This is a genomic window from Pseudomonas saudimassiliensis (assembly GCF_000939975.1).
GTDB classification, from domain to species: domain Bacteria; phylum Pseudomonadota; class Gammaproteobacteria; order Pseudomonadales; family Pseudomonadaceae; genus Halopseudomonas; species Halopseudomonas saudimassiliensis.
This window is the reverse complement of sequence record NZ_LK391969.1, coordinates 1,619,953-1,674,975: the sequence shown is the minus strand read 5'-3', so window position 1 is coordinate 1,674,975 and position 55,023 is coordinate 1,619,953. Positions and strand designations below refer to the sequence as shown.

Genomic DNA, 55,023 nt, shown 5'->3' with positions numbered 1-55,023 from the left:
GTAATGCCCACGTCCGCATAGGTCAGGTAATGGCCGTTGAAGACGATGCCCTGCGGGTCGGCCTCGGCCCAACGCACGCGCAGCGGGCAACTGAACCGGAAGTCGCTCTGTTGCATAGTGCTCATCCTGGCTGGTTGGTGATCAGGGTGCCGACGCCAGTATCGGTGAAGACTTCCAGCAGTACCGCATTGGGCACCCGCCCATCGACGATGATCGCACTGCCCACGCCGCCCTGCACCGCATCCAGCGCGCAACGGATCTTCGGCAGCATGCCGCCATAGATGGTGCCGTCAGCAATCAGCTCGTCGACCTGGGCGGTGGTCAGGCCGGTGAGCACCTTGCCTGCCTTGTCCATCAGCCCGGCGATGTTGGTCAGCAGCATCAGCTTCTCGGCGCCCAGGGCCTCGGCAACCTTGCCGGCCACCAGATCGGCATTGATGTTGTAGGAGGTGCCGTCATCGCCGACGCCGATGGGCGCGATCACCGGGATGAAATCATCCGAGATCAGCCGGTTGATCAGCTTGACGTTGACCTCACTGACTTCCCCCACCTGCCCCACGTCAACGACCTCCGCCTGGTCGGTGCCGGGCGTGCGGCGGGTGACCTTGAGCTTGCGCGCCCGGATCAGGTTGGCGTCCTTGCCGGTCAGGCCCAGGGCCTGGCCGCCATGCTGGTTGATCAGGTGGGCAATGTTCTTGTTCACCTGGCCACCGAGGACCATTTCCACCACATCCATGGTCGCGCTGTCGGTCACGCGCATGCCTTCAATGAACTCGCTGTTGATGTTCAACCGCTTGAGCAAGTCGGCAATCTGCGGCCCGCCGCCGTGGACCACTACCGGATTGATGCCGACGGTTTTCATCAGCACGATGTCCTTGGCGAAGCTGGCCTGCAGCTCTTCGCTTTCCATGGCGTTGCCGCCGTACTTGATGACGATGGTCTTGCCGGTGAAGCGCTGGATATAGGGCAGTGCCTCGGTCAGGATCATGGATACCTGAGTGGCGGCGTCACGGTTCAACATGGTGATTCTCTTCTCCTGATCGGATCGTCAGCCGGGGCAATTCCCCGGCCATGGATATTACAGATGGTCCAGCGCCAGGTCGGGCGCCACCTGGGCCAGCTGCTCGCGGAACAGGTGGCGGATGCGCGCCAGCCCGCCGGCATCATCGGCTTCAAAACGCAGCACCAGCACCGGTGTGGTGTTGGATGCCCGCACCAGCCCCCAGCCATCAGGGTAGTCGATGCGCAGACCGTCAATGGTAGTGATCCGCGCCTGCTCGCCCCAGTGGGCATGGCCCTGCAGCGCCGTCATCAGTTCGAACTTGCGCTGCTCGCCCACCTCGACATGCAACTCAGGGGTGCTCAGGCCGGTGGGGTAGCGGTCGAACAGGGCCGCGATCTCCTGCCGGTCCCGGGTCAGCATGGAGATCAGCTCCAGCAGGCGACAGGCGCTGTACAGGCCATCATCGAAGCCATACCAGCGTTCCTGGATGAACACATGGCCGCTCATCTCGCCACCGAGCAGGGCGCCGGTTTCCTGCATCTTGGCCTTGATCATCGAGTGCCCGGACTTCCACATCACCGGCCGGCCGCCCAGGCGGCTGATCAGTTGCGGCAGCTGACGGGTGCATTTCACGTCAAATACGATGTCGGCGCCGGGGTTGCGAGTCACTATGTCCTCGGCAAACAGCATCAGCAGCCGGTCGGGGCAGATGATCTCACCCTCGGCGGTTACCACGCCCAGGCGATCGGCATCACCATCGAAGGCCAGGCCCAAGTCGGCGTCGTGCTGCCGGACGATCAACTGCAGGTCGCGCAGGTTCTCCGGCTTGCCCGGGTCCGGATGATGGTTGGGGAAGGTGCCGTCGACCTCGCAATACAGGGCCACCACCTCGCAGCCGAGCTGCTCCAGCAGGGTCTGGGCGATCACGCCCCCGACGCCATTACCGCAATCGACTACTACCTTGAGCGGGCGGGCCAGCAGCACGTCATCGACGATGCGATTGGCATAGTCATCGAGAATCTCCAGCGGGGTGCAGGTGCCGCTGCCCTGGTGCAGGGTGTTCTGCTGCAGCCGCTGGTGCAGGGCGCTGATGCGCTCGCCGGACAGGGTCTGGCCGGCAACGACGATCTTCAGGCCGTTGTAGTCCGGCGGATTATGGCTACCGGTGAGCATGACCCCGGAGCTGGCCGCGGTGGTATGGGTGGCGTAGTAGAGCACTGGCGTGGGCACCATGCCCAGGTCGAGCACCTCGCAGCCGCAATCGGTCAGGCCGCGGATCAGCTGTTCCATGAGGTCGGGGCCGGAGAGCCGGCCATCACGGGCCACTGCCACCTGCGGCTGGCCGGCGTCCAGGGAGTCGCTGCCAATGGCGCGGCCCAGCCAGTAGACATAGTCCGCCGTCAGGGTGCGGCCAACCACACCGCGGATATCGTAGGCACGGAAGATCTCCGCAGGTAGCGCGGGTATTCCGGTGGCGGGTGAGTCGGTCAGATCATCGACCATATCGATATCCAGCACGTCTTCCAGCGGCGGCAGCGGCGCAGCAGGCGGCGGCTCGGCCGGCTCGGGCGCGGCGGCTGGGGTCGCCGGTTTGCCGGTCTCGTTGGTAACGCCCTGGCGGGCGCGATTGGCCAATTGCATGATGCGCTGGGCCAGGGGCTCCAGCGGACCCAGGCGCAGTCCGGCCGCCTTGTGCCCCTGGGTGAGCTGTTCCAGGGTCTGGGCATCGGTATTCAATGCCTGCGTCCAGCTGCGCTGCAGGAACAACAGGCTGGCCAGGGCGCCGGCCAAGGCAATCAACACGGCGGCGAGCAGCACCAGCGGGTTGGGCGCGCCGGCACCCATGGCGCTGCCGGGCTGGAACTCCAGGCGCCATGCAGGGTTGTCGGTCGTATGGCTGATACTGGCGCCATGGCCGCTACCGGCCTGGTACAGCGCCTGTGCGGGCGCGCCGGCGAATTGCTGGATCAACGCGATTTTGCCCGCATCTTGGGGCAGTTGGGGCAGGCTGCCGGTCAGTCGCTGCAGGTCAAACACGGCAAGCAGGGTGCCGGCGATCGGGGCCGTGGGCGAGACGCGCAGCGGTTTGACCAGGTACAACCGCCAGTGCTCACCCACCTTGTGCGCTTCTGCCGGAACGGTCAGACCGCGCTCGGCCCGGCGGATCATATCCAGCGCGGCGAAGCTCAGTGGAGCCTGCTCGTCATCAATATGTACCGCGGCCCCCGGACGGTGCAGGTAGCTCGCCACCTGGCCGGCCAGCTGATAACGCAGCGCGCCGGCGTCGGCCGGGCTCTGCTGTCGCAACAGCAGCTGCAGCTGGGGATTGGCCGCGACCCGGGTCAGGTCGGCATCCAGCTGGGCCAGGGTACGGTTGAGGGCGCTCTGTTGCTGGCTGGCATAGGCCTGGCTCAGGTCGCTGCGGTAACTGTCCGCCGCCGGGGCAAACAGGAGCAGCCACAGTAGCAGTACGGCGGCCGCCAGACCGGCAAGCATCAGCAGCAAGGGTGCCAGGGTGCTCGGCAGGGCACTGGGTTGGCGGGTGAAGGTGGGTTTGGTGAATTTCATCTCTGGGTCTTGCCTCCCTGCAAAATCAAAGAATTCAGTGGCTGCCGGTGTGTCCGAAGCCGCCCGCGCCGCGCTGGCTGTCGCCGAACTCGCTGACGATCTCCAGTTGCGCCTGTACCACCGGCACCAGTACCAGCTGGGCGATGCGCTCGCCCGGCTCGATGGTGAAGGGCTGTTGGCCTCGGTTCCAGCAGGACACCATCAGCTCGCCCTGGTAGTCCGAGTCGATCAGCCCGACCAGGTTGCCCAGCACGATGCCATGCTTGTGACCCAACCCCGAGCGCGGCAGAATCATCGCGGCCAGGCCGGGATCGGCAATATGGATGGCCATGCCGCTGGGCAGCAGGCTGGTCTGGCCGGGCTCGAGGGTCAGCGGCGCGTCGAGCATGGCGCGCAGGTCCAGGCCGGCCGAACCGCTGGTGGCATAGGTCGGCAGGGGCCATTGCTGACCGAGGCGGGGGTCGAGAATGCGGGCTTGCAGGGCGTGCATGGTGAGTCCTCAGGCGGAAATAGTCAGGCGACTGGCGATGACGGCGATGATCTGCCGGGCCAGTTTGTGCTTGCTGGCGCGGGGCAGCGGCTGTTGCTCCAGGCTGCGGTCGATCAGGGTCACGGCGTTGTCATCGGCATTGAAGCCGATCCCCGGCTGGCTGACGTCATTGGCAACGATCAGGTCCAGGTTCTTGCGGGTGAGCTTGTCGCTGGCATACGCCAGCACGTCATCGGTCTCGGCGGCGAAGCCCACGCAGAAGCCGGGGCGCTGGGCATGGCTGGCCAGGGTCGCCAGGATGTCCGGGTTGCGCACCAGGGTCAGGGTCATGCCGGCGTCGCTGTCGGTCGTCTTCTTCAGCTTGCCGGGCGCGCAGCTGGCCGGCCGGTAATCCGCCACCGCGGCCGAGGCGATAAACAGGTCTGCGGGCAGTGCGGCTTCGCAGGCGGCCAGCATCTCGGCGGCGCTGACCACATCCACCCGTTCGACCCGGGGCGGGGTGGTCAGGTTGACCGGGCCGGTGACCAGGGTCACCCGGGCGCCCGCTTCGGCGGCCGCCTCGGCCAGGGCAAAGCCCATCTTGCCGGAGCTGTGGTTGGACAGGTAGCGGACCGGGTCGATCGCTTCCCGGGTCGGGCCGGCATTGATCAGCACATGACGGCCGGTCAGCAGGCCGCGCTCGAAGCACTCGGCGCAGCGGGCAGCAATCTCGGTCGGCTCGAGCATGCGTCCGGGGCCGATATCGCCACAGGCCTGCTCGCCGGCGGCCGGGCCGTAGACCTTGATATCGCGCTGCAGCAGCGTCTGCAGATTGGCCTGGGTCGCGGGGTCGCGCCACATGGCCTGGTTCATCGCTGGGGCCAGGGCAATCGGCGCGTCGGTGGCCAGCACCAGGGTGGTGAGCAGGTCATCGCCACGGCCGTTGGCCAGGCGCGCCATCAGGTCGGCGGTGGCCGGCGCGATCAATACCAGGTCGGCCCAGCGAGCCAGCTCGATATGCCCCATGGCCGCTTCGGCCGCCGGGTCCAGCAGGTCACCATGCACCGGGTTGCCGGACAGTGCCTGCAGGGTCAGAGGGGTAATGAATTCATGGGCGGCGCGGGTCATCACCACGCGTACGTCGGCCCCGGCATCCTTTAACCGGCGCACCAGCTCGGCGCTTTTGTAGGCAGCGATCCCGCCGCTGATTCCCAGTACCACCTGCTTGTTTAACAACCGCTGCATCATCGACTCCAGAGTGCCTGGCAAATGGCGCTAACGATACCATATGCCGATCCAGTCACGCGCGCTCCATGCACCGGTCGACCCGCCCGGGCGGCGGGCCTATACTCGGCTTTTTTATCCGCACGAAAAGGGAAGTACGTGCCAGCCTGAATGCAAGGAGCACTGCCATGCCCATCACCGACTGGCCAGCGGCCGAACGCCCGCGGGAAAAACTCTTGCTGCAGGGCGCCCATGCCCTGTCCGATGCCGAATTGCTGGCAATTTTTCTGCGTACCGGCCTGCCGGGGCGCAGCGCCGTGGACCTGGCGCGGGATCTGCTGCACGGCTTTGGTAGCCTGCGTGCGCTGCTGCAGGCCGACCAGACCGACTTCTGCAGCCACCCCGGCCTGGGGCCGGCCAAGTTCGCCCAATTGCAGGCGGTAATCGAGATGGGGCGCCGGCATCTGTTCGAGGACCTCAAGCGCGGCGATGCACTGACGTCCCCGGGGGCCGTGCGCAATTACCTGCGCAGCAAGCTGATGGCCTTGCCCCACGAGGTCTTTGCCTGCCTGTATCTCGACAACCAGCACCGGGTCATCGCCTTCGAGGAATTGTTCCGCGGCACGCTGGACAGCGCCAGCGTTTATCCCCGTGAAGTGATCAAGCGGGCCCTGTCGCACAATGCCGCGGCGCTGATCCTGACCCACAACCACCCGTCGGGTGTGGCTGAACCGAGCCAGGCCGACCTGCAACTCACCCGGCGCTTGAAGGAGTCGCTGGCGCTGGTGGACATCCGCGTGCTTGACCATCTGGTGGTCGGCGACGGCGATCCGGTGTCCTTTGCCGAACGCGGGCTTTTATAGGGGCTGTGCACGAAAAATCATTGCCTGGGGTGGTGTATTTTGATATAAAGCTCCGCTCTTCTCGGGGCTGCACCTGTAGATCAGTACCTTACAGTGAAGCGTGACCGTTGCCCCGGCTGGACAACAGATTCTTTTTATGACTTCCAACCAGTTCGGGTTGGGCAAGTGGTTGGAGAGGGTTAACCATGTCTCGAGTATGTCAAGTGACCGGCAAAGGCCCGGTGACTGGGAACAATGTTTCCCACGCTAACAACAAAACCAAGCGTCGTTTTCTGCCTAACCTGCAGTACCATCGTTTCTGGGTAGAATCCGAAAAGCGTTTTGTCCGTCTGCGCACTTCCGCCAAGGGCATGCGTATCATCGACAAGCGCGGTATTGATACCGTTCTTGCCGACATTCGCGGCCGCGGCATTAAAGTCTAAAGGAGCAGCACCATGCGTGAATTGATTCGTCTGATCTCCTCTGCCGGTACTGGTCACTTCTACACTACCGACAAGAACAAGCGTACTACTCCCGACAAGATCGAAATCAAGAAATTCGATCCGGTTGTACGCAAGCACGTGATGTATAAGGAAGGCAAGATCAAATAAGATCGGCCTGACTGACAAGAAACCCGCTTCGGCGGGTTTTTTGTTGGCTGGGTATTGGAGTTTGAAGGGCGCCGGTTACCGTTCCCCGCCCACCGCAAAGTTCGGCAGGCTGTCCACCGGTTGGGCAAACTCGAAGGGGATGGAGACCGTATTCAGGCCGACGTTCTTCTGCACCACGAAGTGGAGGTGCGGCCCGGTACTGTTGCCCGTATTGCCGGACAGCGCCAGCAGATCCCCGGACCGCACTCGCTGACCTTCCTGTACTTTCACCGACCCCTGTTTCAGATGCAGGTAGACCCCCATGGTGCCGTCATCATGCAGCAACCGCACGAAGTTGCCGGCCGGGTTGGTACCGCGACCGCTCTGGTGGTTCTCGGTCTTGACCACCAGGCCACCGCGGGCGGCGACGATGGGCGTACCCACCGGCATGGCGATGTCTACGGCATAGCGGCCCTTGGGTCCGCTGTGGCTATAGCGCCCACCCGGGCCCTGGGTCATGCGAAAGGGTCCACCGTGCCAGGGCAGGGGATAGGCCTGGGGGCTATGACTGGCGCGGGGATCACCGAGGGCGTAGCGCAGTTTATGCTGGTAACGCGGGGTGCCGGTGCCCGCCGGTGCCAGAGTCAGCAGCCGGATGTTGCCCCGGGGCGGCAGCACCCAGCGCACCGGCGCCGATGGCGCGCCCAGAACGTGTTCCGCGGAGGTGATGCTCAGCTCGACTTCAACCGGCACATAGAGATCATTGTTGACCACCAGGGTATCGCCACCGGCATGCTTGCGGGTGGTGACATACACCTGGCGATCGTTGTTCTCGACCATGCGATCACGGAACAGGAAGACCTGGGCCCCCTGCACGCGCTGATCGGTATAGGTCACGACGCCATTGGCGTCGGTGTATTTGTAGATGGTGGAGCCGAGCAGTGTGGGACTGCCCAGCAGCAGGGCAATCCCCAGCAGATAGGAACGCATCCATTGCTACCTATAGAGCCATAACGGAACGCCAAGGATAAACCCTGCCCGTAGTGAAAGCGACCCACACGAAAGGGGCGTACCGCCCCGTTCGTCAGGGCGTGGGTGTCACGCGCCAGATGACGTTGGCCAGATCGTCGGCGACGATCAGGGCGCCTCGTGGGTCCACGGTCACCCCGACCGGGCGGCCACGCGTCTCGCCGGTACCGGTGCGGAAGTTGTAGACGAAGTCCACCGGCTGGCCTGATGGCCGGCCATCCGTGAAGGGCACGAAGATCACCTTGTAGCCCACCGGGTTCTTGCGGTTCCAGCTGCCATGCTCGCCAATGAAGACCCCGTCGGCAAACTCTGCGCCCATCGCCGGGCTGGAGAAATCCAGGCCCAGCGCCGCCACGTGTGAGCCGAGGGCATAGTCCGGCACGATAGCTGAGGCGACCTTTTCCGGGTCTTCGGGTTTGACGCGGGGGTCAACGTTCTGGCCCCAGTAGCTGTAGGGCCAGCCATAGAAGCCGCCTTCCTGTACCGAGGTGAGATAGTCCGGTACCAGATCGGGACCCAGTTCGTCACGCTCGTTCACCACCGCCCAGAGCACATCCGTGCCCGGTTGCATGGCTAGCGCGGTGGGGTTGCGCAGGCCGGTGGCATAGGGCTTGTGCATGCCGGTCTGGGCATCGATCTGCCAGACTTCCGCCCGGTTGACCTCCATGTCCTTGCCGCGCTCGGTGATGTTGCTGTTCGAGCCGATGCCCACATACAGGAAGCGCCCGTCCTCACTGGCGGCCAGTGCCTTGGTCCAGTGGTGGTTGATCGCCGAGGGCAGGTCGGTAATCTTCTCCGGCGGCCCGCTGGCCTGGGTCTGGCCTTCCTCGTAGTCGAAGCGCACCAGGGCGTCCTGGTTGGCCACGTACAGATTGCCGTCTACCAGGGCCAGGCCGTAGGGGGCGTTGAGGTCCTCGGCAAAGATCATGTGTTCGTAGGTACCGTCGCCCTCGGGGTCTCGCAGCAGGGACAGGCGGTTGCCGCTCTCGACCGAGGTGGTGCCCTTGGACTTGATATAACCGGCGATCACGTCCTTGGGTTTCAGGGCCGGCGCGTTGCCGCCCCGGCCTTCGGCCACCAGGATATCGCCGTTGGGCAATACCAGGGTCTGCCGGGGAATCTTCAGATCGGTGGCGATGGCGGTGACGGTGTACCCCTCGGGTACGCTCGGCACCTCATCGCCCCAGAGTGCGGGTTCGGCAATGGTCATCTTCGGCAGCAATCCGCGCTGCGCCTCGGGGAGCTGGTCAACGGTGCCGTAGGTCTGCTCCTGGTCACCTTCACCGCCGCAGGCGCTCAACAGCACGGCGATAGCACAGGCCGACAGAGCCGGCAGGACTGGGGAGAATTTCATACGCCACCTCCTACGCGCTCACGCATCAGGCCGAACCATGTCGCGACGCAAATCAACACAAATACCACCACCGACAGCACCAGACCGCCGGGCATGCTGGCCCAGGCATCCTTGGCATGGATCAGCGCGTTGATGAAGCCCAGGATCCAGGTGACCACCAGCAACAGCAGGGAAATGACCGCAGCGCGCCGACGACCGAACCGCAGCAGACTGATGAGCCCGCAGAGAATGGCCAGACCGGTGAAAACCAGCGCGCCGGCGATGAGCCAGGAGGCGAAATTGTTCCACTGGATCTGGTAACTCGAACTGTAGGCCCAGTCGCTCAGCAGGGCACCGAGAAACAGGGGGACGGGGCTGGCGAGGAGTATGGCGTGCAGGGGGTGGGGTGCGTATAGATAGGTGCGGTGATCGGCAGTAGCCATCGCAGGGGGTTCCTCTTCGTTGGGCGAGCGGAATCCTGAGCTCGGGTTGATACAGGGTGTCCCGATCCCGGTCGGGATAACGGAACGTGCTCTAGGAGTATAGTGCAAGCCCCTGCGCTGGCTAGCGAGACGGCCCTTTTCATCGGCGCCCGTGGGGACGCCGATGAAAAGGAGGGGAGGTCAGGCGGGTGTGGTTGGCTGCAACGAGTAGGTGCGCAGCTGCGCGGCAAAGTCTCGCAGCGCCTTGATGCCGGTGGCTTCGGCCTGGGTGCACCAGTCGCTCAGCGCCTGCAGCATCTCGTGGCCGTTGCTGCTGGTACGGGTCCAGATCTGCTGCAGCGCCAGCCGTTTCTCATAGGTGATGCGCAGCGCCTGGCTCTGTTCGAGGATGGTCTGGATCCTGGCCTCCTGCTGCGGCTCCAGCAGGCTGGGCTCACGCCCGAGCAGGCGTTTGGCCCGGCGGAACAGATGGCGTACCGAGGCGTCCACCCGGTGCATCTCCTGCTGCACCAGGGGCTTGATGACCTGCTTGCGGTACTGGGCCATGATCTGGAACCGGTTGTTGAGGATCGCCATGGCGGTGTCCATGTCCAGGGTCTGCTTGCCCTCGATGCGATGGGCGATCGGCGCGGTGCGCCGCACCGTGGCCAGGCCCAATGCGCTGAACAGGCGGATCCACAGCCAGCCCATGTCGAACTCCCACTTCTTCACCGACAGCTTGGCGGAGTTGGGATAGGTGTGGTGGTTATTGTGCAGCTCTTCGCCGCCAATCAGGATGCCCCAGGGCAGGATGTTGGTGGCCGCGTCCTTGCACTCGAAGTTGCGGTAGCCCACCGCGTGGCCCAGGCCGTTGACAACCCCGGCGGCCATCAGCGGAATCCACATCATCTGGATTGCCCAGACGGTCAGGCCGAGCACGCCGAACAGCGCCAGGTCGACCAGCAGCATGATGACGATACCGGCGTTGCGATAGCGTCCGTACAGGTTGCGCTCGATCCAGTCATCCGGGCAATTCTTGCCATAGATGCGCAGGGTCTCCTCGTTCTTGGCCTCTTCCATGTAGAGCTCCGCACCCTTGCGCAGCACGGTGGAAAGGCCCTTCTGCACCGGGCTGTGGGGGTCGTCGGGGGTCTCGCACTTGGCGTGGTGCTTGCGATGGATGGCCGTCCATTCCCGGGTATTCATGCTGGTAGTCAGCCACAGCCAGAAGCGGAAGAAGTGTTTCAGTGCCGGATGCAGCTCCAGCGAGCGGTGCGCCGAATAACGGTGCAGGTAGACCGTCACACTGACGATGGTGATATGGGTCAAAACCAGGATGATCGCCAGCAACTGCCAGCCGGAGGGATCGAGTAAACCGTTGTACCACATGCAGCAGAACCTCTCTAAAGCGAAGGGGGAGCTTGATATTCCCGTCGCTTGAGTATGGATGAGATCTGGGAAACTGACATGACCGTGGGTCGATTGGAAGGGGCGTAACCCAGGCAATTTGCTACGGGATGTGTGAACAGGATTGCAGCTCCGGATGCCTGCACGGGCTTCATTGACGAATCAGGCTTCGCATATTGACAGGTAATTAATATGTCCATATGTTTGGACGCATGGAAACGATTGATGCCCTGAGCAGTTTTGCGGCCCTCTCCCAGGAAACCCGTCTCGACGCCTTTCGGTTGCTGGTGCGCCATGAGCCGGAAGGTTTGCCGGCCGGTGAGATCGCACGCCAATTGGCGGTGCCACATAACACCATGTCGGCGCATCTGGCGGTATTGTTGCGGGCAGGGTGGGTCACGTCCCGTCGCCAGGGGCGTTCAATCATCTACCGGGCGGACCTGGCCCATCTGAATGGGGTCGTCCGGTTCCTGGCGCGCGATTGCTGTGCCGGCCGGCCGGATGCCTGTGATCCGTTCGATGCCTTGCTCGGTAATGCCACAACAGAGAAGAGCCCATGACGCCATTGATCTACCATAACCCTGCCTGCGGCACATCACGCAACACCTTGGCCATGATCAAGGCTTCCGGCGAGACGCCGGACGTGATCGATTATCTGGCCTGTCCGCCGAGCCGGGAGCGCTTGGTCGAGTTGCTCGCCTTGATGGCGTTGAGTCCGCGGGCATTGTTGCGCCGCAAGGGCACACCCTATGACGAGCTGAAACTCGATAATCCGGCCCTGAGCGATGAACAACTGATTGACGCCATGCTTGCCCACCCCATCCTGATCAACCGTCCCATTGTGGTAACCGATAAAGGCGCTCGCTTGTGCCGGCCATCGGAGCTGGTGCTGGATCTGCTGCCTGATCCGGTAGCGGTATTCATCAAGGAAGATGGTGAACAGGTGGAATACAAAGGAAGCGGGCAATGACCACCGACCTGGATGATCTGCCCAATATCGATCCCGATAAGCTCCATCCGATTGACACCGCAGCACTGGTCGGCCCGGATGCTCCGCAGCACCCGCCGCGGATCCTGATTCTCTACGGATCGCTACGCGAGCGGTCCTTCTCGCGTCTGGCGTCGGAGGAGGCAGGACGATTGCTGCGCTGGTACGGTTGCGAGGTGCGTACCTTCTGTCCCTCGGGTTTGCCGCTGCCGGACGATGCCGCAGCGGACCACCCCAAGGTGCAGGAATTGCGGGAGCTGGCCGAGTGGTCGGAAGGGATGGTCTGGGTCAGCCCCGAGCGCCATGGCGCCATGACCGGCGTGATGAAGACGCAGATCGACTGGATCCCCTTGGCATTGGGCGGTGTTCGCCCCACCCAGGGCAAGACGCTGGCGGTCATGGAAGTGTCCGGCGGCAGCCAGAGCTTCAACGCGGTCAACCAGATGCGCATCCTCGGGCGCTGGATGCGCATGATCACCATCCCCAACCAGTCTTCCGTACCCAAGGCGTTCGCGGAGTTCGACGAGGCAGGTCGCATGCGGCCGTCGCCACTCTACATGCGCATTGTGGACGTCTGCGAGGAACTGGTGAAATTCACCTGGCTGACCCGCGGGCGCTCCAGTTACCTCACCGACCGTTATTCGGAACGGGTCGAAAGCGCCGAAGCGCTGTCGCGGCGCGTCAACCAAAGTACCCACTGACACCATCCAAGGGCAATTCATGCTGGCATTGGCAATCTTCGTCGTCACCCTGGTACTGGTGATATGGCAACCCAGGGGGCTGGGGATCGGCTGGAGTGCCCTGGGTGGGGCAGCGGTGGCGCTGCTGGCGGGCGTGGTGAACTGGGCGGACCTGGGGGTAGTGTGGGACATCGTCTGGGATGCCACCTTTACCTTTGTGGCGCTCATCATCATTTCGCTGATTCTGGATGAAGCGGGGTTTTTCACCTGGGCGGCGTTGCATGTCGCACGTTGGGGCAACGGCCGCGGTCACCTGCTGTTCCCGTTGGTGGTCGTGCTGGGGGCGGTGATGGCGGCGCTGTTCGCCAACGATGGCGCAGCCCTGCTGCTCACACCCATCGTGGTGGCTATCCTGCTGCGGCTGAATTTCTCCCCGCCCGCGGCCCTGGCTTTCATCATCGCCACTGGCTTCGTCGCGGACACCACCAGTTTGCCGCTGGTCATTTCCAACCTAGTCAATATCGTCAGCGCCAACTACTTCGATATCGGCTTCGACCGCTATGCCGCGGTCATGGTGCCGGTCAACCTGGTGTCGCTAGCGGCCACGTTGCTGGTGCTGTGGCTCGCCTTCGGCCGGCGGATCCCGCGGCGCTATTCCGTGGCCGAACTCGACCCGCCCCGTTCAGCCATCCGGGACCCGCTGGTATTTCGCGCCGCCTTTCCGCTACTGGCGCTGCTGTTGGTGGCCTATTTCGTGACTGCGCCGCTGGGTATACCCATTGCATTCATAACCGGCACCGCGGCGGTGCTGCTGATGGCTATTGCTGGTCGCTGGTGGCGCCTGGGGCAGGGCGCAGTGGTGGCGGTGTCAACGGCGCTGCGTGGCGCTCCCTGGCAGATAGTACTGTTCTCGATCGGCATGTATCTGGTGGTCTACGGACTGGGCAACGCCGGGCTGACGGCCTATGGCGCCCGGGCACTCGAATGGCTGGCGCGGCAGGGCGAGCTTACCGCCACGGTCGGCACCGGCTTTCTGGCTGCCGTGGTGGCCTCGGTCATGAACAACCTGCCGTCCACGCTGGTGGGTGCGCTGGCCATCGACCAGGCCCAGGTACCGGCGGCCACCCGGGAGTTGATGATCTATGCCAACGTCATCGGCAATGACCTGGGGCCGAAGTTCACCCCGATCGGCAGCCTGGCGACCTTGCTCTGGCTGCATGTGCTGGCTGGCAAGGGCTATCGGATCGGCTGGGGTCAATATATGAAGATCGGCCTGCTGATTACCCCGCCGGTGTTGTTGGCCACGCTGGTCGCCCTGGCCTATTGGTTGCCGATGTTGCCGCCCGCGCACTGACAACGGCGTACAGAGCAGGACCTGGATACTCCAGAGCCCGGTGGATGTGGCCCTTCGTCGCGCTAGGCAAATGTTTCAGAATATGGATAATGCGTGACCATCCCGTTACGTCTGTCAACAGCCGGTGATGGGGTCCAACACTAAATACAACAGCATCCATGGCATCCAAATGACTAAATATAAACTTAGCGCCATCGCATTGGCTCTGATGACTTCCGCCCCTGCGCTGGCTGCAAGCCAGGCAGATTCCGCCGGCTTTGTTGAAGACAGCAGTCTCGATCTGTTTTTGCGCAATGCGTATATCAGCCGTGATTACAAGAACAATGCTCCAGACAGGTCCGAATGGGGCCAAGGTGCAGTATTGACCTATAAGTCCGGCTTCACTCAGGGCACTGTCGGTTTTGGCGTGGATGCTTTCGGCATGTACGGATTGCGCCTCGATAGCAGCCCAGAACGGGCGGGTCAGCCCGGCATCGACTTCTTCATGATCGATAACAACGGTGATGTGGAGCGCGACATGGCTCATGCCGGTGCTGCAGTCAAGGCGCGCTTCTCCAAAACGGTAGTAGCCTACGGTGACCAGCGTCCGGTACTGCCGGTGCTCAGCCACGACGATAGCCGCCTGCTGCCGGAAGCTTTCACCGGTACCATGATCACCTCCGAGGAGATCGACGGTCTGGTCGTGCACGCGGGGCGTTTCACTGCCCAGCATCGCAAGAGCGATGAAGGCCGTGACAGTGGTGAGCTGAAATCCATCGATGTCTTGGGTGGTAGCTACCAGTTCAATGACAACATCCGCGGTGCGCTCTATGCGTCCGATGTGGAAGATGTTCTCAAGCGCAAATATGTGAACCTGAACTATGTTCGCCCGCTAAATAGCGGCGACTCGCTGACCCTGGATTTCAACGGTTACCGCACCAAGCAGGAGCGTGAGTTCGATCCGGAAGAAGGCAAGAACACCATCTGGAGCCTGGCGGCCACTTACGCCACCGGCCCCCACGCCTTCACCCTGGCGCACCAGCGCAGCAGCGGCGACGTGGGCTATAACTATGGCTTCTATCAAAGTGAAGACTTCGTAGGTGACGGCGGCACCACCATCTGGCTGGCCAACTCCTACTGGTCCGACTTCAATGCCAAGGATGAGCGTTCCTGGCAGGCTGCCTACGGTCTGGACTTCACTCAATACGGTGTACCTGGCCTGAGCTACCATGTGGCCTACGTCCGCGGTACGGATATCGATGACGGCACTGGCCGTGGCGATGGTACCGAGCGTGAGTTCTTCAACCAGTTCAAGTACGTGGTCCAGAACGGTCCGGCCAAGGACCTGAGCGTGCGCCTGCGTAGTTCCGCGCTGCGTGTGTCCAACAACGCCAGTGCCTATAACGCTGACGGCAATGAGATCCGCGTCTTTGTCGACTTCCCGTTGAACATCCTCTAAGCAGTTCGGCGCGACGGGGAGCCCATCCGGCTCCCCGTCGCGCCACCCCCTCCCTTATCCCAACTCAGATACCGCCGGTGGCAGATTCTTGAAGGCCGCCAAGGCCCGCGCTCGGCTGTCCGCCAGGCCCACCAGCGGTGCCGGGTAGCCGCACATGGCGCGGGATATGGGTGATGGATCATGGATGTCGCGCCGGTCCAGTTCACGCAGCTCCGGCAACCACTGCTTGATAAAGCGCCCCTGCGGATCGAAGCGCTGGGACTGGGTGACCGGATTGAACAGGCGAAACCAGGGTACCGCGTCGGTGCCGGTGGACGCGCTCCATTGCCAGCCGCCATTGTTGGCCGCCAGGTCGCCATCGATCAGATGACGCATGAAATACCGCTCCCCCTCCCGCCAATCGATCAGCAGGTTCTTGGTCAGGAACATGGCCACCACCATGCGCAGGCGGTTGTGCATCCAGCCGGTGGCCAGCATTTGCCGCATGGCCGCATCGATGAGCGGAAAGCCGGTGCGCCCCTGCTGCCAGGCGGCCAGTTCCTCCGGGGCGTTGCGCCAGGGCACGGCCTCGGTATGGGGGCGAAACGCCCGGTGTTTGGATACTCGCGGATAGCCGACCAGGATGTGCTTGTAGAATTCGCGCCACAGCAGCTCGTTGATCCAGGTGGTGACGCCAGTGTTGCCACTATCGAGCTCGCCCTGGTTGACCATCAGCGCGGCCTGCAGGCATTGCCGCGGGGACAGCACGCCGGTGGTGAGGTACGGCGACAGCTGACTGGTGCCCGGCTCGGCGGGCAGGTCGCGCTGCTGGGCATAGTCCGGCAGATGGTCCTCGGCAAATTGTTGCAGGCGCTGCCGCGCCGCCTGTTCGCCGGCCGGCCACAGGCTGCGCAGGCTTTCATCTGGCACGCTGAAACCGGGCACGCTGGCCGGTACGGCGTCCGCCTGGATGCCCAGGGGGGCCTGCGGTGTCGGTGGCGGCAGGCAAGGGGGCGGGGCCAGCCGCAGCCGATCCAGGCAAGCCTTGCGGAATTGGCTGAACACCTTGAAATAGCCGCCCGAGCGCGTCAACAGGGTACCGGGACGAAACAGCAACTGATCACAGTAGTCACGAAACCCGATATTGCCGGCGGCGAGCCGGTTGGCCACCAGCGCATCCCGGGCGGCTTCGTCCACCCCGTACTCTTCGTTGGCGTGCACGCAGGTCACGCGGTATTGCACACAGAGCTCGGCCAGCACCTCAGCGGCGCAGGCCCAGGGGTCGGCGGTGCGAACCAGCAGCGGTACCTTCAGCTGTTCCAGCTCGGCCGCCAGGGCGTGCAGGTTGCGCAGGCGAAAGTCGATCTTTGCCGGGGCGTCGTCGTGGGCCTGCCATTGGCTGGGGCTCAGCAGAAAGACGGCCAGGGTCGGGCCCTGTTCCAGCGCGGCGGTCAATGCGGTGTTGTCGTGCACCCGCAGGTCGTTACGAAACCAGATCAATTGCATGGGGGATATTCCGTGAAATGGCCGGTCAGTCCGAGACCCGCTCGAGGTAAGGCTGAAGATAGACCTGCCGGGACAGATAGGGGTTGGGGTACTCTTCCAGGTACTGGCGCAGCCGCGCCAGCGGCTCTGTGAGGGACACGGCGCCATCGCGATAGGCCAGGATGCAGCGTTCCAGCGCTTGTCGCTCGGTCGCGTCCAGGTGGCGGCGGAAGTAGCCGCCCAGGTGCATCAGCACATTGCAGTGCAAGCCGGGGGTGGGCGGATTGCGCAGGGCCGCCATCAGGTCCACGAAATACCCCTGGGCAAAGGCTGCGTCGGACTGCCCGGTGCGCTGGCCCAGCCGCTGCCCCAGGGCGCGATAGGCCGCGGGCGAGCAGGCCATCAACTGGTACTTGTAGCGGGAGTGGAAGTCCACCAGCGCTCCCTGCGTCAGGCTGGCCATCCGCAGCGCGCGCCAGGCGGCATGGGCCTCGATGCGCATGAGAAAGTGCGCGAGCCTGGCGGTATCGGTCAGCTCGGCAGCGGCTACCTCCGGCAAGCCGGGGTGCGCTGCGGTCAGGGCCCTGGCCGCTGCCCCGTTGTGGTCGTCGGCATCCGGCAGCAGAATGAGTCCATCGATCTCGCCCAGGCAGGCTGCCAGCGGGGATACCGCTACCAGTACAACCAGTTGTTCCAGCCGGTGGGTCAGGGCGGGAGCTGGTGCATCGGTGGTGATACCTACCGTGGGCAGGGCAGGGGCGGCCATGGCGATCTCGCGGCAAGGAGCAGGCCCGCCAGCATGCCAGCAGCAGCGGGGATCGACAATCCATTCTCCGCCGTGCATTGTGTTCGCCCGCGGGCTGGCGCGGTGGTTCGATTAAATGGTTGCCGGGAGGTGGCATGTCTATCGGGGTAATCCTGTCGGTACTGGCGTCGGTGCTGTTCGGCGGGCTGTATTATTTCTCCACCTTGCTGGCACCGCTGGACGGCGAGCAGATCTTCGGCTGGCGCATGCTGCTGACCTTTCCCTTTGTGACCCTGTTCATGCTGTGGGCCGGCTACTGGCCGCTGGCCCGGGAGCTGGCGGGGCGCCTGCGGCGGCGACCGGTGTTGCTGCTGGTGCAGCTGCTCAGCGCGGCGCTGGTCGGCCTGCAACTGTGGCTGTTCATGTGGGCGCCGCTCAACGGGCGCGCCCTGGAGGTATCGCTGGGCTACTTCCTGCTGCCGCTGTCCATGGTGCTGGCGGGGTTCCTGATCTACCGCGAGCAGCCGTCGCGGCTGCAGCAACTGGCCATCCTCTGCGCGGCGGTCGGCGTCGGTAATGCGCTGATCCAGGCCGGCACCATCGCCTGGGAGACCCTGGCGGTGGCGGTGGGCTACCCGCTGTATTTCATCCTGCGACGGGTTCGGGGCACCGATCATCTGGGTGGGTTCTGGTTCGACATGCTGTTTCTGCTGCCGGTGGCCGGCTGGTTCGCCTGGAACGGCGGCGTGGCAATGACCCAATTCGCAGATTCACCGCGGCTCTACCCGCTGGTGGGACTGCTCGGGGTGATCAGCGCGGCGGCGCTGGTGGCCTATATCATGGCCAGCCGGCTGCTGACCTTCACCCTGTTCGGCCTGCTCGGTTATGTCGAGCCGGTGCTGTTGGTGTTGGTGGCCTTGCTGCTGGGGGAAAGCATTGCCCGCCATGAGTGGCTGACCTACATCCCCATCTGGCTGGCCGTGGCGGTGCTGATGTTCGAAGGCGCCCGCCATGTGCGGCGCAACGCTGCGGGCTTGACGGCTCGGCCTCGGAGCGATGAACCGCCGCGCTCCTGAGTCGCCGTGCCGCCCCGTAAAGCTGACCTATACTGCCTGACAAGCGCGCCTGCGCTGCGACCGCTGCCCTACCCGGGCGGCGCCCGGGACGACTGATCACAAGTCGGCGTCCCCCATGTCAGGAGGATAGCCATGCCCTTGTCCGTGCAGATTCCCTACACCCGTTACCTGGATAACCAGGGCCAGCCGCTGGCGGCGCTACCCGGCTGGGTCGATGATCCGCAGTTGCTGACCGATTTCTACCGGCAGATGTCCCTGGTGCGCGCCTTCGACCAGAAGTGTGTCGCCCTGCAGCGTACCGGCCAGCTCGGCACCTATGCCTCGACGCTCGGCCAGGAAGCCATCGGCACCGCTCTGGGCCGGGCCATGACCGTGGACGACGTGCTGATTCCCTATTACCGCGACACCGCCGTGCAGCTGCAGCGTGGGGTCGCCATGCAGGACATCCTGCTGTACTGGGGCGGCGACGAGCGCGGCAGCGCCTGGACCGCGCCCGGGGCGGCGGAAGATTTTCCCATCTGCGTGCCCATCGCTACCCAGGCCTGCCACGCCTGCGGGGTTGCCTCCGCCTTTCGCATCCGCCAGCAGCCGCGGGTGGCCGTCACCACCTGTGGCGATGGCGCCACCAGCAAGGGCGACTTCCTGGAGAGCATCAACCTGGCCGGGGTCTGGCAGCTGCCCGTGGTGTTCGTGGTGAACAACAACCAGTGGGCCATCTCGGTGCCGCGCAGCCTGCAGTCCGCCGCGCCCACCCTGGCCCACAAGGCCCTGGCCGCCGGTATTCCCGGGGAACAGGTGGACGGCAATGATGTGCTGGCGGTGTACGACCGGCTCGGCGCGGCCATCGAGCGGGCCCGGGCCGGCAAGGGGCCTACCCTGGTTGAATGCGTGACCTATCGCCTGGGTGATCACACCACCTCGGATGATGCCAGCCGCTACCGCAAGGCCGAGGAGTTGAGCGAGGCCTGGAAGCACGAACCCATCGGTCGGCTGCAACGCTTCCTGCACCGCCAGGGCCTGTGGGACGAGACCCGCGAACAGCGGCTGCAACAGGAGCTCAGCGAAGAGATCAGTGCCGCGGTGGACGCGTTCCGCACCCTGGCGGCGGCGGACCCCGGGGCAGCCTTCGATTATCTGTTTGCCGAGCTGCCCGCGGCCTACCACCAGCAACGGGAAGAGCTGCTGATCCGGGCCGCCGCCCGGGGAGGGGTCAGCCATGACTGAACGCAAAGCCATCTGCATGGTGGAAGCCATCAACCTGGCGCTGCACCGGGCCATGGCCGACGACCCGGACGTGGTGGTGCTCGGCGAGGATGTCGGCCCCAATGGTGGCGTGTTCCGCGCCACGGTCGGATTGCACGAGCGCTTCGGCTTCCGCCGGGTCATGGATACGCCGCTGGCGGAGACGCTGATCACCGGCATCGCGGTGGGCATGGCGGCCCAGGGCCTGAAACCGGTGGCGGAAATCCAGTTCATGGGGTTCATCTACGCGGGCATGGAACACCTGATCTCCCATGCCAGCCGCTTGCGCAGCCGTACCCGCGGCCGCCTGAGCTGCCCCATGGTGATGCGCACGCCACACGGCGGCGGCATCCACGCCCCCGAGCACCACGGTGAAAGCACCGAAGCGCTGCTGGCCCATGTGCCCGGTCTGCGGGTGGTCATCCCGTCCTCCCCACGGCGGGCCTACGGCCTGCTGCTGGCGGCGATCGCCGATCCGGACCCGGTGATCTTCCTTGAACCGTCGCGCTTGTACCGGTCGGTGCTGCAAGAGGTCGAGGACGACGGGCAACTGCTGCCCCTGGATACCTGCTTCACCCTGCGCGAAGGGCGAGATCTGACCCTGGTCAGCTGGGGCGCCGCCCTGAAGGAAACCCTGGAAGCCGCTGGCCGGCTGGCCGAGGAGGGCATCGATTGCGAGGTCATCGACGTTGCCACGCTCAAGCCGCTGGACAGCGCCACCATCCTCGCCTCGGTCGGCAAGACCGGGCGCTGCGTCATCGTGCACGAGGCGGCGCGCAGCTACGGCCCGGGCGCGGAGATTGCCGCGCTGGTGCAGGAGCAGCTGTTCTACCAGTTGCAGGCGCCGGTGCAGCGGGTGACCGGGTTCGACTGCGTCATTCCCTATGCCCGGCAGGAAATGGCCTATCTGCCGGACGTGGACAGCATCTGCCAGGCCGCCCATCACGTCATGCGGGGGGACGAGCAATGAAACAGTTCAAGTTACCGGATCTGGGGGAGGGGCTGCAGGAAGCGGAGATCGTCGAATGGCACGTCAAGGCCGGGGAGGAGGTGGCGGTGGACCAGCTGCTGGTCTCGGTGGAAACCGCCAAGGCCATCGTCGAGGTGCCCTCGCCGCGGGCGGGGGTGATCAGTCGCTGCTTCGGCGCGCCGGGTGACCAGTTGCATGTGGGCGAGCCGCTAGTGGAATTCGAGGGCGCGGGCGAGGACAGCGGCACCGTGGTCGGGGATCTGGGACAGGCAAGCGGCGTCAGTGATCTGGCGGCGGATGATTTTATCATCGGCGCCGCGCCCTCCAGTCGGTCAGCCCAGGCCCGGGCGGTGATGCCGGCTGCGCGCAAGCTGGCCGGGCGCCTCGGCGTGGATGTCGACCAGCTCCAGGGCAGCGGCCCCGGTGGCCTGATCACCGTGGCGGACGTGCAGGCGGCGGACACCCAGGCCGCCACCGGAGAGCAGCTGCGCAGCGTCCGCCGCACCATGGCAAAGAACATGGCCCGCGCCCACAGCGAAGTGGTGCCGGTCACCATCGTCGAGGATGCCGACCTGCATCGCTGGGCGACCGGTGCCCGTGACCCCCTGGTGCGGCTGGCACGCGCCATTGCCCGGGCCTGCCAGGCCGAACCGGCGCTCAACGTCGCCTTTGATGGCGCCCGCCTCAGCCTGACGCGGCACCAGCAGGTGGACCTGGGCGTGGCGGTGGATACCCCGGATGGGCTTTTCGTCCCGGTGCTGCGGGATGTGGGCAACCGGGACGCCGAAGACCTGCGGGCGGGGCTGGCGCGCCTGCGTGCGGACGTGCTGAACCGGTCGATTCCGCCGCGGGAGCTGATGGGCGCGACCATCACCCTGTCCAACTACGGCACCCTGTTCGGCCGGTACGCCAGTCCGGTGGTGATGCCACCTCAGGTAGCCATCATCGGTGCTGGAGTGATCCGTGAGCAGGTAGTGGCACACCAGGGCCAGCCGACGGTGCATCCGATCCTGCCGCTGTCCCTGACGGTGGACCACCGCGCGGTTACCGGTGGGGAGGCAGCGCGCTTTCTCAAGGTGCTGGTGGAGGACCTGCAGCACGCGGACTAGCCGCTACGCTCACAGCGCGCAGATGCGGTTGCGCCCGGCGGCCTTGGCCCGATACATACGCTGATCGGCCTGCTCCAGCAGCGCCTGGGGCTGGTCGATGCGGTCATAGTAGCGCTCCGCTACGCCGATGCTGGCCGTCAGCGGCGTGCCGTCCGGGCGACTGCCGAAGCCGTTGCGACACAGGCGTTCCAGCGCCTGGCGGGCGCGGGTCATGTCGGTATCGGGCATGATCAGCAGGAACTCCTCGCCACCCCAGCGCACCAGGCTGTCAGAGCTGCGCATGCAACTCTGGATCTGCTGGCTGGCGCTGCGCAGGGCCTGGTCGCCGCGGGAATGACCGAACCGGTCGTTGATCTCCTTGAAGTGATCCAGGTCGATGAATGCCAGTGACAGGGCGCTGTTGTTGCGCTGGCTGGTGTGCCACTGCATGTGGAGGATCTCCTGGCCGCTGCCGCGGCTGAAAATCCCGGTCAGGTCGTCGCGGATGGCCTGGTGCAGCAGGGCGAACATGAAGGCCAGCTGGCTCATGCAGGCCAGACTGGTCACCCCGGCGATCAGGATCAACAGCCAGAAGGCGCCGACATAGGACGGCCAGTTCAGGGTCGACCAGTTCAGGTAGCCGGCAATGCCCTGCGCGAGCAGCAGCACCACGGCCACCAGCAGGTTCTCCAGCAGGGTCAGGGGGAACAGCGCCAGGCCGGCCATCAGCACGAAGGGCAGGAAGGCGTAGCCGGCGGCAACAGCCGCGGGCAGGTCTTCCAGCTGGTAGTGGGCCAGCAGGATGTGCGAGCCGATGTAAAAGGAAGTGGGAATGATGAACAGGATGAACATGGCCCAGTAGGCGTCTGCCATGCGCCCATGTTCCCGGTAGAACAGCAACAGGCTGAGGAAGGCCGCGCATACCAGCAACCGCAATGCCAGCAATTGGCACCACAGCGGGAACGGGAAGGCGAGCATATCGACGATGCCCCACAGCGGGGTGAGCAGGGCGAACAGCAAGGCGAACAGGCGCACCCGGTCAACGATGAGCCCGGCCCGGTGGCGGCTGATCAGCAGGGGATGACGAAAGGGCGTCAGCAGTTTCAGACGCTCAGTGGGGTGCAGGTCGGCGGGGAGCAGCGAGCTGAGGCGCTGGCGGAATAGGTCGATAAGGGATCGCATTGGATGGCAGGTAATGTCGTTATAATGGCCCGTGGCTACTGTATAAGGGGTGGCACGCCGCCGGGTTGACCAGGATCAAGGGAACCACCGATACCCAGGCGCCGGAATTGATCTGTGCCAAGGAGCCGGGCCCGATCTTCGCCTACACTGCGATAGTCCGACTGGGGCGCCGCCTCGGTGCTACCTTCCATCAAGGAATCTGCTGCGGGTGCATAAACGGCTATCGACAATGAGCATCTGGCTTGGCCTGTTCGCCATGCTGATGATCCATGCCGGACCATTGTATTCGGCGTGGCAGATGGAGCGCCTGCCAGCGCAACCCGAGGCGCACCTGCAGCATGGGCAAGGCGCTACTGACGCCTCCGCTCAGCCTCACCATGGGATGCTGTCCACCGACGAACCCGCCTGGCTCGCGGCGTTGGCGCTCTGCGGTTACTGCGACCTGCTGACCCTCAACCCGCCGCTGAACCTGTCCCTTGACCTTGTTCTGCCGCGCCACGGTCCGGCGCGATTCGCTCCCCTGCCTGACGCGCCCTGGCGGGAGGATCCTCGACCCAGCACCAACCAGGCCCGCGCCCCGCCCCGGTATTTCCCCAGCTGATCTACGTTGCTGTACTGCGGTACGGCGCTATCGACTACTGAAGTGGAAATTGCCATGTCCCGACCTATGAGTGACCGGCAGGCCTGCGCGCGCCTGCCCCGGATATTTACCCTGCGAGCTGCCCAGGTGAACTGGCGCATCGCCCATGCGACCCTGCTGGCCCTGTGTGCCGGGGGCGCCCTGGCTGCCGAGCCCCATCATCACCATGCCCACCCGGCGCAATTGACCCTGCCGCCGCGGGTCATCACCGCGGTACAGCAGGACTCCCCCTTGACCATCATTACCAACCCCAAGGAGGCTCGCCAGCCGATCCCGGCCAGTGACGGCGCCGACTACCTGAAGACCATCCCGGGGTTTTCCGCTGTGCGCGGTGGCGGCAGCAACAGTGATCCGGTACTGCGCGGCATGTTCGGCTCGCGGCTCAAGCTATTGACCAACGGCGGCGAAATGCTCGGCGCCTGTCCGTCGCGGATGGATGCGCCGTCGTCCTATATCGCGCCGCAGAACTTCGATCAACTGACAGTCATCAAGGGGCCGCAATCGGTCGCTTGGGGACCCGGGGCCTCGGCTGGCACCGTGCTGTTCGATCGTCTGCCGGAGAGCTTCGACGAGCCGGGCAGCCGGCTGGATGCAAGCGTGGTCGGCGGCAGCAATACCCGTCGCGATCTGCAGCTGGATGGCGCCATCGGCAGCCGCGAGGGCTACCTGCGCCTAAGCGGCAACCGGTCCCGCTCCGGTGATTACCGCGACGGCAATGGCGACCGGGTGCCCTCACGCTGGAACAAGTGGAACACCGACCTGGCGCTGGGCTGGACGCCCGATGACGACACCCTGCTCGAGCTGAGTGTGGGTGTGGGTGACGGCGAGGCGCGCTATGCCGGGCGCGGTATGGACGGCTCGCAGTTCGAGCGCGAAAGCCTGGGGCTGCGTTTCGAGAAGCAGTTCAACGGCGGCGCGCTGCAGGAGCTGGATGCGCGGGTGTACTATAACTACGCCGATCATGTGATGGACAACTACAGCCTGCGCCGGCCACCGACCACCGGCATGATGGCCGGCGGGATGGCATCCAATGTTGACCGCCGTACCCTGGGGGCGCGCCTCGCAGCTACTTGGGCCTGGGCTGATCTGGAGCTGCTGGCCGGCGCGGATGCCCAGCGCAACACCCATCGCACGCGCAACGGGATGGGCATCGACACCTACCAGCACCAGCCCTGGGCCAAGGATGCCAGCTTCAGCCAGATCGGCCTGTTCTCCGAGTTGACCTGGTCGCGGCAGGATGATCAGCGGCTGATTGGCGGCGCGCGGCTGGATCAGCACCATGTGGAGGACGCCCGTACCAGCGTCAGCGGCGGCATGCACGGGGGCGGGCACGCCATGCCCAACCCCACCGCGGATGATACGCGCCGGGAAACCCTGCCCAGTGCCTTCCTGCGCCTGGAACAGGATCTGTCCAGCCTGCCCGCCACGGCCTATGTGGGTGTCGGCCATGTGCAGCGCTTCCCGGATTACTGGGAGCTGTTCTCGCCCAGCCAGTCGCCCGGGGCGGTCAACGCCTTTGCTAACATCGAGCCGGAGCGCACCACCCAGCTGGATATCGGCATGCAGTACCAGCGCCCCGGGCTGGAGGCCTGGGTCTCGGCCTATGCCGGGGAGGTGGAGGACTTCATCCTGTTCGACTACCGCGGTATGGCCAGCAGTGCCGACAATATCGACGCCCACATCATGGGCGCGGAAGTCGGCATGGCCTATGACCTGACCACCAACTGGAAAACCGATGCCAGCCTGGCCTGGGCCTGGGGCCGCAATCGCAGTGACGGTGAAGCCCTGCCGCAGATGCCGCCGCTGGATGCCCGTTTCAATCTCGGCTATGTGCGGGACAACTGGAGCGCGGGCGCCCTGTGGCGGGTGGTCGCGGCGCAGAGCCGCACGGCGGATGGCAAGGGTAACGTCACCAGCCGGGACTTTGGCGATTCGTCCGGGTTCGGCGTGCTGTCGGTCAATGCGGCCTACCGCTTCAGTACCGAGGTGACGGGCAGTGTGGGAATGGATAACCTGCTCGACAAGGCCTATGCCGAGCATCTCAACCTGGCCGGTAACGGCAGTTTCGGCTTCCCCGCCGAGACCCGCATCAACGAGCCGGGTCGCACGCTGTGGGCCAAGCTGGATGTCAGCTTCTGAGGTAGTAGCTGTCCTGGGGGGGACGAGCACCAGCTCGTCCATGGCCTGTCAGCAAACAGGGGCCCCAGCCCCTGCTCCTGTGTCGAGCAGCCGCTCGACACGCCCAGGTCAGTAGAATACCGCCAGCAAGGCAATCCCCAGCAGAATCCGGTAGATGACGAAGGGCTGCATGCCGATGCGCTTGATAAAGACCAGGAAGTAGTGGATGCAGAGGAAGGCGCTGACCGCAGCGACCAGCACGCCTAGCGCCATGGCGCCCCACTCCACCGGTACCTGGGCTTCAACCAGGTCCTTGGTCTTGAGCAGGCAGGCCAACAGGATCACCGGGATCGACAGCAGGAAGGAGAAGCGCGAGGCGGCTTCCCGGCTGAGCCCCAGCATCAGCGCCGCAGTAATGGTGATACCGGCGCGCGAGGTGCCGGGCACCAGTGCCAGGGCCTGGGCGCAGCCGATCACCAGGACATCCTTCCAGGTCATCTGGCTTTCGGTGCGGTTGCCCCGGAAGCGCCAGTCCGCCCAACCCAGCAGCAACCCGAAGACGATCAGACCGATTGCCAAGTAAAAGGGGGAACGAAGATATTCCTCGATGGTGTCCTTGAACAGCAGGCCGGCCAGACCCACGGGAATGGTGGCGAATAGTACGCCCCAGGCGAGTCGGGCATCGTCATCCGGCTGGCGGGTGGCCAGCGACCGGGTCCAGCTGGCAGTCATGGCAATCAGGTCGCGGCGGAAGTACAGCAGCACGGCGAACAGGCTGCCGAAGTGCAGAGCGACGTCGAACGCCAGACCCTGGTCCGGCCAACCGGTGAGGGCCGGTACCAGAATCAGGTGCGCAGAGCTGGAAACTGGGAGAAATTCAGTGAGGCCCTGGAGCAGGGCAAGGACAACAACGTGCAACCAATCCATGATGGATACGCGCTCCTGATGAAGGTTGGGGTCAGTGGAGCGCGCAAGTAAACCATGATCGGAACGCCAGCGCGAGCCTCTTGGGAGCGCCGTTATGCAGTCGGTAGATAGCGCAGCAGCAGCCCCATGCTCACGTCCAGCCCGAGCGGTTTGGGAATGCGCACGATATGCCCGTTGCCCGGTGCCACGTCCGCCGATTCCCCGCGCCGGTCCAGCAGTGAAGTCAAAGCGAAGCTATGATTGCCCGCCGGGGTCATTAGTTCCATCTGGTCACCCACCGCGAAGCGATTCTTCACCTCGATGCTCAACCAGTCGCCCAGGTCTTCCAGCACCTCGCCGACAAACTGATGGCGCAGCATCCGCGAGCTGCCCTGTTCGTAGTTCTGGTAGACCCCCGGCGGGTGGCGGCGGTAGAAACCTTCGGTGTAGCCCCGGTTGGCCAGGCTTTCCAGATCATCCATCAAGCCCAGGTCGAAGGGCCGGCCGGCCACGGCGTCATCGATTGCCCGGCGGTAGGTCTGCACCGTGCGCGCCACGTAGAAATGGGACTTGGTGCGGCCCTCGATCTTCAGGGAATGCATGCCCATATCGACGAACCGCTGCACATGCTGCACCGCGCGCAGGTCCTTGGAGTTCATGATGTAGGTGCCGTGCTCATCTTCCTCGATGGCCATCTGCTCGTCCGGCTTGTCGCTCTGGTTGAGCAGATAGACCGGCTGCGGTTCTACCACCTGGGGCGCGGCGACCGGCTCGACATTGCCCTCGGCGGTTTCCTGGGCCGGCTGCAGGTCGTATTTCCAGCGGCAGGCATTGGTACAGGCGCCCTGGTTGGCGTCCCGGTGGTTGAAGTAGCCGGACAACAGGCAGCGCCCCGAGTAGGCAATGCACAGCGCACCGTGTACGAACACCTCCAGTTCCATGTCCGGGCAGTGACGGCGAATGTCCTCCAGCTCGTCCAGCGACAGCTCCCGGGACAGGATCACCCGCTCCAGGCCCTGTTGCTGCCAGAATTTCACGGTGGCCCAATTGGTGGCGTTGGCCTGCACCGACAGGTGCACCGGCATCTGCGGCCAGTGCTCGCGCACCAGCATGATCAGCCCGGGGTCGGACATGATCAGTGCGTCGGGGCCCATGGCAATGATTTCCTCAAGGTCGCGCACGTAAGTCGCCACCTTGCTGTTATGCGCGGCGATATTGCTCGCCAGGTAGAACTTCTTGCCCAGCGCATGGGCTTCGGCAATCGCCTCGGCCAACACCGCCGGGTTATGAAAATCGTTTTCGCGCACACGCAGGCTATAGCGCGGCTGGCCGGCATAGACCGCATCGGCGCCATAGGCAAAGGCGTAGCGCATGGCCTTGAGGGTGCCGGCCGGGGCCAGCAGTTCGGGTGCTTGGGGCATGGGTGATCCTGTTTACAAGACAAGAGGGGCGGGGAGGATATCCCCATGCGCGGGCGGGGGCATTGACCAGGATCAGGTCAGAGGGGTGGGATGGGGTTTGGGTTGCCAGGTGCGCTGCGGGCTCTTACCTCTAAAAAACAAAACCCCCGACTCTTTCGAGCCAGGGGTTTGTTTTTCGCTTCAAGCTTCCAGCTTTTAGCTAGCAGCTTTCAGCTGCTCTTACACCTTGCTGGCCAATTCCGGCACCAGCTCAAACAGGTCACCCACCAGGCCATAATCCGCTACCTGGAAGATCGGGGCTTCCTCGTCCTTGTTGATGGCAACAATGACCTTGGAATCCTTCATACCTGCCAGGTGCTGGATCGCACCGGAGATACCAACCGCGATGTACAGCTGCTCTTACACCTTGCTGGCCAATTCCGGCACCAGCTCAAACAGGTCACCCACCAGGCCATAATCCGCTACCTGGAAGATCGGGGCTTCCTCGTCCTTGTTGATGGCAACAATGACCTTGGAATCCTTCATACCTGCCAGGTGCTGGATCGCACCGGAGATACCAACCGCGATGTACAGCTGGGGAGCAACGATCTTGCCGGTCTGGCCGACCTGCATGTCGTTGGGCACAAAGCCTGCGTCCACTGCAGCGCGCGAGGCACCTACGGCAGCGCCCAGCTTGTCGGCCAGGCCGTACAGCAGCTGGAAGTTGTCGCCGTTCTGCATGCCGCGACCACCGGAGACCACGATCTTGGCACCAGCCAGCTCGGGACGGTCGGACTTGGCCAGTTCTTCGCCCACAAAGGCGGAGGTGCCGGCGTCCTGGGCGGAGGCAACCGCTTCTACCGCAGCACTGCCACCTTCGGCAGCCACGGCGTCAAAGCCGGTGCTGCGCACGGTGATGACCTTGATCGCGGCGTCGGACTTGACGGTGGCGATAGCGTTACCGGCGTAGATCGGGCGCTTGAAGGTGTCGGCGCTTTCCACGGCGATGATCTCGGAGATCTGGTCGACGTCCAGCAGGGCCGCCACGCGCGGCAGGTAGTTCTTGCCGTTGGTGCTGGCCGGGGCCAGGATGTGGCTGTAGCCCTTGCCCAGCTCGGCGATCAGCAGGGAGATGTTCTCCGGCAGCTGGTTGGCGTAGGCGGCGTTGTCGGCCAGCAGGACCTTGGAGACACCAGCCACTTTGGCAGCGGCTTCAGCCACGGCGCCACAACCGGCACCAGCGACCAGGACCTCAATATCGCCACCGATGGCAGCGGCAGCAGCCACGGTGTTCAGGGTGGCGGCATTCAGTTCGGCGTTGTTGTGTTCAGCAATAACCAGAATCGTCATGTCAGATCACCTTGGCTTCATTCTTCAGTTTGTCGACCAGCTCGTCGACAGTCTTGACCTTGATGCCAGCGCTGCGGGCAGCCGGGGCTTCGACCTTGACGGTGCTCAGGGTGGAGGTAGTGCTCACGCCCAGTTCTTCCGGCTTGAGAGTCTCCAGCGGCTTCTTCTTGGCCTTCATGATGTTCGGCAAGGAGGCGTAGCGCGGCTCGTTCAGGCGCAGGTCGGTGGTGACGATGGCCGGGAGCTTCAGGTCAACGGTCTGCAGACCGCCGTCGATCTCGCGGGTGACCTTGACGCGCTCGCCATCCACATTGACGGCGGAGGCGAAGGTGCCCTGGGCGTAGCCGGAGAGCGCAGCCAGCATCTGGCCGGTCTGGTTGTTGTCCGAGTCGATGGCCTGCTTGCCGAGAATGACCAGCTGGGGCTGTTCCTTGTCCACCACTGCCTTGAGCAGCTTGGCGATGGACAGCGAGTTCAGCTCGTCGGTGGACTCGACCAGGATGGCGCGGTCGGCGCCCAGTGCCAAAGCGGTACGCAGCTGTTCCTGGGCGGCGGTCGGGCCGACAGTGACAGCGACGATTTCAGTGGCCACGCCTTTCTCTTTCAGGCGTACGGCCTCTTCCACGGCGATTTCGCAGAAGGGGTTCATGGACATCTTGACGTTGGCGAGGTCGACACCGCTGTTGTCCGCCTTGACGCGAACCTTGACGTTGTAGTCAACCACGCCTTTCTCTTTCAGGCGTACGGCCTCTTCCACGGCGATTTCGCAGAAGGGGTTCATGGACATCTTGACGTTGGCGAGGTCGACACCGCTGTTGTCCGCCTTGACGCGAACCTTGACGTTGTAGTCAACCACGCGCTTTACGGCGACGAGGATTTTCATGGACGTTAGTCCTCCGCAGATCTGTGAAACGCCCGACGGGGCGCGTGACATTTAAAAGGGGCCTTAGCATACCGGGCAGTTTTCTTGTCCGATAGTACCCAGACCGCCTGTTTGAAATGAATTGGCGGGAAAAACAGGACAAACCGCTGTTTTTCCCGCCGGGAGGTCAGCCTCAGGCAACAACCAGCTGGTTGGAATAGGCTTCCAGGTGATGATCATCATCACCGAACTGGTGGCTGATCATGACCAGGCGCTTGGCGTAGTGGGCGCCGTTGTACTCCCAGGTCATGGCGATGCCGCCATGCAGCTGGATGCACTGCTCGGCGACATAACGGGCCGCGCGGTTGACGATGAACTTGGCGGCGGACAGCTTGGCGCTGCGATCGTCGCTGTCCTTCTCGTCGGCCAGGCTGGCTGCCAGGATGGCCATGGAGGTGGCGCGCTCCAGCTCGCTGATCATGTCGACCATGCGGTGTTGCAGTACCTGGAACTTGCCGATCGGCACGCCGAACTGTTTGCGGGTCTTCAGGTATTCCAGGGTCAGGTCGCAGGCGACCCGCATGGCGCCAACGGCCTCGCCACACAGGGCGGCAATGGCGCGGCCGCTCTGGTAACGGATGGCGTCATAGGCGTCACCCGCGGTGCCCAGCAGCTCGCCCTTGGCGTTTTCCAGGAACAGTTCACAACCCTTGCGGCCATCGACAGTGGCGTATACGCGACGGGTTACACCGGCCGCATTCGGGTCGATGATGAACAGGCTGATGCCTTGCTGGTCACGCACATCGCCAGCGGTACGCGCGGAGACAATGATCTTGCCTGCGGTGTGGCCGCCGATTACCACGGCCTTGCGACCGTTCAGGGTCCAGTCGCTGCCGGTCTGCTTGGCCATGGTCTGCACGTCGAACAGGTTGTAGTGGCTGCTCGGCTCATCCAGCGCGACGGCGGCCTGCAGCTCACCGCTGGCGATAGCGCCCAGCAGTTCTTCCTTTTGCTGCTCGCTGCCCAGCTGGCCGATCAGGCCGCCGGCCAGTACCACGGATTCCATGTAGGGTTCCAGGCAGATGCCGCGGCCCAGTTGTTCCATGATCAGCATGGTTTCCACGCCGCTGCCGCCAAAGCCGCCCAGTTCCTCGGCGAAGGGGATGGCGGTCAGGCCCAGCTCACCCAGCTGCTGCCAGAAGTCGGTGCTGAAACCGGCGTCGCTGGCGCTGAACTCGAGGCGCTTTTCAAAGGTGTAAACGTCGCGTACCAGGCGGGCCGCGGTGTCCTGGAGCATCTGTTGCTCTTCGGTCAATTTGAAGTCCATGATCGGCGCTCCTTAGAGTTCGAGAATCATTTTCGAGACGATGTTCTTCTGGATCTCGTTGGATCCGCCGAAGATCGACAGTTTGCGCATGTTGAAGTAGGTCGACGCCGGTGCCGCGGCATAGTCATCCACCAGCCACTCGCCGTCGTAGTCGCCTTCCAGCTCTTCCGGCAGGAAGGGCAGGGCGTACGGGCCGAGGGCCTTGCGAATAAGGTGGGTGATGGCCTGGCGGATCTCGGTGCCCTGCACCTTGAGGATGGAGCTTTCCGCGCCCGGTACGCCGCCTTCGGAGGCTGCTGCGACAATACGCAGGGTGCTGATTTCAGCGGCCATCAGGGACATTTCCACTTCGGCGATCTGGGCCCGGAACAGCGGGTCTTCCAGCAGCGACTTGCCACCCTTCTGCTGTTTGGCGGCGATCTTCTTCAGGTGGCTCAGGGCCGCCTTGGACGAACCGATACCGGCCAGGCCAGTACGCTCGTGGGTCAGCAGGTACTTGGCGCAGGTCCAGCCCTTGTTCTCTTCGCCGACCAGGTTTTCCACCGGCACGCGCACGTCATCGAAGAACACTTCGTTGACTTCATGGTCGCCGTCCAGGGTGATGATCGGCCGTACGGTGATGCCCGGGGTAGCCATGTCGATCAGCAGGAAGGAAATACCACGCTGCTGCTGGGCTTCCGGATCGGTACGCACCAGGCAGAAGATCATGTTGGCGTGCTGGCCCAGGGTGGTCCAGGTCTTCTGGCCGTTGACGACGTAGTGGTCGCCGTCGCGTACCGCACGGGTCTTCAGCGAGGCCAGATCGGAACCGGCACCCGGCTCGGAGTAACCCTGGCACCACCAGTCTTCACCGGACAGGATGCGCGGCAGGTACTTCTGCTTCTGCTCTTCGGTACCGAACTTGATGATCACCGGGGCGACCATGGCGACACCGAAGGGAATGGTGCGCGGAGCGCCAGCGGCGGAGGTCTCTTCGTCGAAGATGTGTTTTTCCACGGGGCCCCAGTTGGTGCCGCCGTGCTCGACCGGCCAGCCCGGTGCATACCAGCCCTTCTTGGACAGGATCTGCTGCCAGCGCTCGTGGTCGGCCTTGGTCAGGTGCTTGCCGAGCTTGACCTTGCTGGAGATGTCCGCCGGCAGTTCCTGCTTGAGGAATGCGCGCACTTCGTCGCGGAAGGCGATTTGTTCAGCTGTGTAATGGATTTCCATGGTGGGTCCTCATTGTTATTCCGCTGTGGGCACCCGCGGGTGCCCACAGAAAGTCTTAGAGATCGGCGAATTTGCGGCCTTCTTTGGCCAGCTTTTCCAACAGCGGGGCCGGCTTCCACCAGGCACCCAGCTGCTCGTGGAATTCGCAGATCCGCGCGTACACGCGATCCAGGCCGACCGCGTCAGCATAGAACATGGGGCCGCCCTGATGCGCCGGGAAGCCGTAGCCATTGATATAGATGACATCGATGTCGCTGGCGCGCTGGGCAATGCCCTCTTCAAGGATCTTTGCCCCTTCGTTGATCAGCGCATAGATGGTGCGCTCGATGATGTACTCATCGCTCAGCTCACGGCGCTCGATGCCTTGCTCCTTGGACGCGGCTTCGAGGATGGCCGGCAGTTCCGGGTTGGGCAGCGGCGTGCGCGAACCCTTCTCGTAGACGTAGAAACCCTTGCCGGTCTTCTGACCGAGCATGCCGGCGGCGGCCATCTTGTCGAGGATGGTCGGCAGCTTGAATTCGGCGGGCAGGGTCTGGCGCTGGCGGGTACGAATGGCCAGGCCGATATCCAGGCCGGACAGGTCGCGCATGGCGAACGGGCCCATGGCCAGGCCGAACTTGCGCAGCACGCCGTCGACCTGCTCGGGAGTGGCGCCTTCTTCCAGCAGGAATTCGGACTCGCGACCGTACTGGAATACCATGCGGTTGCCGACGAAACCGTCACACACGCCCACCGGCACAGCGACCTTCTTCAGCTTCTTGCCGAGGGCCATGGCGGTAGCCAGCACTTCGTCGCTGGTCTTCTCGCCGCGCACCACTTCCAACAGCCGCATGACGTTGGCCGGGCTGAAGAAGTGCAGGCCGACCACGTCTTCGGGACGCTTGGTGAACTGGGCAATCTGGTTCAGGTCCAGCGAGGAGGTGTTGCTGGCCAGGATGGCGCCGGGCTTGCAGTTGGCGTCCAGCGCTTCGAAGACCTTCTGCTTGACGCTCATATCTTCGAATACCGCTTCCACCACCACGTCCGCCTGGGCCAGGTCGGCGTAATCGGTTACGCCACTGATCAGCGCCATGCGCTTTTCCAGTGCCGCTTCGGTCAGGCTGCCGCGCTTGAGGCTCATGCCATAGGTATCGCGGGCGCGCTGGATGGCCTTGTCACGGGCATCTTCGCTGATCTCCAGGATCTGCACCGGAATACCGGCGTTGGCAAAGCACATGGCGATGCCGACACCCATGGTGCCGCCGCCGATGACAGCCGCCGCGTTGATCTCGCGAACCGGGGTGTCCTTGGGCAGGCCATCGACCTTGGAGGCCTGGCGCTCGGTGAAGAAGGCGTGTACCAGGGCGGCGCGCTGGGGCGACACCAGGCATTCGCCGAACAGCTCGCGCTCGCGCTTGAGACCTTCTGCCAACGGCAGGGTAAAGGAGGCTTCTACTGCGGAAACGCAGCGCTGGGGCGAGAACAGACCCGGGGTCTTCTTCTCGATCTCGGCTCGCTTGGCAGCGACCAGCGCGGCGTTGTCCACGCCTTCGAGCTTGTCGGTGCGCTCGCCGGTACGGCGCGGGCCCTTGCCCTCGGCAATCAGCTGTTCCGCGAAGGCCAGGCCGGCAGCCAGCAGCTCGCCGTCGAATACCTCATCGACCACACCCAATTGCTGGGCTTCAGTGGCGGCAATCGGCGCGCCGCTGACGATCATGTCCAGGGCTTTCTCCACGCCAACCACGCGGGGCAGGCGCTGGGTGCCACCGGCACCGGGCAACAGGCCCAGTTTCACTTCCGGCAGGCCGACCTTGGCATCCTTGCGGGCGATACGGTAGTGGCAGCTCAGGGCCACTTCCAGACCACCGCCCAGGGCGGTGCCGTGGATCACGGCGACGCTCGGCTTGCTGCCGGCTTCGATGCCATTGACCACGTCGGGCAGGCTCGGGGACTGCGGCGGCTTGCCGAATTCCTTGATGTCGGCACCGGCGATGAAGGTATTGCCTTCACAAACCAGGACGATGGCCTTCACCTCGGGGTCAGCCTCAGCGGTCTGGAAGCTGTTCTGCAGCCCCTGGCGAACCGCTACGCCCAGCGCGTTGACCGGTGGGTTGTTGACTCTGACCACGGCAATGGCGCCTTGCCGTTCCAGTGTGACGACGTCCGACATGTTGAATCTCCTGTGAGTCGATCAAATGCGTTTCATTGTGCGAAATAATGAAACCATGTTTCGCATGGCAAAATACAAAACTTGCACAGCCTTGTCGATGCCCGTTGCTAAATGGTGGTGCATAACCACCATTTATAATCACACCCCGAGGCGTTCGATATCCCGGGCGAGGATGGCCAGCTGGTGAGCGAGCTGGTTTTTCACCTTGTCCTCGGAGACCAGATAGGTCGGTGCGCCGCACGTCAATGCCATCAGCGTGCCGTCCTGCAGGTGCAGGGCCACGCCGGCGGCGTTGACGTTGCGGTCCCAGTCGCCGAGGGACAGGCAAAAGCCATATTTTTCGTAGTCGCGGAAGGATTGCTCCAGCTGCTGTTCCAGTTCCGGCCAACCCTCTGGATTGCGTTTGGCCAGGGCGCTCATCACATGCGTGCGCTCTTCCGGCTTCATGGCTGCCAGGTAGGCGCGCCCGGCGGCGGTGGTCGCCAGCGGCAGGCGCACGCCCACATCCATGCGCAGGGAAGTGATCTCGGCGGGGCGGCAGTTCTCCACATAGATCATGGACAGCCGATCGCGGCAGGTCAGGCCGACCGAGGTATTGGTATTGCGGGCAAACTCGTCGAGGTAGGGCTTGGCCAGTTGGCGGACCCGCAGATTCGACACGTACGCGTAGCCGAGCGCCAGTACACCTGAGTCCAGCTGGTATTTCTCCAACTGGGGCGAATAGGCCAGGTAGCCGAGCTTGGTCAGGGTGTAGGTCATGCGGGACACGGTGGGTTTGGGCAGTCCGGTGATCCGGGATATGTCCTGGTTGCCGAGGACTACCGAGCCCTGGCTGAAGGCACGCAATACATCCAGGCCGCGGGACAGCGCCTCGACAAATTTGCGGTCCTTGGTGGGGATGTTTTCTGCCTGATCGTCGTTCATAAAACTTTCATACCTTGAAGAGAGGGCATCCGTGGGTGGCGATCATTGCCGCGCGGACGATGCCGGGCTACTCGGGTGGAGCGGGGCTTGGCACAGGGGCGTTCTGCACAGCAGTTTTGTTGTGTTTTGTACCGATGATTGCACAGTCGCGGGAGATAGAATAGCATCTTTTTGGTATTCTATTTCGCACTGCAAAATAATAGTCCAATAAGAGGTTCAGATGTCCACACCCGAATCCTGCGTTGTCGCCGGCCGGCTGGCCGAACTCGGTCATACCAATCTTTATGACCTTCTGGAGCAGGCCTGTCGTGATTATGGCGACAAGACCGCCTTCTCCTGCGGTGCGGATTCAGTGAGTTTCACCGGCCTGCGCGAGCGGGCCGACAGCTTCGCCCGGTACCTGCGCCATGATCTGGGCCTGCAGCCCGGCGATCGTCTGGCCATCCAGCTACCCAACCTGCTGCAGTATGTCGTCACCATCTTTGGTGCGCTCAAGGCCGGTCTGGTCATCGTCAACACCAACCCCCAGTACACCGCCCCGGAAACCCGTCATCAGTTCGCTGATTCCGGCGCCCGCGCGGTCGTGGTGCTCGATCGCCTGGTGCCGCTGGTGCGTGCGGTGCAGGCTGAAACCGCCATCGAGCGACTGATCGTCACCAGCGTAGACGACTGGAGCAATCCCCAACTGGAGAGTGACGAGGCCGATGTGAGCCGCTTCATGGCTGCGCTGGCCAAGGGCAAGACGCTGCCGGCCGTCGAGCCGAACCGCGGTCTGGAAGACCTGGCGGTACTGCAATACACCGGCGGCACCACCGGCGTTTCCAAGGGCGCGATGCTCACCCACTTCAACCTGCTGTGCAATGTATTGCAGGCCGTCAGCATCCTGAACCCCGGCGAGCTGGAGTACGGTAACGAAGTGCGGGTGTCGCCGCTGCCGCTGTATCACATCTTTGCGTTTACCGCGAACTGCCTGGCCTCGGTGTTCACCGGCTTCAACAGCGTGCTGATCACCAACCCGCGGGACCTGGATGGCATGATTGCCGATATGCAGCGCCATCGGATCACCCTGCTGACCGGGATCAACTCGCTGTTCGTGTCGCTGATGGCCCATCCCAAGTTCGACAGCATCGATTTCAGCCAGGTGAAATGGGTCAACTCCGGCGGCGCGCCGCTGAACCTGGCTGTCGCCAAGCGCTGGCACGAGCGTACCGGCAGCGTCATCCGCGAAGGCTTCGGCATGACCGAAACCTCGCCGGTTGTCATTGCTGCGACCGCGACTACTCCTTATAAGGAAGGCTATATCGGCCAGGCGATCATCGATACGCAACTGAAGATCGTCGACGATGCCGGTAACGAGCTGCCCTCCGGCGAGCCCGGCGAACTGCTGGTACGTGGGCCGCAGGTGATGAAGGGCTACTGGCAGCGTCCCGAAGCGACCGCCGAGACCTTCACCGAAGACGGCTGGCTGAAAACCGGCGACATCGGCGTGATCGATGAAGACGGCTTCCTCAAGCTGGTCGACCGCAAGAAGGACATGATTCTGGTCTCCGGTTTCAACGTGTACCCCAATGATGTGGAAGATGCGGTCATGCGTCATCCCGGCATCCGCGAATGCGTGGCCGTAGGCATTCCGGATGAACGCAAGGGCGAAGCCATCAAGCTGTACATCAGCCTGCATGATCAGAACCTGACCGAGACCGACATTATTGCCCATTGCCGCGAGCAACTGACCGGCTACAAGGTGCCCAGCTTCATCGAAATCCGCGACGACCTGCCCAAGTCCACCGTTGGCAAGCTGCTGCGCCGGGTGCTGCGTGACGAGGCGCGGGCCCAGGCGGCGGCCGAGGCCGGGGCATGAGTACGCTGGTCTGGGCCATCACCGACGGGGTGGCCGAGATCGCCCTGGACGACGGCAAGGTCAATGCGCTGTCCGAGCAGATGCTGGACAGTCTGCTGGCCGCCATTGCCGAGGCGGCCAGGGCGGACGCGGCGCTGCTTATCTATGGCCGTGCCGGCTGCTTCAGTGGTGGTTACGATCGCAAGCTGATCGCCGCCGGTGGCCCGGCCTGCGATGCCATGCGCGCCGCAGGTGATCGATTGACCCTGGCGCTGCTCGACTACCCGGCACCGGTCGTGATCGCCAGCACTGGCCACGCCATGGCCAAGGCAGCGTTCCTGTTGCTGCTGGCCGACTACCGCATCGGCGCGGCGGGTGCATTCAATATCGGCCTGAACGAAGTGGCCATCGGCATGACCATGCCCGATGCGGCCATGCCCCAGGCGCGGGCACGGGTAGCGCCACAGTGGCTCAATCGCTGTGCCTTGCAGGCGCAGATATTGAACCCGGAGCAGGCGCTGGAAGCGGGTTTCTATGATGAGCTGGCCACCGGCGGTGACCTGCTTGACCGGGCCAGGGAAAAGGCCCGGCAACTGGCGGCGCTGGATCGCAAGGCCTACCGGGAAACCCGGTTACTGCTCAACGCGCCGCTGCGTGCAGAAGTGCTGGCAGCGCTGGGCTGAGCGGGCGGGCCAAGCCCCAGCGCTTTGGATCGCAGGCGCGATCTACTGTAGGAGCTGCGCCTCGCAGCGAGGCTGGCCATCAGGCCAGCCGCCACCTCCCATCACTCCTTGAAATACACCGACTGCGTACTGGTCAACAGCAGCACACCATCCTCCGACCATAGATGGGCGACCTGGTCAGCGTAGCTGCTGTGCAGCCGCGAAGCCTGCGCACGACCCAACACGAACCCGGTGCCGACCTTCGCCAGCTCATCGCTGGTGGCATGGAAGTAATGGGTCATGGACACGGTACCGGATGGCGTGAAGTGGTTGCGCAGCAGAAAGATACGCGGCGCAAAGACATCGCCCAGTGCGGTCAGTGAGCAATAATCCAGCGGCCGCTCGGGATAGTCCCGTACCCATAACAGGGACTCGGTAGCCGGATTTTCCTCCGTCTTGCGCGGCATCAGCGGGATGCCATGCACGAAGCGAAAATCGTAGTGCTTGAACCAGTTGCGGATGCTGATATCGGTGCGCTGCAGGGAGGCCGCCGGCGGTGCCGGGGGGGCGCTTTCCTGCTGCTCCGACAGGGTGTCCCGGCGCGTAGCGAAAAACGCGGTGGCGCTGGTGACTACTTCGCCGTTCTGCTTCTGCAGCAGTAGCCAGTGTTGGGTCGAGCGGTTGGTACGCAGCGGAGTGGCTTCGATCTCGAATTCCCCATCGGCCACTGGGCCGGCGAAATTCACTGTGAGGGACACCGGATCACCCAGGCGCTCGGGGTGCAGCAATACCGCATTCAACAGGGTAGCGGCGGTTGCCCCGCCAAAGGGGCCGACCATGTTCTGGAAGGCTTCGCTGGTCTGGCCGCGATACAGGTTGGACGAGACGGCGTTCAGGGCAATGGCCTGATCGAATAGTGGGCTACTCATTGTTGATATTGTTCCGTTGGCAGGCGTCAGTGCGAATCATGCTAGGCACCGCGGCGGGCGGCGGCAAGCTGGTATGGCAACGTGAATCCGCCGTCATGCATGGCGACGATTGCCAGAGAAGAATGGAAACGGTGCGGCCCAGGGCCGCACCGGCGCAGAACGTCAGTCGCGCTGGTAGGTGCCAACCAGGCGGTTCATGGCCAGGGTATGGGGCTCGACCTTGGCCAGCAGCTGCCACATATCCAGCCCGTCCTCCAGATTCGGCTCGCAGTCCAGTGCCAGGATCCAGAAGTAGTACTTGTGCTGGCCATGACCTTCAGGGGGCATCGGGCCACCGTAGCCGGGCTTGCCGAAGTTGGTTGGGCCATCGGTGTGGTGCTTGCAGCCTTCGGGCAGCGAGGTTACGTCGGCGGGAATGTTGTAGTGCACCCAATGGACGAAACCATAGGTACCGTTGGCCGACACCAGCGGCGCATCCGGGTCGTGGCAGATCACCGCAAAGCTCTTGGTGCCGGCCGGGGCGCCGCTCCAGCTCAGGGCGGGGGAGACGTCCTCACCCTCGCCAGTGTGGCGGGTAGGGATGGCGCCGTCGTTGGCGAAGGCACTGCTGGTCAGTTGCAGATCGAGATTCAAGGCAAAACCCATGGTGTTCTCCTGTACAGGTCGATGGATGGCGTGGCTCAGCGAATCAGGCTGCTCAGCAGCCACAGCCCGAGCAGCAGCCAGATCACGCCGCCGATGATGCGTTTCTTGAGAAACGAACTGATCCCCAGGTAGATGAGGAAGAGCCCGAGTACCACGAAGGCAATGCTGAGGATACTGCTGTCGATGCCCAGGGCACGGGAAAACCCGTTGACGAAGGCGGTGCTGGCGCCACCGAGGATATCGAATATCCAGGCCAGACCATCGACAATCAGCCGGACGAGCGTGCCAAAGGCCTGGCCCAGCCATTCAAAAGGATTGGTGTTCAGTTGCATCGGGGCGCTTCCGGTTCGATGGGATCGATACCATAGCAGAGATCGGGGTGGGGTCAGAAGTTCCGGGGGTGGTTCGTGGGGGTGGATTCCCCCTCTCCCCATGGGAGAGGGGGAGCGGCCTATCAAACGCGCTCAATCACCGCTGCAACACCCTGGCCCAGACCAATGCACAGGCTCACCAGCGCATAACGCTTGCCGGTACGCTCCAGCTGGCGCAGGGCGGTCAGGGTCAGGCGGGCACCTGAGGCGCCCAGCGGGTGGCCCACAGCGATGGCCCCACCGTTGGGGTTCAGGCGGGGATCGTCGAAGGCGATGCCCAGTTGCTTGGCGCAACCCAGCACCTGGACGGCGAAGGCTTCGTTGATCTCGATCACGTCCATATCATCCAGCGTCAGACCGGCACGGCTCAGCGCCTTCTTGCAGGCCTCGACCGGACCCAGGCCCATCACGCGCGGCGCAACGCCGGAGACAGCACCGGCGAGGATGCGGGCGCGGGGCTTGATATCGTATTTCTGGCCAATGGCTTCGCTGCCGATGATCAGCGCTGCGGCGCCATCGTTGACGCCGGAGGCGTTACCGGCGGTGACCACGCCGCCGCCAAACAGCGGGCGTAGGCCGGACAGGGCCGCCATGTCGCTGGCCGGACGCGGGTGCTCGTCCTGGTCCACCACCTTGTTCGGCTTCTTGCGGCCCTGGGGCACTTCGATCGGGTGGATTTCCTCGGCGAAGAAGCCCTCGGCGCGGGCCTTCTCGTATAGCGCCTGGCTACGGGCGGCGTAGGTGTCGGCGTCCTCGCGGCTGATGCCCAGGTCGGCCGCTACGTTGTCGGCGGTCTGCGGCATGGTGTCGTCGCCGTATTCGGACTCAACCCGGGGGTTGGGGAAACGGGCACCGATGGTGCTGTCGAAGGCGCGGAAGTCGCGGGAGTAGGGGCTTTCGCTCTTGGCAATGACGAAGGGCGCGCGGCTCATGCTTTCCACGCCGCCAGCCAGGAACAGGTCGCCTTCACCGGATTTCACCGCGCGGGCGGCATCGAGGATGGCAGCCAGACCTGAACCGCACAGGCGGTTGACGGTGACACCGGCCACCTCCTGGGGCAGGCCGGCCAGCAGGCCGGCGTGGCGTGCCACGTTACGGGCGTCTTCACCGGCCTGGTTGGTGTTGCCCATGACGATGTCTTCGTAGTCCTTGCCGTCGAAGGGGTTGCGGGCGACCACGGCGCGGATCACCTCGGCCAGCAGATCGTCCGGGCGTACCGGGGCCAGGGCACCGGCGTGGCGGCCGAAGGGCGAGCGCAAACCATCATAGATATAAGCAGTCATCGGATTACTCCTGGAAATCGGGGGTGGTCAACGGCAGGTCCAGCTGGACGCGGCGGCGCAGCCAGGGGCTGGGACGGTAACGCGGCTCGCCGTAGGTGGCCTGCATGTTGTTGAGAACGGTGAGGATAGCCTGCTTGCCGTAGTGCTCGCCGAAGGCCAGCGGGCCTTTCGGATAGCCCAGCGCAAGCTGGATGGCACGGTCCAGTGTGTCCGGTGTGGCGATACCCTTCTGGGCAATTTCGGTACCCAGGTTCACCACGCTGGCGATCAGCCGCTGGATGACGAAACCGGGGGAATCGTTGATCACTTCCACCGGCACGCCATCGGCGGCCAGGGCCTGGCGCGCCTGGGCAACCACATCGGCCTCGGCGGCGGGCTGGCGCATCAGGGTGCGGCGCTTGTCCCAATTGGCAAAGCTGTCCAGTGCCAGGGTGCGTGCCGCCGGCAGGCCCAGGCGGGTCAGGGCGGCGGTGCAGTCTTCACCCAGCGGGGTGACCAGGCAGATGGCCTCGGCGGAGGGCTGCTCGCCGCTCTCGAGGATCGCGCCGGCAGCCTGCAGCACGGCAGCGACCTGGCTGCGCAGCCCCTGGTCATCGCTCTGCAGCCAGAACGGCCGGTTGATCAGCACGGTCTCCGGCGCAGGCTCGGGCTGCTCGATCTTCTGGCCCTCTTCGTAGCGGTAGAAGCCCTGGCCGGTCTTGCGACCCAGCAGACCGGCGGCAACGCGCTGGCCAGCGATGAAGGAGGGGGTGTAGCGCGGGTCATGGTAGAACTGCTCGTACACCGACTCCATCACCGCGTGGGACACGTCCAACCCGGTCAGATCGAACAGCTCGAAGGGCCCCATGCGAAAACCCGGGCCATCACGCAGGATACGGTCGATCTGCTGGGGCGTGGCGACGCCTTCACTGAGCATGCGCAGGGCTTCGGTGCCGAAGGCACGGCCGGCGTGGTTGACCAGGAAGCCGGGGGTGTCAGGGGTGATGGCCGGGAAGTGCCCGGCCTTTTCCGCGAGTTCGACCAGCCCCTGGATGTAGCGCTCCTCGGTGCGCGAGCCGCGTACCACCTCGACAATCTTCATCAGCGGCACAGGATTGAAGAAATGGAAGCCCGCGACCCGCTCCGGACGGCTGCAACCGGCGGCGATGCGGGTCACCGACAGGGACGAGGTGTTGGTGGCCAGCAGGCAGTCCTCGCGGACGATGGCCTCCAGATCGGTAAAGAGCTTCTGCTTCACCTCGAGGATCTCGACGATGGCCTCGATGATCAGGTCGCAATCCTTGAGCTGTTGCAGTTCTGCAGCGGGCTGCATGCGGGCATTGACTGCTTCGAATTCCGCCTCGCTGAGCTTGCCCTTGGCGACCTGGCGCTGGAGCAGGTTGCGGTTGAAGGCGAGGGCGTCGTCGATGGCCTCGGCACGGGTATCGAACAGCAGCACCTGTTGACCGCTGCTGGCAAACAGTTGGGCAATCCCACGGCCCATGGCGCCGGCACCGATAACGCCAATCCGGTTGAACATGTTCAGGCTCCTCGGTTACTCTGTTCCGCTATGCGGAACCGTATTTCGTTTAAAGTCGCACGAGATTAAATCCTGCGGTCCATCAGTGCAAGCCGAGCCGCAGTTATCGGGCCCTATAAGGCTGACCCAGGCGAGGTTGCACGTGGTCTTTAGCGTGGCATACTGCCGCGCCTATGGGCACGCCCCATACCTGCTGACATCGATATCAGGATCATCTATGAGTGAAGACCAGAATCTGGCCGTACAGCGTACGGTAACCGGCTTCTTTCAGGAGTTGGGTGGTGAACTGCTGGAATACAGTGCCAATCGGGCCGTGGTCGGCCTGACCCTGGAAAAGCGGCACCTGAACAATGCCAGCAACCTGCACGGCGGCATTACTGCCAGCCTGCTGGATATTGCCATGGGCCTGTGTGGCACCTACGCCGAGAACCCGGACGAGCGGCGGGTCGCCATCACCCTGTCGATGAATGTGAATTTCAGCGCGACCGCCGATGAGGGGGCACGGGTGCGCGCGGTGGCTACCTGCCGCAAGAATGGCCACAAGATCTTCATGGCTTCCTGTGACCTGCTCGATGAAAACGACAACCTGCTCGCCTTCGGCGAGGGGGTATTCAAGAAGGGTGCGCTGCGCAGAGATCTGCCATGACCGCCCTGTTGCTGCCGCTGGGCGTCGGCCTGGAACTGGTGGCGCTGGGCGCACAGTGGCCGCAGCTCAGCTGGTTTGCCGCCGCAGCGCTGGCCGGCTATTACCTGCTGCATTTTCGCCGGCTGCTGATCTATCCCCGGGTGCTGGGGCTGATCACGGTGGGCATGCTGTTGGCCGTGGCAATGCTCGGGCAGGCCGATCCGGCATTATGGGGGCGTCTCGCAGCCTCCGGGGCCTATTACGCCAGTTTCCTCGGCGCCCTGGGACTGATGCAGTTGCTGGCGCGCCGCTTGCCGCACTTGCGGGAAATGCACAAGGCGCTGCTGGCCGGCCCTGCCATCTGGCTGTATCCACGCTACGTGTTGACCTCCGGTAGCATCGGCTCGATCCTCAATTTCGGCATGATGAGCCTGTTATGCGGCACGCTCGACCAGCATCTGCGCCAGTATGCGCTGGACGATAGCCAGCGGCGCGAGGGTTTGCGCTCGGTCATGGTCACCACCTTGCGCGGTTTCGCCCTGGTGCCCCTGGTTGCCCCGACCAGCGTGACTATCGCCATGATCACCCGGGAAATGCCGCAACTGTCCTGGTCCACGATGGTGCCGTACGGCTTGGTGGCGGCGTTGCTGTTGCTGGTAGTCGGCTGGCGCCGGGAGACCACGGGCCTGCTGCGCCTGCGCAATAATATCGGCGATAGCACCCCCGCCACCGGAATGGGTGCGCTATTGATAGGCAGCCTGCTGGGGCTGATGGCTATCGGCATGCTGGCCTGGCTGACGCTGCTGACGCCCTCCCAGGCGGCGATGATCCTGATCCCAGTGGGCATCGCTGGTTACCTGCTCTGGTGCGAACGCTCGCCGCGGCGGGTCATCAGCGAGATCAGCGACAACCTGGTCACCATGCATAACGAGATGTTCATTTTTGGCTGCGCCGCGCTCATGGGCGGTGCGCTGGGCGCGCTGGTGCCCCTCGAGGACCTGGCGCTGTGGCTGGCGCAGGAACCCAAGTACAACATGTTGCTGGCGGTGGGCAGCCTGTTCGGCATCATTATCCTGGCAGCTGCGGGAGTGGCGCCCATTGTGTCGCTATCGCTGCTGGTCGGTTTGCTGGCCGAGCTGGCGCGCCTGGGGGTGCCGATAATGACCCCGGCCCTCGGGTTGATGTGCGGGTTCTCCATTGCCATGATCTTTTCGCCGTTCGGCCCGTCCGCCTTGATCCTGGCGCGTTTCAGTGGCGAGAAGCCGTGGCGGGTAGCCTTCGTCTGGAACGGCCGGTTTGTCCTCGCTGCATTGCCGTTGCTGTTGCTGCTATTGTTCGGGGTCCATTGGCTGCATATCTGACAAGATTACCGATCCATGCCTGAGCTACCTGAAGTCGAAACCACCCGCCGGGGTATCGCGCCCCACCTGGAGGGCCACCGCGTCACCCGCCTGATCGTGCGGGATAGCCGCCTGCGCTGGCCGATCCCCGAAGACCTGGCGATCCAGATCGAGAACCAGACCTTCACCGCCGTGCGCCGGCGGGCCAAGTACCTGCTGATGGATATCGGCGGAGGTACCTTGATCAGTCATCTGGGCATGTCCGGCAATCTGCGGCTGGTGCCCGCCGCGACCCCGGTGCTCAAGCATGAGCATGTGGATATCGAACTGGATTCGGGGCTGACGTTGCGCTACACCGACCCGCGCCGCTTCGGTGCCATGCTCTGGCAGCGCGCCGGGGAGGTGCACCCGCTGCTCGCCAACCTCGGTCCCGAGCCGCTGTCGACGGAATTTGATGGTGAGCGTCTGTACCAGCTGTCGCGCAAGCGCAGCATGGCGGTCAAGCCGTTCATCATGGACAACGCCGTGGTGGTTGGGGTGGGTAACATCTATGCGACCGAGGCGCTGTTCGCCGCCGGCATCGATCCGCGCCGGGAGGCCGGGCGCATCAGCCGGGCGCGCTACCTGGCGCTGGCCGAGGAAATCAAGAAGGTGCTGGCGCGGGCCATCGACAGTGGCGGCACCACCCTGCGTGACTTCATCGGCGGGGATGGCAAGCCGGGGTATTTCAAACAGGAACTGTTCGTCTACGGGCGGGGCGGGCAGCTGTGCAAGGTCTGCGGCACCACGCTATCGGAATGCCGGCTGGGCCAGCGCAGTTCCGTATTCTGCCGGCGCTGCCAGCGCTGACCCCGGGCGTTTCTCGACCGGGTTGGCAAATTTCACCGGCTGGATTCCGCAAAGGTGCGAATGTGCCTACAATGAGGTCGGCTGCAGGTCTCCCGGGAAGGGGGACCACGCCACGACTTGAACGCCTATCGGGCCACAACCAGGGATTACCATCATGCGCCTGTTACGTCATACCACCGCTCTGCTCGCCGGCCTGTTGCTTACCGGCGCGGTTTCCGCCAACGACGCCAACTTCGGCTACCAGGAACACGTCGAGAACCCCGGCATCTTCGCCATGGTCGGTGACCTCATCATCGCCCGGCCCATCGGCGCGGCCATTACCGCCGTCGGGGCTGCCGCCTTCGTCATCAGCCTGCCGTTCACCGCCCTGGCCGGTAATACAGCCGAGGCAGGACAGGAGCTGGTGGTGCGTCCCGGCAAGGAAACCTTCATGCGTTGCCTGGGCTGCACCAAGAGCGGCTACGGTCGCAAGCAGCAACACGAGAGTCTCTGAAACGAGGCTGACGCGCGCCAGGGAGCGGTAGCCGCAGCCCGCCTGTCAGGTAGTCGGGGTATATGCGCAAGATGATTCGACAGGCCGGGTTGCCTGTCCTGCTGGTGGCCCTGCTTGGCCTGATGATCTGGAGCACCGAACTGGCGACCCTGGCCGCTGGGGTGGCCCTGTTCGTGCTCGGTATCGGCCGGCTGGAGGAAGGGTTTCGCGCCTTCTCCGGTGGCGCCCTGGAGCGCTGGCTGAAGTGGAGCACCAGTGGACTATGGCGCAGCCTGCTGGTGGGTGTCGTCAGTACCGCCATGGTGCAATCGAGCACCCTGGTCACGCTGCTGGGTATCGCCTTTCTCAGTGCCGGGCTGATCAATACACTCGGTGGGGTGGGCCTGGTCCTGGGTGCCAACCTGGGCACCACCTCCGGGGCCTGGCTGATTGCCCTGGCCGGGCTCAAATTGAACATGGCGCAGCTGTCCATGCCGATGCTCGCCTTCGGGGTGTTCCTGGCGCGGCGGGCGGAGGCCGGCTGGCGCGGTGGCGGGTTGGCGTTGCTGGGTATCGGCCTGCTGTTTCTCGGTATCGACCTGATGAAGACCGGCTTCAGCAGTGTCGACGGTGCCTTTGATCTTGCCCGCTACGCCATCGGCGGTTGGGCCGGCGTGCTGCTGTTTGTGCTGGTCGGAGCAGTGGCCACCGTCATCATGCAGTCCAGCCACGCTACGCTGGTATTGACCCTGGCGGCGCTGGCCGCCGGCCAGGTGCAGTATGACAATGCCCTGGCGCTGGTCATTGGGGCCAACCTAGGCTCCACTGCCACCGCCCTGTTCGCCGCCATCGGCAGCAATAACGCCGGGCGGCGTATCGCTGCAACCCATCTGATCTTCAACCTGGTGACCGCCGGCGCGGCCTTGCTGCTGTTGCACCCGCTGATGGCCGCGGTGGAGTGGCTGGCCGATGTTGGCGGGCTGGCGCCGGACGCGCACATGTTGAAGCTGGCTTTGTTCCATACCCTGTACAACCTGTTCGGCCTGTTGCTGGTGTTGCCCTGGAGCCCGCTGCTGGTGCGGCTGCTGGAGCGCTGGCTGCCGGAGGAGGGGGCGCTGGCCGACAGCGGCCGGCTCAGTGAGCGGCCACGCACCCGGACCAAATATGTCAACGATACCGCGCTGCTGCACGCGGATACCGCGCTCAAGGTACTGGAGCAGGAACTGCAGCACCTGGCCCAGCTGAGCCGACAGGTGGTGGGCGCGGCGCTGTATCTGCCCCATGACCTTGCCGACCTGACCTCCGCCGAGCTGCATGCCCGCGTACGGCAGCCGGTGCCCCTGGCGCTGCGGGAAGATGCCGAGGCCCTGTATGAACGGCATGTGAAGGGCATTTACGCCGATATTGTCGACTTCGTCTCCCGCGTTGATGTTTCCCTGTTGCCCGAGCAGCAACAGTCCCTGTTCAACAGCACCATGGCAGCGCGGGATCTGGTGGCGGCGGTGAAGGCAGCCAAACATCTGCAGGAAAACCTGCGCAAGCAGATCGATAGCCCCCAGCCCCTGGTGCGCGAAGCCTATAGCCGGTTGCGGGAGCAGTGCGGGCTGACACTGCGGGAACTTTCCCGGCGTGCTGAGGTGGCGGGTGACGCCGTTGCGCAGACCCGGGAGTTGGCGGCTCAGGAGAACGAGGAGCACCTCTTCGCCGATGCTTTCCAGCGCGACCTGCAGCAGCAATTGCGCAACCGGGAGCTGGATGGCTGGCAGGCGACATCGTTGCTCAATGACCTGCATTACCTGCTGCGCATTCGTCGTCACCTGCTGCGGGCCCACGCGGGCTTTGGCCGAAGCGTGCCGGCGGATGAGGCCCAACGTCTGGAGCAGGCGGTCAGTCAGGCTTGACCGGCTGTTTGACGGTAGCATCGCCTTCACCGCGAGGGTCACTGGCCGCGCTGAGTTCGTTGCGGCGCTTGTCCCACAACAGCGCCTGCATGTCACCATAGTCACGGCCGACCGGCTTGAGTCGATGCCCCAAAGCTTCCAGGGCGGCCTGCTGCCCAGCGGTGAAGGCATTGTCCTCGACCTGGATATGATCGGGCAGGTATTGATGATGGAAGCGTGGCCGGCTGACCCATTGACTGACCGGCTTGCCCTCCATCGCCTGTAGCGCGCCCAACAACACCATGCTGATGATGCGGCTACCGCCGGGCGTACCCAATACTGCCAGCTGCTCGGAGTTTTCCAGCATGGTCGGGGTCATGCTCGACAGCGGCCGCTTGCCGGGGGCGATGGCGTTGGCTTCGCTGCCGGCCAGCCCGTAGCTGTTCTTGCCGTCCGGGTCGGCGGCGAAGTCATCCATTTCGTTGTTCAGCAGCACGCCGGTACCGGGCACGGTAAAGGCGGCGCCAAAGGGCAGATTGACGCTCAGGGTGGCGGCGACGGCGTTGCCCTGGCGGTCGATCAGCGAAAAGTGGGTGGTATTGGTGCCTTCCTGAATTGCCTTGGGCTCACCCAGCTCCAGGCTGGGCGTGGCGCGCTCGGGATCGATGCCGGCGGCGAGCTGGCGGGCATAGTCGGCGGAGACCAGTCGCTCGACCGGCACGCTGACAAAATCGCTATCACCCAACAGCAGGGCGCGGTCGCGGTAGGTGCGGCGCATCAGTTCCACCAACTGGTGGGTCCATTGGGTGGAGCTGGGCGTGGCGGCGGGCAGATGGTCGAGGCCCTGCAGGATACCGGCCAGGGTAATGCCGCCGGCGGAGGGCAGCGGGGCACTGATCACTTCGAAGCCGGCGCTGGAAAAGCGGATAGGCTCGCGCTCGATTACCTGGTAGTTGTCCAGGTCAGCCTGCTGCCAGATGCCACCGGCCGCCTGGACCCCGGCAATCAGCTGCTCGGCCACCGGCCCGCCATAGAAACCGGCGCGACCTTGTTGTGCCAGCGCCCGCAGGGTGGCGGCCAGCTCGGGCTGGCGGATCAGCGCATCGGCGGCCGGGACGTCGTTATCCCGCAGGAAGATGCGCGCGGTTTCCGCATCCTGTTGCATGGCTTCGAGGCGAAAGCCCACCAGCTGGCGGTAGCTTGGGCCGGGCACGAAGCCCTGCTCGGCAGCAGCAATTGCTGGCGCCAGGCTCTGGGCCAGTGGCAGTTGACCATGGTGTTCGGCCAGGTGCACCAGGGCGGCGGGCAGGCCGGGGATGCCTGCGGCGAGCGGGCCGTTGATCACCCGCTGCAGCTTGCGGTCGTTGTCCTGGTCCAGATACATGTCGCGGCTGGCAGCCAGGGGCGCGGTTTCCCGGGCGTCGAGGAAGCGGTAGCGGGGTTCGGTGTCGCGGGCCTCGCGCAGCAGGAAGAAACCGCCACCGCCAATGCCGGAACCGTAAGGTTCGACTACGGCCAGGGTAGCGGCCACCGCGATGGCGGCGTCGAAGGCGTTACCGCCCTGGTCGAGAATCAGGTGGCCGGCGTCGGTCGCGGTGGGGTGGGCGCTGGCTACCGCCTGCTGGCCGGGGACCGCCGCGGCCTGCACGGTGCTGACTACCGCGAAGCTCAGCAGCAGCGGCAGGTACAGCAGGGCGCGCAGGCGGATCATTCGGCGGTGGTGAGCAGCTGGTACTTTTCCATCAGCTGCTCCTTGCTTTCGACCCGGTTGGGGTCGAGGGGGATGCAATCGACCGGGCATACCTGCTGGCACTGGGGTTCGTCGAAGTGGCCGACGCACTCGGTGCAGAGGTTGGGGTCAATGACATAAATTTCCTCGCCCTGGGATATGGCCCCGTTGGGACATTCGGGTTCGCAGACATCGCAGTTGATGCAGTCGTCGGTAATGATCAGGGCCATCGGCTACTCCGCAAAGCGATCTGTTCAGCCGGCGAAGCGCTTGAGCAGGGCTTCATGGACTACCGGGTGAACGAATTTGGTGACGTCGCCGCCCAGGGAGGCAATTTCCCGCACCAGGGTGGACGAGATGTAAGAATACTTCTCCGAGGGCGTGAGGAACAGACTTTCCACATCCGGAGCCAGTTGGCGGTTCATGTTGGCCAGCTGGAATTCATATTCGAAGTCGGATACCGCACGCAGGCCGCGGAGCAATACGTTAGCGCCGACGTCACGGGTGAAGTGCGCCAGCAGCGTGGAAAACCCCACCACTTCGACGTTGGGAAACTCCTTGAGTACTTCACGCGCCATATCGACCCGCTGTTCGAGCGAGAAGGCGGGGTTCTTCTTCGGGCTGGCGGCGACGGCGACGACCACCTTGTCGAACAGTTTGGCCGCGCGACCAACCAGGTCGGTATGCCCCTTGGTGATGGGGTCGAAGGTGCCGGGATAAAGAACAGTATTCATTGGCTTTGTCCTGCCTGTGGGTTCCGGAGCGCCGATGGTAGCCTATGGCCCGGCTGCGGCCAAACTGAAAACGTTAACAATTGGCCGGTTCGGTATTGGTGGCGGCGAGTCTGTGCAGGATGCCTCTGGTTGACCAGGCCCAGGACGACACGCTGTGAGTACGTCCCTGTAGCTCGTGTGCCGCCGTCCATGGCGGCACACGGTCGTCCTGGGCCTGGTCAACCAGTGCCATCGGATGTTTTGGCGTTGCGTTGTGTTCGTTGCGTTGCGCAGCCAGCTATTCGCCAGCTTGACGCTGCCACAGGCTGTACCACACCTGGCCGGCCTTCTTTTCTCGATGCAGGCGCCAGTTTGCCGGGTAGGGCAGGCGTTCCGGGGCGGTTTCGCTTTCGGTGTAGATGAAGGCGCCTGGCGTCAGCCAGCCGTTGGTTTCCAGGGCGGTACAGGCGGGGATGAGCAGGTCCTGGTGGAACGGCGGGTCGAGGAAAACCAGGTCGAAGGGCGCCGCCGGGCTGCCGGTGAGCAGGTTCAGTGCGTCCTTCTGCAGTACCTCGCCGCGTTCGCATTGCAGTGTCTGCAGGTGGCCGCGCAGGGTGGTGACGACATCGCGGCTCATGTCACAGGCCAGCACCTGGGCGGCGCCGCGGGACAGGGCCTCCAGGGTCAGCGCCCCGCTGCCGGCGAACAGGTCGAGGCAGCGGGCGCCCTCGATGTGCATGCTCAGCCAGTTGAACAGGGTTTCGCGTACCCGGTCCGGGGTCGGTCGCAGCCCTGGCTCCTCGGTAAAACTGAAACGCCGACTGCGCCATTCGCCGGCGATGATGCGCAGCTGGCTCGGGCGGGCCTTGGGTTGCTTCATGCCTGTGGCTCCGGTGTGGGGGTGGCGTCGGTTTCCTGATCCTGCAGATCGGTCTCGTTATCGGCGTCGGCCGGTGCGCTGTCTGCGATACCCGGTGCCGGCCCGACGGTGATGACCAGGCGCTGCTCGGGATCGAAATGCCGGGCGAAGGCGGCGCGGATGTCTTCGACGGTCAGCGCCTGGACCTGATCCAGGAACAGTTGCAGGTGGTTGAGCGGCAGGCCGTAGAAGCCGATCATGCCGAGCTGGGCGACGATCGCGGCGTTGTTGGCGGTGCTCAGCGGGAATTCGCCATTGATCTGCCGTTTGGTGCGGGCCAGTTCGGCCTCGGTCGGGCCTTCGTTGATGAAGGCGTCGAGGCTCTGGTGGATGACCTCGAGGGCCTGGTCCACCTGGTCGGAGCGGGTCTGCATGCTGACCATCACCGGACCGGTGGCCTGCATGGGGATCAGGCGGCTGCTTACCGAGTAGGACAGCCCACGGCTTTCGCGGATTTCCTGCATCAAGCGGGAGCCGAAGCCCGAGCCGCCGAGGATCTGGTTGCCGACATACAGGGCGGCGTAGTCGGGATCGTGGCGGCTGATGCCGTGCTGGCCGACCAGGATGTGGGTCTGCTGCCCGTCGAATTCGATATGCCGATGGCTGGAGGTGGCCGGTTCCGGGTCGGTGATTACCGGGGCGGCGGGCCCCTGGGGCAGTGCATCGGCCAGGCGCTGGGCGATGCGTTCAGCCCGTTCGCGGTTGATGTCACCCACCAGGGCAATCACCGTGTTACCGGTGGTGTAGTACTGGCTGTGGAACTGGCGCAGGGTCTCCGGCGTCATTGCCTGCAGGCTCTCGGTTTGGCCTTCGGGCAGGGTCCCGTAGGGGTGTCCGGGATACAGGTCGGCCCAGAAGGCTTCGCTGGCCAGGGCCGCCGGCCGTTGCAGGCGGAATTTGAGGCTGGCCAGCAGCTGGTTGCGCAGGCGCTCGAAGGCATCCTCGGGGAAGCTGGGCCGGGCCACTACCTGGGTGAACAGGGCTACGGCGGCATCCAGCTTGTCGTCGGCGCTCAGGGTGCGCAGGCCAGCCAGGGCCATGTCCCGGTGGGCGCTGTTGGTGAACTGGGCGCCGAGGCGTTCGAAGCCGGCGGCGATGGTGCCGGCGTCCTGGTCACCGGTGCCCTCGTTGAGCATGGCGTTGGTCATGGTGCCCAGGCCGGGCAGCTCACCATCGCGGCTGGCGCCCGCAGCGAACAGCAACTGGATATCGAGCATGGGCAGCTCTTCGGCCTGCATGAAATACACCCGGGTGCCCTGCTCGGTGGTCCAGTGCTGCAGGTCCAGGTTGCGCCGCGCAGGGGGCTGGTCGAGGTCGACCTGCTGCAGTGACTGCAGCGCCGGCAGCAGCTCGGCGACGACCGCGTCGGGCTCGGCTTCAATCTCCGCCGGGTCGACCGGCTGGGCAGCGGTTGGCTCCGGGGTGGGAGCGGGCGCTTCCGGGCTGGGCTCGCGCAGCAGCAGGAAGCCCAGCACGATGGCCGCCAACACGACCAGCAATAGCAGCACCAGCGGGCGCCGGTTGGGGGTGGCAGCGGCCATCAGCGCGTCTCCTCGGTGGTAACGGGTAGAACATGGGCGCGGGTCAGGCGCTCGGGCACCAGGTACCGCCGCGCTACCTCGCTGATCTGTTCGGGGGTAATGGCTTGCAGGGCGGCGACGTCCTCATCCAGCAGGGTCCAGGGCAGGCCGATGCTTTCCAGCATGCCGATCTGGTTGGCCTGGTGGCTGATGCTGTCCTGGGCGTACACCAGTTCGGCGGTCATCTGCGCCTGCACCCGGTTCAGCTCGTCCTGGCTGGGCGGGGTCTGCTTGAGTTGGTCGATCTGCTCCCACAGCGCCTGCTCCAGCTGTTCGAGGCTGGTGTCACGGGACTCGTTGGGCAGGCCGGACAGCAGGAACAGGCTGTCGCCGCGGGCGAAGCCGTCGTAGCTGGCGGAGGCCGAGGTAGCAATGGCCTGGTCGCGTTCCAGGCGGCTGGGCAGGCGGGCGCTGTAGCCGCCGTCGAGCACCGCTTCGAGCAGGCGCAGGGCGTGGGCCTCCCAGGCCTGTTCGGCGGTGCTCAGGCTGGGCACGTTGAATCCGAGCAGCAGGCTGGGCATCTGCACCGGCAGGTGCAGGGTCAGGCTGCGTTCGCTGCCGCCGGGCAGCTCCCGCGGGGCCTTGGCGGGGGTAGCCGGGGTGTCCGTCAGCGGGCCGAAATAGCGCTCGGCGAGGGTGCGCACTTCGTCCGCCTGCACGTCGCCCACCACTACCAGGATGGCGTTGCTGGGCTGGTAGTGCTGGTGATACCAGTTGCGCAGGTCGTCTACGGTCAGTCGATCCAGATCGTGCATCCAGCCGATGACGGGCTGGCCATAGGGGCTGGCCATGTACGCCTGGGTCAGGAAGCGCTCGTAGGCCAGGCTGTTGGGGTTGTCATCGACCCGCAGGCGGCGCTCTTCCTTGATGACTTCCATTTCCCGCAGGAATTCGTCTTCGGGCAGGGTCAGGCCGTGCATGCGCTCGGCTTCCAGTTCCAGGGCGATGGCCAGCTGGTCACGGCTGAGGATCTGGTAATAGGCAGTGTAATCCCGACTGGTGAAGGCGTTTTCCTGGGCGCCCAGGCTGCTCAGCAGGCGCGAGGCCTGGCCCGGCTCCAGCCGCTCGCTGCCCTTGAACATCATGTGTTCCAGGGCATGGGACATGCCGGTGCGGCCGGGCGGCTCGTAGCTGCTGCCGACCCGATACCAGAGTTGGGAGACCACCACCGGGGCGCGGTGATCTTCGCGGACGATGACCTTGAGGCCGTTGTCCAGGGTGAATTCGTGGGTTGGCTGCCGGGTCTCGACGGCCTGAACCGGGCCAGCCAGGCTGCAGATGAGCAATAAGAAGGGGAGCAGCAGTGAGCGTCGCGCCATGGGTATTTGGTGTCCTGTGATTACCGCCAGTGCCGGAAGTGGGGTAGGATAACCCAACCTTCCACGCGCAGGCCAAGGAAGCGCTGAACCGGACCATTGCGGTGATTCAGCGGCTGCCCGGGGTCGCGCCAGATCAGATAGTGATAGTCAATGTTTGGTTCCAAAGACAAGCCAGAACACCCCAAGCAGGATCCGGAGCGCGACGACAACGGCAAGAGCGGCAAGAAAGGCCTGTTTGGCTGGATGCGCCGCAAGGCCGACGAGCCCACCGCGCCGGTCACTCCGCCCCCGTCCGTGCCGGAGCCCGAGACGCCGGTGTCGCCGCCCGTCGCCGAGGTCGAGGTCGAGGCCG

At 64.3% G+C, this 55,023-nt stretch carries 52 protein-coding genes and 2 pseudogenes (1 of these 54 only partly in view); 22 read left to right on the top strand and 32 right to left on the bottom strand.

Annotated elements, in window-relative coordinates; translation table 11 throughout:
* The 5 genes in view from VG99_RS07715 to coaBC are tightly spaced (at most 57 nt apart) and all read right to left on the bottom strand, a layout consistent with a single transcriptional unit that may run on beyond the window.
* Positions 1-125, bottom strand: partial view of an acyl-CoA thioesterase gene (locus VG99_RS07715; protein ID WP_044499206.1) — the 5' end (the start) only. It extends 316 nt beyond the left edge of the window; 125 of the gene's 441 nt are visible here — the first part of the coding sequence; its start codon is at positions 123-125; the stop codon falls past the left edge of the window.
* Positions 122-1,021: an acetylglutamate kinase gene (argB, locus tag VG99_RS07710; RefSeq protein ID WP_044499205.1), complete on the bottom strand. Its 900-nt coding sequence runs from the start codon at positions 1,019-1,021 to the stop codon at positions 122-124. Before argB ends, VG99_RS07715 begins: the two co-directional genes overlap by 4 nt.
* A 57-nt stretch (positions 1,022-1,078) precedes the next feature.
* Positions 1,079-3,571, bottom strand: a complete 2,493-nt coding sequence (locus tag VG99_RS16365) for a phosphomannomutase/phosphoglucomutase (protein ID WP_044499204.1) — start codon at positions 3,569-3,571, stop codon at positions 1,079-1,081.
* Positions 3,572-3,605: 34 nt separating this feature from the next.
* Entirely contained in the window at positions 3,606-4,061 is a 456-nt protein-coding gene (gene dut, locus VG99_RS07700) for a dUTP diphosphatase (RefSeq protein WP_044499203.1), read from the bottom strand.
* A gap of 9 nt (positions 4,062-4,070) precedes the next feature.
* Positions 4,071-5,285: a bifunctional phosphopantothenoylcysteine decarboxylase/phosphopantothenate--cysteine ligase CoaBC gene (coaBC, locus tag VG99_RS07695; protein ID WP_044499202.1), complete on the bottom strand. Its 1,215-nt coding sequence runs from the start codon at positions 5,283-5,285 to the stop codon at positions 4,071-4,073.
* 167 nt (positions 5,286-5,452) lie between these two features.
* Between coaBC and radC the strand changes: the two genes are divergently transcribed.
* From radC to rpmG, 3 genes are all read left to right on the top strand, one after another.
* Positions 5,453-6,127, top strand: a complete 675-nt coding sequence (radC, locus tag VG99_RS07690; RefSeq protein WP_044499201.1) for a RadC family protein — start codon at positions 5,453-5,455, stop codon at positions 6,125-6,127.
* Positions 6,128-6,312: 185 nt separating this feature from the next.
* Positions 6,313-6,549, top strand: coding sequence for a 50S ribosomal protein L28 (rpmB, locus tag VG99_RS07685; protein WP_044499200.1), 237 nt, complete (start codon positions 6,313-6,315; stop codon positions 6,547-6,549).
* Between the two features lie 12 nt (positions 6,550-6,561).
* Entirely contained in the window at positions 6,562-6,717 is a 156-nt protein-coding gene (gene rpmG, locus VG99_RS07680; RefSeq protein WP_022960960.1) for a 50S ribosomal protein L33, read from the top strand.
* A 75-nt stretch (positions 6,718-6,792) separates the two neighbouring features.
* Here the strand turns inward: rpmG and VG99_RS07675 are convergent, their stop codons facing one another.
* The 4 genes from VG99_RS07675 to desA form a co-directional block, all read right to left on the bottom strand.
* Positions 6,793-7,686: a peptidoglycan DD-metalloendopeptidase family protein gene (locus VG99_RS07675; protein ID WP_044499199.1), complete on the bottom strand. Its 894-nt coding sequence runs from the start codon at positions 7,684-7,686 to the stop codon at positions 6,793-6,795.
* 94 nt (positions 7,687-7,780) lie between these two features.
* Entirely contained in the window at positions 7,781-9,079 is a 1,299-nt protein-coding gene (locus tag VG99_RS07670; protein ID WP_044499198.1) for a PQQ-dependent sugar dehydrogenase, read from the bottom strand.
* Positions 9,076-9,501 (bottom strand): DUF2231 domain-containing protein, encoded by a 426-nt coding sequence (locus tag VG99_RS07665; protein WP_044499197.1) that lies wholly within the window; start codon positions 9,499-9,501, stop codon positions 9,076-9,078. The genes VG99_RS07670 and VG99_RS07665 overlap by 4 nt, the downstream gene beginning before the upstream one ends.
* Before the next feature lie 180 nt (positions 9,502-9,681).
* Complete coding sequence (desA, locus tag VG99_RS07660; RefSeq protein WP_044499196.1) at positions 9,682-10,869, bottom strand: delta-9 fatty acid desaturase DesA; 1,188 nt, start codon at positions 10,867-10,869, stop codon at positions 9,682-9,684.
* Positions 10,870-11,099: 230 nt separating this feature from the next.
* On the opposite strand from desA, the gene VG99_RS07655 reads away from it, so the two are divergent.
* The 5 genes from VG99_RS07655 (at position 11,100) to VG99_RS07635 (ending at position 15,347) form a co-directional block, all read left to right on the top strand.
* Positions 11,100-11,447 carry an ArsR/SmtB family transcription factor gene (locus tag VG99_RS07655; protein WP_044499195.1) on the top strand — a complete coding sequence of 116 codons (348 nt, stop codon included), beginning with the start codon at positions 11,100-11,102 and terminating at the stop codon, positions 11,445-11,447.
* On the top strand, positions 11,444-11,857 hold the full coding sequence (gene arsC / locus VG99_RS07650) for an arsenate reductase (glutaredoxin) (RefSeq protein ID WP_044499193.1): 414 nt from the start codon (positions 11,444-11,446) through the stop codon (positions 11,855-11,857). Before VG99_RS07655 ends, arsC begins: the two co-directional genes overlap by 4 nt.
* A complete protein-coding gene (arsH, locus tag VG99_RS07645) occupies positions 11,854-12,576 on the top strand; it encodes an arsenical resistance protein ArsH (protein ID WP_044499192.1) in 723 nt (240 codons plus the stop codon). Before arsC ends, arsH begins: the two co-directional genes overlap by 4 nt.
* Before the next feature lie 19 nt (positions 12,577-12,595).
* A complete protein-coding gene (locus VG99_RS07640; RefSeq protein ID WP_044499191.1) occupies positions 12,596-13,909 on the top strand; it encodes an arsenic transporter in 1,314 nt (437 codons plus the stop codon).
* 169 nt (positions 13,910-14,078) lie between these two features.
* Positions 14,079-15,347, top strand: a complete 1,269-nt coding sequence (locus VG99_RS07635) for an OprD family porin (protein WP_044499190.1) — start codon at positions 14,079-14,081, stop codon at positions 15,345-15,347.
* Between the two features lie 54 nt (positions 15,348-15,401).
* Here VG99_RS07635 and phrB read toward each other — a convergent pair whose 3' ends face one another.
* Positions 15,402-16,832, bottom strand: coding sequence for a deoxyribodipyrimidine photo-lyase (gene phrB, locus VG99_RS07630; protein WP_044499189.1), 1,431 nt, complete (start codon positions 16,830-16,832; stop codon positions 15,402-15,404).
* Between the two features lie 25 nt (positions 16,833-16,857).
* Entirely contained in the window at positions 16,858-17,577 is a 720-nt protein-coding gene (locus VG99_RS15500) for a YbgA family protein (RefSeq protein ID WP_052508735.1), read from the bottom strand.
* A gap of 134 nt (positions 17,578-17,711) precedes the next feature.
* Between VG99_RS15500 and rarD the strand changes: the two genes are divergently transcribed.
* The 4 genes from rarD to VG99_RS07605 all read left to right on the top strand — a co-directional run bounded on the left by rarD (position 17,712) and on the right by VG99_RS07605 (position 21,953).
* Entirely contained in the window at positions 17,712-18,632 is a 921-nt protein-coding gene (gene rarD, locus VG99_RS07620; RefSeq protein WP_044499188.1) for an EamA family transporter RarD, read from the top strand.
* 132 nt (positions 18,633-18,764) lie between these two features.
* Positions 18,765-19,856 (top strand): pyruvate dehydrogenase (acetyl-transferring) E1 component subunit alpha, encoded by a 1,092-nt coding sequence (gene pdhA / locus VG99_RS07615; RefSeq protein ID WP_044499187.1) that lies wholly within the window; start codon positions 18,765-18,767, stop codon positions 19,854-19,856.
* Positions 19,849-20,844, top strand: coding sequence for an alpha-ketoacid dehydrogenase subunit beta (locus tag VG99_RS07610; protein WP_044499186.1), 996 nt, complete (start codon positions 19,849-19,851; stop codon positions 20,842-20,844). Before pdhA ends, VG99_RS07610 begins: the two co-directional genes overlap by 8 nt.
* Positions 20,841-21,953, top strand: coding sequence for a dihydrolipoamide acetyltransferase family protein (locus VG99_RS07605; RefSeq protein WP_044499185.1), 1,113 nt, complete (start codon positions 20,841-20,843; stop codon positions 21,951-21,953). Before VG99_RS07610 ends, VG99_RS07605 begins: the two co-directional genes overlap by 4 nt.
* Before the next feature lie 9 nt (positions 21,954-21,962).
* Here VG99_RS07605 and VG99_RS07600 read toward each other — a convergent pair whose 3' ends face one another.
* Positions 21,963-23,114, bottom strand: coding sequence for a GGDEF domain-containing protein (locus VG99_RS07600; RefSeq protein WP_044499183.1), 1,152 nt, complete (start codon positions 23,112-23,114; stop codon positions 21,963-21,965).
* A 229-nt stretch (positions 23,115-23,343) separates the two neighbouring features.
* Here VG99_RS07600 and VG99_RS07595 point away from each other — a divergent pair, with 229 nt between their 5' ends.
* Both VG99_RS07595 and VG99_RS07590 read left to right on the top strand, forming a co-directional pair.
* Positions 23,344-23,715: a DUF2946 domain-containing protein gene (locus tag VG99_RS07595; RefSeq protein WP_044499182.1), complete on the top strand. Its 372-nt coding sequence runs from the start codon at positions 23,344-23,346 to the stop codon at positions 23,713-23,715.
* Positions 23,716-23,769: 54 nt separating this feature from the next.
* Positions 23,770-25,893 (top strand): TonB-dependent copper receptor, encoded by a 2,124-nt coding sequence (locus VG99_RS07590; RefSeq protein WP_044499181.1) that lies wholly within the window; start codon positions 23,770-23,772, stop codon positions 25,891-25,893.
* Positions 25,894-26,001: 108 nt separating this feature from the next.
* Here the strand turns inward: VG99_RS07590 and VG99_RS07585 are convergent, their stop codons facing one another.
* The 9 genes and pseudogenes from VG99_RS07585 to VG99_RS07550 form a co-directional block, all read right to left on the bottom strand.
* The gene (locus tag VG99_RS07585; protein ID WP_044499180.1) at positions 26,002-26,799 is read right to left on the bottom strand and encodes an undecaprenyl-diphosphate phosphatase; all 798 of its coding nucleotides are present in this window, start codon (positions 26,797-26,799) and stop codon (positions 26,002-26,004) included.
* Between the two features lie 92 nt (positions 26,800-26,891).
* Positions 26,892-28,199, bottom strand: a complete 1,308-nt coding sequence (gene trhP, locus VG99_RS07580; protein ID WP_044499179.1) for a prephenate-dependent tRNA uridine(34) hydroxylase TrhP — start codon at positions 28,197-28,199, stop codon at positions 26,892-26,894.
* A 219-nt stretch (positions 28,200-28,418) separates the two neighbouring features.
* Positions 28,419-28,595 (bottom strand): annotated as a pseudogene (locus tag VG99_RS15935) (electron transfer flavoprotein subunit alpha/FixB family protein); the annotation flags it as partial.
* A gap of 3 nt (positions 28,596-28,598) precedes the next feature.
* Complete coding sequence (locus VG99_RS07575; RefSeq protein ID WP_044499178.1) at positions 28,599-29,528, bottom strand: electron transfer flavoprotein subunit alpha/FixB family protein; 930 nt, start codon at positions 29,526-29,528, stop codon at positions 28,599-28,601.
* Between the two features lies 1 nt (position 29,529).
* Complete coding sequence (locus VG99_RS07570) at positions 29,530-30,309, bottom strand: electron transfer flavoprotein subunit beta/FixA family protein (RefSeq protein ID WP_044501518.1); 780 nt, start codon at positions 30,307-30,309, stop codon at positions 29,530-29,532.
* Between the two features lie 274 nt (positions 30,310-30,583).
* Complete coding sequence (locus tag VG99_RS07565; RefSeq protein ID WP_044499177.1) at positions 30,584-31,717, bottom strand: acyl-CoA dehydrogenase family protein; 1,134 nt, start codon at positions 31,715-31,717, stop codon at positions 30,584-30,586.
* A 12-nt stretch (positions 31,718-31,729) separates the two neighbouring features.
* Positions 31,730-32,926, bottom strand: coding sequence for an acyl-CoA dehydrogenase family protein (locus VG99_RS07560; RefSeq protein ID WP_044499176.1), 1,197 nt, complete (start codon positions 32,924-32,926; stop codon positions 31,730-31,732).
* Between the two features lie 55 nt (positions 32,927-32,981).
* On the bottom strand, positions 32,982-35,075 hold the full coding sequence (locus VG99_RS07555) for a 3-hydroxyacyl-CoA dehydrogenase NAD-binding domain-containing protein (protein WP_044499175.1): 2,094 nt from the start codon (positions 35,073-35,075) through the stop codon (positions 32,982-32,984).
* Positions 35,076-35,213: 138 nt separating this feature from the next.
* Positions 35,214-35,999, bottom strand: coding sequence for an IclR family transcriptional regulator (locus VG99_RS07550; protein WP_044499174.1), 786 nt, complete (start codon positions 35,997-35,999; stop codon positions 35,214-35,216).
* A gap of 220 nt (positions 36,000-36,219) precedes the next feature.
* Here VG99_RS07550 and VG99_RS07545 point away from each other — a divergent pair, with 220 nt between their 5' ends.
* Together VG99_RS07545 and VG99_RS07540 are read left to right on the top strand one after the other, a co-directional pair.
* Entirely contained in the window at positions 36,220-37,857 is a 1,638-nt protein-coding gene (locus VG99_RS07545) for an AMP-binding protein (protein WP_044499173.1), read from the top strand.
* Positions 37,854-38,519, top strand: a complete 666-nt coding sequence (locus VG99_RS07540) for a crotonase/enoyl-CoA hydratase family protein (protein WP_044499172.1) — start codon at positions 37,854-37,856, stop codon at positions 38,517-38,519. Before VG99_RS07545 ends, VG99_RS07540 begins: the two co-directional genes overlap by 4 nt.
* A gap of 101 nt (positions 38,520-38,620) precedes the next feature.
* On the opposite strand, the gene VG99_RS07535 is transcribed toward VG99_RS07540, so the two are convergent.
* The 5 genes from VG99_RS07535 to VG99_RS07515 form a co-directional block, all read right to left on the bottom strand.
* Positions 38,621-39,427: an acyl-CoA thioesterase gene (locus VG99_RS07535; RefSeq protein WP_044499171.1), complete on the bottom strand. Its 807-nt coding sequence runs from the start codon at positions 39,425-39,427 to the stop codon at positions 38,621-38,623.
* Positions 39,428-39,589: 162 nt separating this feature from the next.
* The gene (locus tag VG99_RS07530) at positions 39,590-40,072 is read right to left on the bottom strand and encodes a YbhB/YbcL family Raf kinase inhibitor-like protein (protein WP_044499170.1); all 483 of its coding nucleotides are present in this window, start codon (positions 40,070-40,072) and stop codon (positions 39,590-39,592) included.
* Positions 40,073-40,107: 35 nt separating this feature from the next.
* Complete coding sequence (locus VG99_RS07525) at positions 40,108-40,404, bottom strand: hypothetical protein (protein WP_044499168.1); 297 nt, start codon at positions 40,402-40,404, stop codon at positions 40,108-40,110.
* A gap of 122 nt (positions 40,405-40,526) precedes the next feature.
* On the bottom strand, positions 40,527-41,726 hold the full coding sequence (locus VG99_RS07520) for a 3-oxoadipyl-CoA thiolase (protein ID WP_044499165.1): 1,200 nt from the start codon (positions 41,724-41,726) through the stop codon (positions 40,527-40,529).
* Positions 41,727-41,730: 4 nt separating this feature from the next.
* Positions 41,731-43,245 carry a 3-hydroxyacyl-CoA dehydrogenase gene (locus VG99_RS07515; RefSeq protein ID WP_044499164.1) on the bottom strand — a complete coding sequence of 505 codons (1,515 nt, stop codon included), beginning with the start codon at positions 43,243-43,245 and terminating at the stop codon, positions 41,731-41,733.
* 217 nt (positions 43,246-43,462) lie between these two features.
* Here VG99_RS07515 and VG99_RS07510 point away from each other — a divergent pair, with 217 nt between their 5' ends.
* From VG99_RS07510 to VG99_RS07490, 5 genes are all read left to right on the top strand, one after another.
* Positions 43,463-43,891, top strand: coding sequence for a PaaI family thioesterase (locus tag VG99_RS07510; protein WP_044499163.1), 429 nt, complete (start codon positions 43,463-43,465; stop codon positions 43,889-43,891).
* The gene (locus tag VG99_RS07505; RefSeq protein WP_044499162.1) at positions 43,888-45,231 is read left to right on the top strand and encodes a hypothetical protein; all 1,344 of its coding nucleotides are present in this window, start codon (positions 43,888-43,890) and stop codon (positions 45,229-45,231) included. The genes VG99_RS07510 and VG99_RS07505 overlap by 4 nt, the downstream gene beginning before the upstream one ends.
* A gap of 15 nt (positions 45,232-45,246) precedes the next feature.
* The gene (gene mutM, locus VG99_RS07500; protein ID WP_044499161.1) at positions 45,247-46,059 is read left to right on the top strand and encodes a bifunctional DNA-formamidopyrimidine glycosylase/DNA-(apurinic or apyrimidinic site) lyase; all 813 of its coding nucleotides are present in this window, start codon (positions 45,247-45,249) and stop codon (positions 46,057-46,059) included.
* Between the two features lie 154 nt (positions 46,060-46,213).
* Positions 46,214-46,552 carry a hypothetical protein gene (locus tag VG99_RS07495; protein ID WP_044499160.1) on the top strand — a complete coding sequence of 113 codons (339 nt, stop codon included), beginning with the start codon at positions 46,214-46,216 and terminating at the stop codon, positions 46,550-46,552.
* A 62-nt stretch (positions 46,553-46,614) separates the two neighbouring features.
* Entirely contained in the window at positions 46,615-48,432 is a 1,818-nt protein-coding gene (locus tag VG99_RS07490) for a Na/Pi cotransporter family protein (protein WP_044499155.1), read from the top strand.
* On the opposite strand, the gene ggt is transcribed toward VG99_RS07490, so the two are convergent.
* From ggt to VG99_RS07460, 6 genes are all read right to left on the bottom strand, one after another.
* Entirely contained in the window at positions 48,419-50,122 is a 1,704-nt protein-coding gene (ggt, locus tag VG99_RS07485) for a gamma-glutamyltransferase (RefSeq protein ID WP_044499149.1), read from the bottom strand. The two genes, VG99_RS07490 and ggt, sit on opposite strands and share 14 nt — an antisense overlap.
* Positions 50,119-50,370, bottom strand: coding sequence for a YfhL family 4Fe-4S dicluster ferredoxin (locus tag VG99_RS07480; RefSeq protein ID WP_044499146.1), 252 nt, complete (start codon positions 50,368-50,370; stop codon positions 50,119-50,121). The genes ggt and VG99_RS07480 overlap by 4 nt, the downstream gene beginning before the upstream one ends.
* A gap of 24 nt (positions 50,371-50,394) precedes the next feature.
* A complete protein-coding gene (gene coaD / locus VG99_RS07475; protein WP_044499144.1) occupies positions 50,395-50,874 on the bottom strand; it encodes a pantetheine-phosphate adenylyltransferase in 480 nt (159 codons plus the stop codon).
* A gap of 277 nt (positions 50,875-51,151) precedes the next feature.
* On the bottom strand, positions 51,152-51,733 hold the full coding sequence (rsmD, locus tag VG99_RS07470; RefSeq protein ID WP_044499143.1) for a 16S rRNA (guanine(966)-N(2))-methyltransferase RsmD: 582 nt from the start codon (positions 51,731-51,733) through the stop codon (positions 51,152-51,154).
* Positions 51,730-53,313 carry a M16 family metallopeptidase gene (locus VG99_RS07465; RefSeq protein WP_052508734.1) on the bottom strand — a complete coding sequence of 528 codons (1,584 nt, stop codon included), beginning with the start codon at positions 53,311-53,313 and terminating at the stop codon, positions 51,730-51,732. Before VG99_RS07465 ends, rsmD begins: the two co-directional genes overlap by 4 nt.
* Positions 53,313-54,671, bottom strand: a complete 1,359-nt coding sequence (locus tag VG99_RS07460; RefSeq protein WP_044499141.1) for a M16 family metallopeptidase — start codon at positions 54,669-54,671, stop codon at positions 53,313-53,315. The genes VG99_RS07465 and VG99_RS07460 overlap by 1 nt, the downstream gene beginning before the upstream one ends.
* Before the next feature lie 150 nt (positions 54,672-54,821).
* Here VG99_RS07460 and VG99_RS16170 point away from each other — a divergent pair.
* Positions 54,822-55,023 (top strand): annotated as a pseudogene (locus VG99_RS16170) (hypothetical protein); the annotation flags it as partial.

What these genes read in the sequence shown, in the direction of transcription:
- argB (WP_044499205.1), bottom strand. Translation starts at nt 1,021, where the DNA reads ATGTTGAACCGTGACGCCGCCACTCAGGTATCCATGATCCTGACCGAG.
- VG99_RS16365 (WP_044499204.1), bottom strand. Translation starts at nt 3,571, where the DNA reads ATGAAATTCACCAAACCCACCTTCACCCGCCAACCCAGTGCCCTGCCG.
- dut (WP_044499203.1), bottom strand. Translation starts at nt 4,061, where the DNA reads ATGCACGCCCTGCAAGCCCGCATTCTCGACCCCCGCCTCGGTCAGCAA.
- coaBC (WP_044499202.1), bottom strand. Translation starts at nt 5,285, where the DNA reads ATGCAGCGGTTGTTAAACAAGCAGGTGGTACTGGGAATCAGCGGCGGG.
- radC (WP_044499201.1), top strand. Translation starts at nt 5,453, where the DNA reads ATGCCCATCACCGACTGGCCAGCGGCCGAACGCCCGCGGGAAAAACTC.
- rpmB (WP_044499200.1), top strand. Translation starts at nt 6,313, where the DNA reads ATGTCTCGAGTATGTCAAGTGACCGGCAAAGGCCCGGTGACTGGGAAC.
- rpmG (WP_022960960.1), top strand. Translation starts at nt 6,562, where the DNA reads ATGCGTGAATTGATTCGTCTGATCTCCTCTGCCGGTACTGGTCACTTC.
- VG99_RS07675 (WP_044499199.1), bottom strand. Translation starts at nt 7,686, where the DNA reads ATGCGTTCCTATCTGCTGGGGATTGCCCTGCTGCTGGGCAGTCCCACA.
- VG99_RS07670 (WP_044499198.1), bottom strand. Translation starts at nt 9,079, where the DNA reads ATGAAATTCTCCCCAGTCCTGCCGGCTCTGTCGGCCTGTGCTATCGCC.
- VG99_RS07665 (WP_044499197.1), bottom strand. Translation starts at nt 9,501, where the DNA reads ATGGCTACTGCCGATCACCGCACCTATCTATACGCACCCCACCCCCTG.
- desA (WP_044499196.1), bottom strand. Translation starts at nt 10,869, where the DNA reads ATGTGGTACAACGGTTTACTCGATCCCTCCGGCTGGCAGTTGCTGGCG.
- VG99_RS07655 (WP_044499195.1), top strand. Translation starts at nt 11,100, where the DNA reads ATGGAAACGATTGATGCCCTGAGCAGTTTTGCGGCCCTCTCCCAGGAA.
- arsC (WP_044499193.1), top strand. Translation starts at nt 11,444, where the DNA reads ATGACGCCATTGATCTACCATAACCCTGCCTGCGGCACATCACGCAAC.
- arsH (WP_044499192.1), top strand. Translation starts at nt 11,854, where the DNA reads ATGACCACCGACCTGGATGATCTGCCCAATATCGATCCCGATAAGCTC.
- VG99_RS07640 (WP_044499191.1), top strand. Translation starts at nt 12,596, where the DNA reads ATGCTGGCATTGGCAATCTTCGTCGTCACCCTGGTACTGGTGATATGG.
- VG99_RS07635 (WP_044499190.1), top strand. Translation starts at nt 14,079, where the DNA reads ATGACTAAATATAAACTTAGCGCCATCGCATTGGCTCTGATGACTTCC.
- phrB (WP_044499189.1), bottom strand. Translation starts at nt 16,832, where the DNA reads ATGCAATTGATCTGGTTTCGTAACGACCTGCGGGTGCACGACAACACC.
- VG99_RS15500 (WP_052508735.1), bottom strand. Translation starts at nt 17,577, where the DNA reads ATGGCCGCCCCTGCCCTGCCCACGGTAGGTATCACCACCGATGCACCA.
- rarD (WP_044499188.1), top strand. Translation starts at nt 17,712, where the DNA reads ATGTCTATCGGGGTAATCCTGTCGGTACTGGCGTCGGTGCTGTTCGGC.
- pdhA (WP_044499187.1), top strand. Translation starts at nt 18,765, where the DNA reads ATGCCCTTGTCCGTGCAGATTCCCTACACCCGTTACCTGGATAACCAG.
- VG99_RS07610 (WP_044499186.1), top strand. Translation starts at nt 19,849, where the DNA reads ATGACTGAACGCAAAGCCATCTGCATGGTGGAAGCCATCAACCTGGCG.
- VG99_RS07605 (WP_044499185.1), top strand. Translation starts at nt 20,841, where the DNA reads ATGAAACAGTTCAAGTTACCGGATCTGGGGGAGGGGCTGCAGGAAGCG.
- VG99_RS07600 (WP_044499183.1), bottom strand. Translation starts at nt 23,114, where the DNA reads ATGCGATCCCTTATCGACCTATTCCGCCAGCGCCTCAGCTCGCTGCTC.
- VG99_RS07595 (WP_044499182.1), top strand. Translation starts at nt 23,344, where the DNA reads ATGAGCATCTGGCTTGGCCTGTTCGCCATGCTGATGATCCATGCCGGA.
- VG99_RS07590 (WP_044499181.1), top strand. Translation starts at nt 23,770, where the DNA reads ATGTCCCGACCTATGAGTGACCGGCAGGCCTGCGCGCGCCTGCCCCGG.
- VG99_RS07585 (WP_044499180.1), bottom strand. Translation starts at nt 26,799, where the DNA reads ATGGATTGGTTGCACGTTGTTGTCCTTGCCCTGCTCCAGGGCCTCACT.
- trhP (WP_044499179.1), bottom strand. Translation starts at nt 28,199, where the DNA reads ATGCCCCAAGCACCCGAACTGCTGGCCCCGGCCGGCACCCTCAAGGCC.
- VG99_RS07575 (WP_044499178.1), bottom strand. Translation starts at nt 29,528, where the DNA reads ATGACGATTCTGGTTATTGCTGAACACAACAACGCCGAACTGAATGCC.
- VG99_RS07570 (WP_044501518.1), bottom strand. Translation starts at nt 30,309, where the DNA reads ATGAACCCCTTCTGCGAAATCGCCGTGGAAGAGGCCGTACGCCTGAAA.
- VG99_RS07565 (WP_044499177.1), bottom strand. Translation starts at nt 31,717, where the DNA reads ATGGACTTCAAATTGACCGAAGAGCAACAGATGCTCCAGGACACCGCG.
- VG99_RS07560 (WP_044499176.1), bottom strand. Translation starts at nt 32,926, where the DNA reads ATGGAAATCCATTACACAGCTGAACAAATCGCCTTCCGCGACGAAGTG.
- VG99_RS07555 (WP_044499175.1), bottom strand. Translation starts at nt 35,075, where the DNA reads ATGTCGGACGTCGTCACACTGGAACGGCAAGGCGCCATTGCCGTGGTC.
- VG99_RS07550 (WP_044499174.1), bottom strand. Translation starts at nt 35,999, where the DNA reads ATGAACGACGATCAGGCAGAAAACATCCCCACCAAGGACCGCAAATTT.
- VG99_RS07545 (WP_044499173.1), top strand. Translation starts at nt 36,220, where the DNA reads ATGTCCACACCCGAATCCTGCGTTGTCGCCGGCCGGCTGGCCGAACTC.
- VG99_RS07540 (WP_044499172.1), top strand. Translation starts at nt 37,854, where the DNA reads ATGAGTACGCTGGTCTGGGCCATCACCGACGGGGTGGCCGAGATCGCC.
- VG99_RS07535 (WP_044499171.1), bottom strand. Translation starts at nt 39,427, where the DNA reads ATGAGTAGCCCACTATTCGATCAGGCCATTGCCCTGAACGCCGTCTCG.
- VG99_RS07530 (WP_044499170.1), bottom strand. Translation starts at nt 40,072, where the DNA reads ATGGGTTTTGCCTTGAATCTCGATCTGCAACTGACCAGCAGTGCCTTC.
- VG99_RS07525 (WP_044499168.1), bottom strand. Translation starts at nt 40,404, where the DNA reads ATGCAACTGAACACCAATCCTTTTGAATGGCTGGGCCAGGCCTTTGGC.
- VG99_RS07520 (WP_044499165.1), bottom strand. Translation starts at nt 41,726, where the DNA reads ATGACTGCTTATATCTATGATGGTTTGCGCTCGCCCTTCGGCCGCCAC.
- VG99_RS07515 (WP_044499164.1), bottom strand. Translation starts at nt 43,245, where the DNA reads ATGTTCAACCGGATTGGCGTTATCGGTGCCGGCGCCATGGGCCGTGGG.
- VG99_RS07510 (WP_044499163.1), top strand. Translation starts at nt 43,463, where the DNA reads ATGAGTGAAGACCAGAATCTGGCCGTACAGCGTACGGTAACCGGCTTC.
- VG99_RS07505 (WP_044499162.1), top strand. Translation starts at nt 43,888, where the DNA reads ATGACCGCCCTGTTGCTGCCGCTGGGCGTCGGCCTGGAACTGGTGGCG.
- mutM (WP_044499161.1), top strand. Translation starts at nt 45,247, where the DNA reads ATGCCTGAGCTACCTGAAGTCGAAACCACCCGCCGGGGTATCGCGCCC.
- VG99_RS07495 (WP_044499160.1), top strand. Translation starts at nt 46,214, where the DNA reads ATGCGCCTGTTACGTCATACCACCGCTCTGCTCGCCGGCCTGTTGCTT.
- VG99_RS07490 (WP_044499155.1), top strand. Translation starts at nt 46,615, where the DNA reads ATGCGCAAGATGATTCGACAGGCCGGGTTGCCTGTCCTGCTGGTGGCC.
- ggt (WP_044499149.1), bottom strand. Translation starts at nt 50,122, where the DNA reads ATGATCCGCCTGCGCGCCCTGCTGTACCTGCCGCTGCTGCTGAGCTTC.
- VG99_RS07480 (WP_044499146.1), bottom strand. Translation starts at nt 50,370, where the DNA reads ATGGCCCTGATCATTACCGACGACTGCATCAACTGCGATGTCTGCGAA.
- coaD (WP_044499144.1), bottom strand. Translation starts at nt 50,874, where the DNA reads ATGAATACTGTTCTTTATCCCGGCACCTTCGACCCCATCACCAAGGGG.
- rsmD (WP_044499143.1), bottom strand. Translation starts at nt 51,733, where the DNA reads ATGAAGCAACCCAAGGCCCGCCCGAGCCAGCTGCGCATCATCGCCGGC.
- VG99_RS07465 (WP_052508734.1), bottom strand. Translation starts at nt 53,313, where the DNA reads ATGGCCGCTGCCACCCCCAACCGGCGCCCGCTGGTGCTGCTATTGCTG.
- VG99_RS07460 (WP_044499141.1), bottom strand. Translation starts at nt 54,671, where the DNA reads ATGGCGCGACGCTCACTGCTGCTCCCCTTCTTATTGCTCATCTGCAGC.